Source organism: Halopseudomonas sp., assembly GCF_036960865.1.
Lineage (GTDB): Bacteria > Pseudomonadota > Gammaproteobacteria > Pseudomonadales > Pseudomonadaceae > Halopseudomonas.
This window is the reverse complement of the sequence record NZ_JBALWE010000007.1, coordinates 57672-115342: the sequence shown is the minus strand read 5'-3', so window position 1 is coordinate 115342 and position 57671 is coordinate 57672. Positions and strand designations below refer to the sequence as shown.

The window sequence follows — 57671 nt, the reverse complement described above, 5'->3', positions numbered from 1 at the left end:
ACCCGCAAGCTGGTCCAGCATGACAAACATATCAAGGTCATTGCGGTTACCGTGTGTAACGAAGAGCCGTTCCCTTCCCGGTTGATGCAGGCCGGCGCGGCGGGTTACGTGACCAAAGGCGCTGCACTGGAAGAAATGGTCGCAGCGATTCGACAGGTGCATTCAGGGCAACGCTACATCAGCCCCAATATTGCTCAGCTACTGGTGCTCAAGCACCTCAATCCGGGCGGCGAGTCACCCTTTGACTGTCTGTCGGAGCGTGAAATTCAGATCGCACTGATGATCGTGGGGTGCGAGAAGGTCAATAGCATCTCCGACAAACTCTGCCTCAGCCCCAAGACTGTGAACACCTACCGTTACCGGATCTTCGAGAAGCTGGGTGTGACCAGTGACGTCGAGCTGACGCTGTTGGCCGTGCGCAACGGCATGGTTGATACCTTGCACCAGTGAGCATGACCGACGTCACCTTCGATCCCAAGGCATTTCTGGCAACGGCCAGCAACAAGCCCGGCGTTTACCGCATGTTCGACGCCCAGGGCGAATTGTTGTACGTGGGCAAGGCAAAAAGCCTGAAGAAACGCCTGGCCAGTTATTTTCGCAAGACCGGCCTCAGTCCCAAGACGGAAGCGCTGGTCGCCCGGATAGCGCAGATCGACACCACCATCACGGCCAATGAAACCGAGGCACTGCTGCTGGAGCAGAGCCTGATCAAGAACAACCGGCCGCCCTACAACATCCTGCTGCGGGACGATAAGTCTTATCCTTACGTCTTCCTATCGAGCAACGATGACTTTCCTCGGCTGGGCCTGCATCGCGGCGCCAAGCGGGCGAAAGGGCGTTACTTTGGGCCCTACCCAAGCGCCGGCGCGATTCGCGAAAGCCTGAGCCTGTTGCAAAAGACCTTCATGGTGCGCCAGTGCGAAGACAGTTATTACCGCAATCGCACCCGCCCTTGTCTGCAATATCAGATCAAGCGCTGCAAGGCGCCCTGTGTGGGGCTGGTGGACCAGGCCGAGTACGCCGAAGACGTACGCCATTCGGTGATGTTTCTGGAGGGACGCAGCAACGCGTTGGCTACCGAGCTGAATGAGGCCATGGAGCAGGCCTCAAGCGAGCTGAACTTCGAACGCGCCGCCGAGCTACGCGACCAGATTGCGCTCCTGCGACGGGTGCAAGACCAACAGAGCATGGATACCGAGCAGGGCGATGTTGATATTGTCGCGGCCGTCGTCACGCCCGGCGGCGCCTGCGTGCATGTAGTGATGGTGCGCCAGGGACGTGTGCTGGGTACCAAGAACCATTTCCCGCGCGTACCGATTGAACAGGACGCTGGCGAAGTGCTCGCCGCCTTCCTGCCTCAATACTATCTGGGTACCGCCGAGCGAGAAGTGCCCTCAGAGATCATCGTCAACGCTGAGCATGAGGACTTTGCGGTCATTGCCCAGGCGCTGAGTCAGACACGCGGCGGCAACCTGCACATCAGCCACCGGGTTCGCGGCAACCGCAAGCGCTGGCTGGAACTGGCGCAGAGCAATGCTGAACAGTCGTTGGCCAGTCTGCTGGCCAACCGTCAGCATATCCAGGCGCGGTTCGAGTCGCTGCAGGAAGCGCTGGGGCTGGATGAGGTACCGACACGTCTGGAGTGCTACGACATCAGCCATTCCAGCGGTGAGGCGACGGTGGCGTCCTGCGTGGTGTTCGGCCCCGAGGGCCCACTGAAGAGCGACTATCGGCGCTTTAACATCGAAGGTGTCACTGCCGGAGATGATTACGCTGCGATGCGTCAGGCGCTGTTGCGGCGTTTTGGCCGAATCCAGGAAGGCGAGGGCAAGATGCCAGACATCCTGCTGGTTGATGGCGGCAAAGGTCAGATGAAAATGGCCATGGAGGTCATGCAGGAGTTGGCGATCCACGACCTCACCCTGCTCGGTGTTGCCAAGGGCGTTACCCGCAAGGCTGGCATGGAGACGCTGTTCCTCAACGACCCACATCACGAGTTGGTATTGCCCGGGCATTCGCCGGCATTGCACTTGATCCAGCATATTCGCGACGAGGCCCACCGCTTTGCCATTACCGGACATCGTGCCCGTCGCGGCAAGGCGCGTACTACCTCTTCGCTGGAAGGCATCGCCGGTGTGGGACCAAAGCGCCGCAGGGAGCTGCTAAAGCACTTTGGCGGACTGCAAGAACTCAAGCGCGCGAGCACGGCTGAAGTAGCCAAAGTACCGGGCGTTAGTAAAAAACTTGCGGAACAGATTTATGCAGCCCTGCATAGCGATTAGAATGCGCCCTCAAACGAGGCTGCTTAACACATGAATATTCCAAACATTCTGACATTGATACGGGTCGGGCTTATCCCGATTTTCATCCTGCTGTTCTATATGCCGTATCACTGGAGCTATGTTGCTGCAGCGTTGATCTTCACTCTGGCGGCCGTGACTGACTGGCTGGATGGTTATCTGGCGCGTAAGCTGCAACAGAGCACTCCTTTTGGCGCCTTTCTCGATCCTGTCGCCGACAAGTTGATGGTTGTGATTGCTCTGGTGCTGTTGGTGCAGCACCACGCCAATTTCTGGGTGACTGCACCAGCGGCCATCATCATTGGCCGGGAGCTGGTGATCTCAGCCTTACGAGAATGGATGGCTGAAATGGGCGCCCGCGCCCAGGTTGCCGTATCCCAGCTGGGCAAGTACAAAACTGCCTTGCAGATGGTGGCGCTGGTAGTTCTGCTGGCCAACCCACCCCTGATCACCGGTTGGGTGGTGGTGGGTTACGTATTGTTGGCGATGTCGGCCGCCCTGACGCTCTGGTCGATGGTGGTGTACCTGCGTGCCGCCTGGCCACACCTACGTCCGGACACTGATCAAAATAGCAACAAATAACTTTTTTTGAATCAATGACTTGACAGGATGGCGCAGCGAGATAGAATGAGCGCCGTTCCAACGCTGGAAGCGCTAGAGCCGGAAAGCAACCGGTTTTATCTTCAGCGGAACGATCAAGAAGTATTTGCGAGACAGCTCATTGTTTGAGCACGACCTTCCGAGGTCGGGGTGGGGCGCATAGCCTCGCGAGGTCTCGCGACCCGATGGGTCAGTTGTAGTAGATGTAAATTTGCGGGAATAGCTCAGTTGGTAGAGCACGACCTTGCCAAGGTCGGGGTCGCGAGTTCGAGTCTCGTTTCCCGCTCCAGTTTTTGTTGCGCTGACGTCATCCACAGCGCGATAGTCCCCTTATGAGGCCGGGTGGCAGAGTGGTCATGCAGCGGATTGCAAATCCGTGTACGCCGGTTCGATTCCGACCTCGGCCTCCATCTTTACGTATCTTTCGCTAGCCCGGATGGCGAAATTGGTAGACGCAAGGGACTTAAAATCCCTCGATCGTAAGATCGTGCCGGTTCGACCCCGGCTCCGGGCACCAATTACCATGCGGGTTTGAGCCAATCGGCTGGCCTGAGCTCCGCGAGCAAAACCTTCCCTTAGCTTTGTCCATCTTCTTTCGCTTTAAGCTATCCACGCCTGCACGCCGTTGACTCAGCCAAGGCCACTCCGTGCCCGGGAAACAAATTGATTCTATACTGAAGCTAGAAGCTTCAATTCAGAAGCGGTCTGGCGGCGCAGGGAGTTGAGGCATGGAGCACGAGTTGTTTTGGGCCAGTCTGGCCATTTTCTCGGTTGGTGTTTTGTTTATCTGCGCGGGTTTTTCCCGGCGCGATAACGCCTCGGGTATTGCGTTGCTCTGGGTGGGCGCCGCCTGCATGCTGGGTCTGGTTTTCTACCATATTCCGAAAATGCTGCATCTGGTCTGAGGGCGGCGTGATAAGGGTTTGGCATAGGAAAGGGAGACCGAGGCCTCCCTGATTGGCGCTGTAGCCGGTTAGAAGTCGTAACGCACGCTGGCCTGCACACTGCGCTCGGCACCAAACCAGCAGTTCAATCCGTCATAGCAGCTGTAATAACGTTCATCGAAGAGGTTGTTGGCTGTCAGCTTCACGCTGGCGCCGTCCATGCCGCTACCCAATTCGCTCAGATCGTAGCCGATGCTGGCATCCACCAGCGTAGCTGAGGGCACGGTGTCGGAATTCAGTGCATCCAGTTCAGCTTTGCCTATGTAGCGCACTCCGCCGCCCAACGTCAGTCCAGACAGTGGGCCGTTGAAGATGTCGTAGCTGGCCCAGGTGTTGAAGCTCTGATCAGGCACCCAGACCGGCGTTTTTCCCTGCAGGCCGCTGTTGTCCTTGGTAACTTCGACATTCTGGTAGTTGTAGCTGGCCATCAGGTTCAGACTGCGATTGATCTGACTGCGCGCTTCAATCTCCACGCCTTGGGAGCGTACTTCACCGGCCTGAACCTGATCATAGGGTGTGCCATTGGGATCGCGGGTCAGCACGTTTTCCTTCTCGATGCGGTAGAGCGCAATCGACGCGGTAGTCTGCTTGTTTGGTGAACTGTACTTGATGCCGGTTTCCCACTGATTGGCGGTAGAGGGCTCGTAGGTGCTCCCTAGACGATCCAGGCCGCCTACCGGCTCGAAGCTCTCGGCATAACTGATAAAGGGCGAGAGGCCGTTGCTGAACTCGTACAGCGCTCCCGCGCGCCACGAGGTGTTGTTTTGGTCCACCTTGCTGTCTACTTTGGCGCCGTACTGAACGCCATTCTCGCGCGACTCGAAGCTGTCGTAGCGGCCGCCGGCAATCAGCACCCACTGACCCATGCGTAGCTGATCCTGGAAGTAGACGCCAACTTGTTCTTTCTCGATCCTAAACTGACTGCTGTAACCGGAGGCAGAAAAGTCCAGGGCGCTGCCAACGATCTGGTGATGGTCAGGGTTGTAGATGTCGATAGCGGGCGCAGTGGCGTCTTCGTAGCCAATGTCGCTTTCCATTTTGGTGTAATCCACGCCCAGCAGCAGGTTGTGTTCGACCACCCCGGTCATCACGACGCCTGACAACTGGTTGTCCATGGCGAAGCCTGCCGTAGTTTCATCGGTCAGATAGGCGCGGCGAGAGAGCGTGCGCTGATCCGCTGCCAGCTCTGTGGTGTAGGTGTTTTCTTGATAGGCATCGCCGTGCTGGTAGCGGAAGTTCTGCAGGAAGCTCCAGTTATCGCTGATCTGGTGATCGATCTTGTAGCCAAGCATCAGCACTTCACGTTCGTAGGTGTTCCAGTCGGCGTCGCCGCTGTAAGCGTCCTCGTCGAGTCTGCCATTGATGTTATCTTGAAAGAGGCCTTGGGCAGGCAGCGTGGTGTAGATCCCCATATCTGGGTCTTTCTGGTAGTAAGCGTTCAGGTTGATCAGGGTGTCGTCGGTCATTTGCCAATCAACCGACGGCGCCAGCATCAGACGCTCGTTTTCCGAGGTCTCGGCCTGACCGTCGCTGCTGTTGGCCAGACCATTGAAGCGGTAGGTGAGGTCAGAGCTGCCCAACTGACCGGCAGAGTCAAAGGTGATTTCCTTGAGTTTGTTGCTGCCAACACTGAGCTCCAGGCTGTTGTAGGCACTTGGCAGCGGCTTTTTGCTGATCAGGTTGACCATGCCGCCCGGCGGCATGGCGCCATACAGGGACGAAGTCGGGCCCTTGAAGACTTCCACCTGTTGCACTGCCTGCATGTCGACCTGCGTCTGCAGGTTCCAGTCGTTGTAGGGCAGGGGCAGCCCATCGTAGAAGTTCTGGTAGTTGATGAAACCGCGAATATTGAACAGATCCAGCCGATTGACCGCGCCGCCACGCAGCTCGGTATTGACACCCGGCGTGTAGCGCAGCGCTTCGGCAACACTATCGGCGTCGCGCGCTTCCAGAGCGGGCTCATCAATCACCGAAATACCCTGCGGGGTTTCCTCGGGGCTCAGTTGAGTTTTAGTCGCGGTATTGCGGTAGGTGCTGCCATAGACTGTCATGCTGTCGAGCTGCTGCTCCTCTTGCACGGACTCCTGCGCCTGTACCGTAGAGAGACAGGAGGCACTGATGATCGCCGCGGCGAGGAGGGTATGACGAAAAAGCGGTTGCAGGTTCATTGCGACTCCGAGCAAGTGATGATTTCGAGACAAATGATAATGATTCTATTTTATCTCGAAGCTCGGGAGGCGACTTAACCATTTGGTGCAGGGCAAAACGCATAGGCGCTGGCGTGGGTGGGGCAGGGTTGGTGTCGAAGCGCCTAACGCGGTGTGATGGGGACCCAGTATTCCATGTAGCTGTCGGCACTCTCCGCGCGAAAGCGATGATCGTATATCTCCAGATCGAAGCCATTTAGCCCACGATAGCCGGACTTCGGCAGCCAGTAACGAATAAACCATTCCAACACCTCCTGCAGGCCTGTCAACGGACCGTGATGCGGTATAACGGCATATTCCTGTGCCGGCACCTGCAACACGCTGCACTCGTTACACGCAGCCACGATGCTGGACTCCACGCCCGCCCAGTAAGGAAAGCGTCCCTGGTTCGCCTCGGTATGGGTCAGGTCCAGCACGCCTATTAGCATCAGCTTTTCCGCATCCAGTTGGGCGGCGCGCGCGCAAGCAGAGAATTTGTTCCAGAGTTTCGGCACGCTGGTGACAAAGTCTGGGGACTCGGCAAAGAGCCCCCTCACCGGGCTACAGACACCGAAAACCTCAAACGCGGGTCGGTTTTCCACCCGTATCGACAGCATGGGTTTGCGCATGTCTGGCGGCAGCCGCGGGGCATCTTGCAGATTGATTGACGCTAGCATACCGGTGCGCTGTCCACGCTGGCGATAAGCGCCCGGCGGGCAGCCAAACATCTGCCGAAAACTACGACTGAAACTGATCTCGGTATCGAAACCGCAGCGCAACGCGATGTCCAGCTGCCGCTGCGAGGTGCTGACCAGCATTTCTGCCGCGCGGCTCAGACGCAGCTGCCGAACGTATTGCGCCACGGTAAAACCAGTGGCTGCGGTGAATACCCGCTGAAACTGCCAGCGCGACCAACAGCTCTGGGCAGCCAATTCTTGTACCGAGAGAGGGTCGTCCAGGTGGCAATGAATGTAACTCAGGACGCGCTCGATGCGCGTCAGGTGATGGTCGGATGAACTGTCCAAGAGATTAAGACTCATGCTCGCTGATGATCGACACGATACCGGATGTCGACGCAAATACAATCCATTCGTATTTGCGCATTCATGAAGCCTTCATCCTATGGTCATCTCATCGTCACCCCGCACTGGCGCAATCGGAGACAAGACAACAGGAGAGCACATCATGCACATCTGCGTCATTGGCTGCGGTTACGTTGGACTGGTAACGGGGGTCTGCTTTGCCGAGATGGGGAATCGAGTCACCTGTGTAGACAGCAACGCGGAACGTATCGGCTTGCTGAGCGAGGGTATTTCACCAATCTTCGAGCCTGGGATCGAAGCCCTGCTGCGTAGCAATATTACCGGCGGGCGGCTCTCGGTCAGCAGCGCATTGGCTGACGCGGTGCAAGGAGCAGACGTTGTTTTCATCGCAGTGGGTACACCATCGGCGCCGGATGGCGCAGCCGACACCTCACAGATCATGGCGGTGGCGCAGGCGCTGTCGGTGCACCTGAGCCTACCAACTCTCATCGTTTGCAAGTCAACCGCGCCGGTGGGCACTGCCTGCCGCGTTCAGTCCATCCTTGATCAGAACCCAGGCGGGTTGCAGCACCGTGTCGTGAGCAACCCGGAGTTTCTCAAGGAGGGTGATGCACTGAACGATTTCATGCGGCCCGACCGGATAATCGTTGGTACCGAAGACAGCGAAGCACGGCGCGTTATGCATCAACTGTATACGCCTTTTGTGCGCAATCACGACCGCATCATGTTCATGTCGCGACGTGCTGCCGAGATGACCAAATATGCTGCCAATGCTTTTCTGGCAACCAAGATTTCCTTTATGAACGAGATGGCGGCCTTCTGTGATGAATTTGCCGTGGATGTCGAGCAGGTGCGCAAAGGTATCGGTGCCGATCAACGCATTGGCCACCACTTTATCTATGCCGGCTGTGGGTACGGCGGTTCCTGCTTCCCCAAGGATCTCCGGGCACTGTTGCACATGGCGGAATCCTGTGACACCCGCCTGCCAATACTGGAAGCGGTAGAGGCGCGTAACCAGGAGCAGAAAGCCTGGCTGTTTCGGTCGTTGCAGCAAAGCCTTGGCCAGGATCTGCGCGGCTTGACGGTGGCTATCTGGGGATTGGCATTCAAACCAGGCACGGATGATATCCGCGATGCCCCCAGCCGCGTGCTGATTGACTCCCTGTTGGCTGCCGGTGCGCGAATTCAGGCCTTTGACCCCATAGCCGCCGATAATATTGCGCGTTGCTATGGCGCGCCGGTAGCCAATGGTCAGTTGCAACTGGGCGAAGATCCCTATGCGGTACTGCGTAACGCCGATGCGCTAGTGCTGGTGACCGAATGGAAACAATTCAGACAGCCCGACTTTGCCCTGATGCGCACATTGATGCGCCGGCCACTGCTGCTGGATGGGCGCAATCAGTACGATCCGCAGGTAGTTGAGCGCGCGGGCTTTGCCTATAAGGGGGTTGGCCGGTCCATCAGCCGTACGCAACTCGCCCCACTGCGGCGGGCGGGCTGAATGGTAAGGCCTGCTGCCAACGGCTGACGTCTTTGCGGTATGCTGGAGCACCCACTCCATAGCGAAAAGGCGAGTATGTCCGACTACGATTTTGATCTCTTTGTGATTGGTGCCGGCTCCGGCGGCGTGCGCGCCAGCAGAATGGCCGCGGGCTTCGGTGCACGCGTGGCGGTGGCCGAGGACCGTTACCTGGGCGGCACCTGCGTCAACGTGGGTTGCGTGCCCAAGAAGCTTTTTGCCTACGCCGCACACTTTGCCGAAGATATTGCCGACGCCGCCGGCTTTGGCTGGGATATCGCTAACCCGAACTTTACCTGGTCACGCCTGCTGGAGAACAAGAACCAGGAAATCACCCGCCTGAACGGGATCTACCACAATCTGCTGACATCCGCCGGCGTGGCGTTGATCAACGGACGTGCGCGCCTACAGGATGCTCACCATGTGGTGGTAGGGGATACCACGTACAGTGCCGAGCGCATTCTCATCGCCACCGGTGGCTGGCCGTTCATTCCAGAGTTTCCGGGACGGGAGCATGTCATCAGCTCCAACGAGGCCTTCTTCCTGGACGCCTTGCCCAAACGCACGCTAGTGGTAGGCGGGGGTTACATTGCGGTGGAGTTCGCCTGTATTTTCGAGGGTCTTGGGTGTGAATCGCGTCTGCTGTACCGCGGCGACCTGTTCCTGCGTGGCTTTGATCAGGGGATTCGCGAGCACATGGCGCAAACGCTCAGCAATAAGGGCTTGGAGCTGACCTTCAACGCCGACGTCGAGCGCATCGACAAACAGGCTGACGGCAGCTTGACAGTCACCCTGAACAGCGGCGAAACCATTGAGACCGACCTGGTACTTTACGCCACCGGTCGCCGTCCACACCTGGACGGACTGGGGCTGGAAAATACCGGCGTCACCCTGGATGAAAAGGGCTTTATTGCCGTCGATGCGCATTACCAGACTACAGAACCGTCCATCTACGCCATCGGCGATGTGACCGATACCTTGCAGCTCACCCCCGTGGCGCTGGCCGAAGGCATGGCGCTAGCGCGCCGGCTGTACAAGCCCGAAGACTATGTCCCGGTGGATTACAACGATATTCCTACCGCCGTGTTCTGCATCCCCAACATCGCCACCCTGGGGCTGAGCGAGGAAGACGCACGCGCCGCAGGGCACAAGCTGCGAATTTTTGAAAGTCGCTTCCGAGCCATGCGCAATACACTTGCCGGGCGCAGTGAGCAGAGTTTTATGAAGCTGGTGGTCGATCAGCAAAGTGACCGCATCCTGGGTATTCATATGATCGGCCCTGATGCGGGTGAAATACTGCAGGGGTTGGCCGTCGCGGTGAAGGCCGGTGCCACCAAGGCAGTTTTTGATGCCACCCTGGGCATTCACCCCACCGCTGCCGAGGAGTTTGTTACCATGCGCACCCCCACCCGCGAGGACTGATCGCGGTTCGCTGCGGAGTGTGAAGTATGAGCTGGTTCTACGCTTTCGATTTGTTCGGTGTCGCGGTGTTCGCCATTACCGGTGCGCTAATGGCCGGCCGCAAATCGATGGACCTGTTTGGCGTGCTGGTCATCGCCATTGTCACCTCGCTGGGCGGCGGCACGCTGCGCGACGTGATTCTCGGGCGTCACCCGGTCAGCTGGATTGGCAACGACCTGTATATTCTGGTGGCCAGCCTGGCAGCTATCGGCACTGTGCTCTGGGTCCGCTTCACTCAGCCCATCAATGAGCGCGGATTGCTGATTGCCGATGCCTTTGGGCTGGCGGTGTTCACCGTGCTGGGTACGCAGGTGGCGCTGGCCCACGAGGTGCCAGTAAGCGCCGCGGTGATCATGGGTGTGATGACGGGCGTCGCCGGCGGCGTGATGCGAGATATCATCTGCAATGAGATCCCGCTGATTTTCCACAAGGAAATCTACGCCACAGCCTGTATTGCCGGTGCTCTGATTTATATCGCCCTGCTGCAACTGACGCTGAGCTCCGATCTGGCATCCATACTCGGGATGCTGGCGGTGCTGGGAATACGCCTTGCCGCTATTCGCTGGCATTTGGAGCTGCCTCGTTTTCATCTGCTTGACCGAGAGCCCAAAGGCCCCGATCAGTGATCGCCGTGGCCTGAGTGCTCTGCCTGCGGCTGTTGCGGTTGGGCGTCGGCCTGAATATTCACCACCACCTCAACATCACCGGCGTTGGCGAAGTGCAGGGTGAGCGGAAAGTGCTCGCCGGCGGTCAACGGCTTGGTGAGGTTGAACAGCATCAGATGATAGCCGCCGGGCTGGAACGCCAAGCTTTCGCCGGCAGCAATTGGCAAATCCGCTACCTGCTGCATTTTCATCAGGCCATCTTGGTGCACGTGCTCATGCATTTCTACTTTGCCGGCAACGGGGGTATCTGCGCCCAGCAGGGTATCGGCATGCTCGCCGTGGTTGGCAATAACCAGATATACCGCCCCTGTTTTCGCTACCGCAGGCAACGCGCGTGACCAGGGGTGATCGATATGCAGTGTACCCGCGTCAAACTCGTGCGCCGTCAGTAGGGGCGACAGGCAGCAAAAAACCAGCACTGATAAAACTTTGCTAAATGACATCGGCAGTCCTTGTGATCCTGAACGAAACAAGCCTAACCTTAGCAGGCAAGCGGGTGGAATATCGATCAGAATCGGTTCCAGACGAGCGCCGCGAAAAAGTTTCAGAAAATGTCGATTGCTATACAAAATCAAACCGAAGATAGCTATTCGCCAGCATGAAATTGGCCCACAATCGGGTTACAGCATTTCTGTCTGGTGGCCGAGGAAGCCTGCCGTGGTAGACGAACAAAAATTAGCAGAACGCAGACGACTGGAGCGCCACTCAGTGAGTACAAGCCTCGAAGTTTTCGATTTGGATACCGGAGACCACCTTGGTCGGGTTGTAGACCTGCATGCAGAAGGCTTGATGCTGCTCAGCGAACGACCGCTTGACCTGTTCCGCTCTTTCGCCTTGCAGGTGAACCTGCCAATGACGCTGAATGGCATGACCGAGTTCCTGCTCGACGCGGAAAGCCTGTGGAACCGTGAAAGTATCAGCGGTCAGCAGTACTGGACCGGTCTGCACTTTACCAATTTGCCGGAAGAATCCCGCCAGTGTATCGAGCGCATGGTGGCCAGCCGCTAACCCGGGCACTCACATTCAAGCGAAAAAGCAGCTAATAGCTGCTTTTTTTTGACCCAGCCTTTGGCGCAACCTGCGCTTAACTGCCGACCTTGACTGTGTAACAGAGTATTCACATTGTTATATATGGTTTGGCGTATATACTCGCTTTCTTAGGCGTGCCTCCCGGCAACTCATCAGAATACTCTTCGAGAGGCCCATGGCAGACTCGTTAACACCCACCGCCGTATTCAAATGCCTGGCCGACGATACGCGTGTGCGGCTGATGTTATTGATTACCCGTGAAGTCGAGCTTTGCGTGTGCGAGCTTACTCATGCGCTTGAACAGAGCCAGCCCAAGGTGTCGCGGCATCTGGCACAGTTGCGTCGTTGTGGTCTGCTGGCTGACCGCCGGCAGGGGCAGTGGGTCTATTATCGCTTGCATCCTCAGCTACCTGACTGGGTCGTCTCGGTGCTGCAACAGACGCTGACCGCCAACACGCACTGGCTAAGCAGGGACCGCGAGCAACTTTACACCATGGGCGACCGTCCGGAGCGGCAAATTAGCTGCTGTTGAGTGTGGTTCACGGGGATTATCAACGGACAGCGGTGGGCATCGGCCCGATACAACCTACAACGCGAGGACTCGTCATGACGATCAAAGTTGGCATCAACGGATTCGGCCGCATTGGCCGCTTGGCACTGCGCGCAGCCTGGGATTGGCCTGAGCTCGAATTTGTGCAGATCAACGACCCTGCTGGTGACGCCGCAACCCACGCCCACCTGCTGAACTTCGACTCGGTGCACGGCCGCTGGCAGTATGAGGCAGGCAGTGAAGACAACAATCTTGTAATCAACGGCCAACGCCTGCGCCTAAGCGCCAACAAGGCAATCGCTGACACAGACTGGAGCGGCTGCGATCTGGTGCTGGAAGCCAGCGGCAAGATGAAGACCACGGCCTTGCTGCAGGGTTATCTGGAACAAGGGGTCAAGCGGGTTGTGGTATGCGCGCCGGTTAAGGAACCGGGCGTACTGAACGTTGTGTTGGGCGTAAATGATTCGCTGTTTGACCCAGCGCAGCACCGCATCGTTACGGCGGCATCCTGCACCACCAATTGCCTGGCGCCGGTGGTAAAGGTCATTCATGAGGCCCTTGGTATTCGTCACGGCTCGATCACCACCATTCACGACTTGACCAACACCCAGAGCATTCTGGATCAGCCGCACAAGGACCTGCGCCGCGCCAGGGCTTGCGGTATGAGCCTAATTCCGACTTCCACCGGATCGGCGACGGCCATTGCCGAAATCTTTCCCGAGCTACGCGGCAAACTGAACGGTCACGCTGTGCGCGTGCCCTTGGCCAACGCTTCACTGACCGACTGCGTGTTCGAGGTTGAGCGCAGCACTACGGTGGACGAGGTCAACGGCCTTTTCAAGAAGGCCGCCGCCGGAGCGCTGAAAGGCATTCTGGGTTTTGAAGAACGCCCGCTGGTATCCATCGACTACCGCACCGACCCGCGCTCCTCGGTTGTCGATGCACTGTCCACCATGGTGGTCAACGGTACCCAGGTAAAAATCTACGCTTGGTACGACAACGAGTGGGGCTATGCCAACCGTGCAGTCGAGCTGGCACGGCTGGTCGGTCAGGCTGACTGAGGGTAGGGTATGCGCGCGCTCTCAGGCTTGTCGTCAGCCGTTCGCCAATACCTGTTGGTTACCGCCAATTATTGGGCGTTCACATTGACCGATGGCGCGCTGCGCATGTTGGTGGTGCTGCACTTTCACAGCTTGGGCTACAGTCCGCTGCAGATTGCCGCGCTCTTTCTGTTCTACGAGATGTTTGGCGTCGTCACAAACCTGATCGGCGGCTACCTTGGTGCCCGCATTGGCCTCAACCGCACCATGAACATCGGCTTGGGTATCCAGGTGGCAGCGCTGCTCATGTTGACCGTGCCGGCAGCCATGTTGACGGTTCCCTGGGTAATGGCCGCACAAGCGCTGTCGGGCATCGCCAAAGACCTGAACAAGATGAGCGCAAAAAGCGCGATCAAACTGCTGGTTGCCGATAGCGAGCAGAGCACCTTGTACCGATGGGTGGCCCTTCTGACGGGTTCGAAAAACGCGCTCAAAGGCGTCGGATTCTTTCTCGGTGCCGGCCTGCTTGCGCTACTCGGCTTTGCCGGCGCAGTGCTGGTCATGGCGACGGCGTTGGCAATGATCTGGTTGGCCAGCCTGGTGCTATTGAAAAAAGATTTGGGCACGGCCAGCGCCAAACCCAAGTTTCGCGACATGCTGTCCAAAAGCCGACCGATCAATGTACTGTCCGCTGCGCGTCTGTTTCTGTTCGGCGCGCGGGATATTTGGTTTGTGATTGCACTGCCGGTTTACCTGAGCAGCGTATTAGGCTGGGACTTTTGGCTGGTCGGTGGTTTTCTGGCAGCGTGGGTGATTGGCTACGGTGCCGTCCAATCGGTTGCGCCCACACTGACCCGGCGCAGGGACGGCCAAGTCCCTGATGGGCGCTCTGCTGCTGTCTGGGCATTCCTGTTGGCTGGCTCGCCTGTGGCGATCGCGCTGGCTCTGGAAGCAGGCTGGCAGCCACAGGCAGCGTTGCTGGGTGGTTTGATGCTGTTTGGCGTGCTATTTGCGCTCAATTCGTCGCTGCACAGTTATCTGATCGTCAGCTATGCAAAAGCGGACGGTGTCTCGCTGGATGTGGGTTTCTATTACATGTCCAACGCACTCGGCCGGTTGTTAGGCACCCTATTCTCCGGCTGGGTATATCAGGCTTACGGCTTGCCCGCGTGTTTGTGGGTCTCAAGTGGCTTTGTGCTGTTGGCGGCGTTGATCTCGCTGGCATTGCCGCAGCGCGCGCAGCAGACAAAACGCGCGGCCTAAGCACTGGGCCGGCATGAATACGCAGCCCAGTTGATTCACGCGTGGCGCAGCCCACCCGGCGTCAAGTGATTGTCCCAGTGCACGGCATAATCGCCGTGCGGCTGAGCCTCATCACTTTCGGCATCAAGCAGGTATAACCCGCCCGTACCGGAAGAAACCAGAAAGCTGCTGTTACCATAGGGCAGGGCGCCGGCCACATCCTGTACCGCAATTCGCTGCACCAGTTCACCGCTATGGTGATTGATGATAACCGCACGGTGCCCCCTTGGTGCGGTTATCACCGTGTAAGGGCTGGTGGGGCTGATGGCGATACTGGCAGTGTAGTTCTTCAGCCCCATGACCTCTTCCAGCGGTAGTTCAAGCTCGCTGAACTGCATGTTTCGGGTATCCAGTCTGGCGACCAGCGGCGGCGTGTCCCACTCCGGGCCTTCATACTGATAACCCGCGATCACAATGCCTTCCGGGCTGACATCCAGATGGCGACAGCTCAGCTGGTGGTGGGAGGGTGTAAAACGCTGGACGATCTGGCCGTCATGGCGGTTCATCAACAGCAACGCTGGCTGCATGCTGGCGATATTCAGCTTGAGGCGGTCATAGTCCGGGTGGGTTTCAATGCCGCCCAGCGCAATGACGAGCGTCTCGCCATCGGGATGCAGGCGAACCTCATGCGGGCCAACGCCGTCGAGCGGGTAGTCCTGCAAGGCACGGTAGCCGTTCATCGCGTCATACACTCGAATCAGGCCCGCCGCATCGCTATAACGATTCAGGGTGACGTACAGATACCGAGCATCCGGGCTGTACACACCGTGTCCGTAGAAGTGAAAGCCTTCACCCGCGTCAATGCTGTGTGCCAGCGCGCCACGGCGCGTATCGATGACATGCATTTGCCGGCCGGGCCGCCGCGCAAAGATCACCACGTGATCGCCATAGGGCTGCAGGCAACCACCGTGGCAGCGCTCGCTGACCGGCACCATAAAGGCCTGCTCGCCGGACTGCTTCACCGCGGTGATGTAATGCTGGCCCTGATCATCGTCAACCGCGCTAAGCAGTTGCAGTGGCGCAGCCCGCCGACCGAGTTGTGGTCCGGCACAACCGGATAGGCCAACGAGTGCGGCGCCACCCAGACCGGCCCGCAGCAACTGTCGACGGCTCACCATGCGTCAGTCTCCGTCGCTGGAGTTGAAACCGCGCACCACGCTCAGGGCCGTAGAAACCGGGCCGGTTAGCATGGCCTTTGTGGCATTGAGGTCGTCCAGCAGGGCCTTAAGACTTTTTTGGCCGGCTTCGGTTTCCATCAGCGGGGCAATGTCGGCGGGCAACTGTTCAAAATGGGCGAGTGTTTTATTCAACTGCTGGTTGAACTGTTCCGCCAGGGCCGCGCTGTCGTTTTCCGCCAGCAACAGGTTGAGGCCCGGCACAAAGTAGTCCGACAGGCCTTTGAGCGAGGCATGCAGGGTGTTCAGCGACTGCCCGCTGCGCCAGGCATCAGCAACGTAGGGGTTTGGCTTGCCGTTACCGCGCTCACCGATGGGGCCCGCAAGGCGCCAATCAGCCATCAGTTCCAGCGCCTGCATGGCCGATTGCAAGGTGCCGTTATCGTAATCCGCAACGTTCAGGTAGCGTTCTTCCAGCGCGGCCCAGTCAGCATTCAGGCTGTCGGCGTTGCTCTGCAGATTGCCGCTGATTGCGGTGATCAGTGCACAGCTGCGTTCAGCCGGCAGTGCACTGTCGGTCGCAGTGATGCGCTCGTCATAGAGCAGATACTCCGCTGCCGGGAAGCCCTGCACCGCCACACTGTCCTTGGCGATGGCCTCGGCGTTGATGGGTTTATCGCTGTTCAGCCAGTAATCCACCTTGCTGGCGGTCAGGTTCTTGGGGTCTGGCCAGAACTGAAATTTCCAGGCACGGGTGTTTTCTTCAATCGGACCAAAACTGACAAAGCGCACAGCCTGCCAGGCGCTGAATGCGGCCAGCCACTGTTCCTTGAGCTGCAACAAGCCGGCCGGGGAGGGCTCCTGGCAATAATCGGTAGCGGTACTTTCAAACTGCGCGGTTGCGGTGGCCAGTTGGCTATAACCGTGCGCGATCTGTGCGTGCCAGGCTGCGCGGGGTGTTTCTGCCTGGGCAGTGCCTGTAAAGCTCAGTGCCAGCAGTGCGCAGCAGCCGAAACGATGAAGTGAAGTCATTGGATTCATCTCGCTCAAAGGGAGTTGAGAAAACGCTGCAATGCGGCGCGCTCGGGTGCGGGCAGCAAACGGTACTGCTCCGCAGAGGCCTGCGCTTCACCGGCGTGCCAGAGAATAGCTTCTTCCAGTGTGCGTGCCCGACCATCATGCAGGAAGCCAGCGCTTGGATTCACCTGTTGCGCAAGGCCCATGCCCCACAGCGGTGGTGTACGCCACTCATTGCCATCGGCCAGAAACTCATCGCGCCCATCCGCCAGACCAGGCCCCATGTCATGCAGGAGCAGGTCGGAATAGGGCCAGATAACCTGCTCGCTCAAATCGTCGCGCTCGACTTTAGCCGTGGTGTACGTCGGCGTGTGGCAGCCGGCACAATTGAGTTCATTGAACAGCTCGGCGCCGCGCTGTACTTCTGGGCTGTCCATGTCGCGCCGCGTAGGCACGGCAAGGCTGGCGGAGTAGAAAGCAATGAAGTTGGCGACCTTGTCACTGACTTCAAGCTCGCCGCCATTGGGGAAGGCATCGCACTTCTGCTCCGCTGTACAGTCGGTGTTCGGGCTCAGCGTGGAGGTCAGGCCCATGTCACCGGCAAAGGCGCCCATGGCCTGTTGCAGAATGTTGGGCTCTGCAGCTTTCCAGCCAAAGCGCCCAAGTACCGTGCTTTCCGTGGCCTTGTCCCAAACGCGATTGGCGCGGCCGGAGATGCCGTCACCGTTGCTGTCGTCGGGGTCTTCGTGGCGGAGAATATCCACCTCTGCGATGGCTTCGAGCAGGCCCAGTCCAATCATCGGTGGCGCAACGCGCGGCGATATCAGCAGGTTATCGGGCAACGGGCCGTAATTGGGCGATTCGATATGATAGATCGGCTGCCGCAAGCTGACCTTGGTGCCGTCCGCGAGCGTCTGCTCTACGGCTTGCCACTCAACGACCATATTGGCTTCAGGTTGCATGCCGGGAATAGCGGACGTCTGCAACTGGCTGCCATAGACCGGGGCGGGCAGAAAGCCATGACGTTTGAGTATCTCGGCATCTTTTTGCGGGTCTGCCGGCACAGCAAGGCGCAGGAAGAGTGACACCGAAGGTTCGTCAACCGAGGGCGGCGCATGGCCGCGGCCATCTTTGATATGGCAACCCTGACAGGAGTTGGTATTGAACAGCGGACCGAGGCCGTCGCGGGCATCTGTGCTGGACGGAGCTACCACCCAGGGGTTGCGGAAGAAGCTGTTACCAACGCTGAAATCAAGGCGCTTGGTGATTGGCAGGTTGCCTTGCGGCAGCGAAAAGGCGTTGTGGTCGTGCTGCTTCACACTGCCGGCACCGCCCGTCATGGGCGTCTGCTGAATAGGGTAGTCCGATGGTGCGGCGAAGACGGCATTAGCGCTCAGAGTCAGCGGCAACAGCAGCACTTGGAACAAGGTAGGGCAACGAAAAGAGGGGCGGGACATAAAAGCGTTATTACCGTATCAGAGGGCTTTGCTGCGGCCCATAATCATACTCACTGAAAAAAGCCGGTGGTAGGGGGATCTTCCCCTACCACCGGCTTTTATTGCGATACCGTTGCGCCGTTAGAAATTGTGGCCGGCATCATCGGGTTGCAGTGAATCAACACCGACAGTGGCCGCTACTTTCTCGATAGAGGCGGTTTGCGCAACCAGTGCATTGATGGCGTTATTGATGGTTTCTGCGCCCTCAGCGTTATCGGGGGCAATCATCATATCGAACTTGACTGGATTTTCGCTGGCTTCGGCAGTGCTCTTCATCTCGCCGAGTGCGGCCATGCTCGCTTCCAGTTCACCGGTCAGCTGCTTGTCGAGTTCGGCATCGCTGGCGGCCACCAGATCGGAGAGTGAGGCACCATTGAGTTCACTGCCGTCGACGCGCTGGTAGGTACCGGTATACACGTTCTGGATACCCTTGGCGTTGTAGTAGTGCGAATTGTGGGTGTTATCGCTGAAGCAATCGTGCTCGTCTTCATAGGAGTTGGCTTCCAGTGCGACCTTCATGCGCTCGCCGGCCAACTCGCCAAGCGACAGGGAGCCCATGCCGAACAGCATTTTCTGATAGGCAGCCTGCGGCTCCATCGCGACAAACTCAGCGCGGTAGTTGCCCTCGGTGTCTGCGGTCCATTGGCCGACCATCCACTCGAGGTCGGTTACCAGCAGGTCGGTCACTGCATCCAGATAGGCAGCGCGACGGTCACAGTGGCCGTTGGTGCAGTCTTCACCCTGGGCGTAGTCGGTTGCGGGGCGTTCGCCTGCACCGGCCGCAAAACCATTCAGATCCTGGCCCCAAAGCAGAAACTCAATGGCATGGTAACCGGTGGCAACGTTGGCTTCGGAACCACCAACTTCATTCAGGCTGGCGAGCAGTTCGGGCGTCAGCGTGCTCAGATCCATGGTTTCGCCACCAATGGTCAGCTTGGTGCTGGCGATAATGTTGGCGTTGGCGCCATCGTTACCCAGGGCGTGCTGGTAATCGTCGGTTTTCACGTAGTCGATGAGCCCTTCATCCAACGGCCAGGCGTTGAGTTGACCTTCCCAGTCGTCGACTACTGCGTTGCCAAAGCGGAAGACTTCAGACTGCTGGTAGGGCACTCGTGCAGCCAACCAAGCCTGCTTGGCAGCAGCAAGTGTTTCAGCGGTTGGATTGGCGATCAGCGCGTCGGTAGCAGCGTCCAGCGTCTTGGCGGTGGTGAGGGCATCTTCAAAGGTGGCGTGCGCCAGATCAGCGTAGTGACTGACCACCGCGTTGGGTTGCACCGCGTCGTCGGCCTCTGCCGCTGGCGCGGACTCGGCTACTTCCGCGGGGGCGGAGGCTTCAGGCGCGGCAGACTGCGCCGCCTGATCTTCATCGCTGCACGCAGTCAGAAGAAATGTGGTGGAAATTGCCAGCGCAAGCGCCTGCAGAGGAAAACGTGCAGCCATGGAGGACTCCCTGTTTTAATAGTGTCTTCAAATAATGATACTGATTTGCATTTGTGATTATAAAGTCAGTTGCACATATTGCAATCAGCGCGGCCGCGCCGTGACAAATCAGCCTGAACCCAGCGTGATAAACGCTGTCTCTCATAACGAGGACGCAAATTCGTTAACAGGAGTACGTAATGTCTAACAATCACGTGTACAAGAAAGTCGAAGTAGCAGGCTCATCTACCAAAAGCATCGAGGATGCCATCGAAGGCGCCATTGCTGAGTGCAGCAAGAGCATGAAGCATGTGGAGTGGTTCGAGGTGGTGGAAACCCGTGGTCACGTGACCGACGGCAAGGTTGCCCACTATCAGGTGGTGCTGAAGGTGGGCTTTCGTATTGAAGGCAGCTAATTGCGGTTTGGCGACCTGACGGTCGCCCGTCAGCTGGCCTTGTTCGCCAGGGTGAGCGCAATCGCGCCGTCCGCGGCGGCGGCCAGCTCTTCGCCTTTATGCACAAAATGACGCTTGTAGTAAGTCTGGTGCTCTGCGTGCTCATGAAAATGATGCGGCGTCAGCACTGCAGTGAGTACCGGCACTTCGGTTTCCAGTTGTACCTGCATCAAACCTGATATCACCGCATTGGCAACAAAGTCGTGCCGGTAGATCCCGCCATCCACCACCAAACCACTGCAAGCAATAGCGGCATAGCGGCCGGTCTTGGCCAGCAGTTTGGCTTGCAAGGGTATTTCGTAGGCACCGGGCACGGCGATCACATCGATCAACGCCGGGTCGTAACCGCGTTCCTGCCATTGGCTTTTAAAGCCCTCAAGGCATTGCAGAACGATATCCGCGTGCCAAGAGGCATGAATAAAGGCAACGCGCTGACTGGCGCGGTTAAAGGTCTTATTCGTCGAGCTCTGATTCATCAGTTACTTCCTGGACAAAGGTGAATCAGGGCGAACGGGCAGGGCGAGGCCAGGCAAGTAATTGCACGGCGCACGCAGCTGACGCGTTCTCTCTTATCCGGACTATTACCGTCGGCTCTGGAGTCTCACCAGATCTGCTGACCTCTGAAGCAATTCAGAGCGCTCGCGGGCTGGGGAGCTGGGTCCCATCACCGCCGGTGGGGAGTTGCACCCCGCCCCGAGAACGAAGCTGTTTTTCACAGCGGGCAGCAATATAAGGGTTATCAGGGCGGGCGTCAAAACGGCGCGCCTAAAGCAGCAAGCATAGCTGCCGATACAGTCTTGTGATCATTTCGAGGTTGGTATGCGCATAGATACTCTTCCGGCAGCCCTTGTCCCAGCAACCACAACCGCTGAGCCGGCACCTTCGGTAAAGGCGGCCCAAGCGGCCGTAAAGGCAGCAGGGCAAGGCGTCAGGGTAACGCTATCCGAGCAGGCCCAAGCCAGATCCGCTGCAAGCCAGCAGGAGCAAGCCGTGGAGGAGAGCGGCCTGCCTGACCACGTGAAAGAGCTGATCAAGCACATACGCGAGCTCAAGGCGCAAATAGCCGAGAAGAAGGCCGAACTGGCAGCGCTGCAGAACGCTGGGGCCGATCCTGAGCAGCTGCAAGCGTTGCAACAGCAGTTGAGTGGGCTGATGAGCGCATTGACCGGCGCGTACGCCAGTCTGACCCAGGCGCTCAAAGATGCTGACATGAGCGATGAGCAGAAAATGAACGCCTTACAGCTCACCGCGGGCTGACGCAGGCTTGCTAACCTTTTTCCGGTAGGGGCCAGACGGGTCGCATCATGGATGTAACCTAACGCATAGAGCCAATGCTTACTTCAACATCCTCTTTCTCGGCGATAACGCCTTGCATATCGCAATGCAGCCGCTCAATGCTTGCCCATGCTCTCGTGCTAGCGCAGACCACACCAAAGCATTTGCAACAGTCTGTTCCAGCCTGCATTACATATAATTTCGACTATTCTCGAACAAATGTGAGTTAATAGCGGCTTTGAACCTCCCCGCATCGGAGCCAGCATGTCCGCAATATCCCTGCCTACTGTGCCTATCTCGGCCCGAATGACCTTTTTCCTGGCGCTTTGCTGCGGCCTGATTGCCGCCAACCTGTATTACTCGCAACCCTTGGCTGGGCCGATCAGCGTGGCGTTATCGATGTCGTCAGGGTCGGCAGGGCTGATCGTGACGCTGACGCAGATTGGTTACGTGATCGGCTTGCTGTTGATCGTGCCACTCGCCGACCTCGTGGAGAACCGCAAACTCATACTCAGCATGGTCGGACTCTCGATCGTGGCCGTATTGACCGCAGCCGTCGCCGAAAGCGCGCTTATCTTCCTGACTGCCTCCCTGCTGATTGGCGTGGGGGCGGTCGCTGTGCAGATCATTGTGCCGCTGGCCGCGCACCTTGCCTCTGAAGAAAAACGCGGACAGGTAGTCGGCAATGTGATGAGCGGCCTGATGTTCGGCATCATGCTCGCGCGCCCGGTGTCCAGCTTCATTACCGATCTGTTCGGCTGGCATGCCGTGTTCGTTTTCTCTGCCGTGGTCATGCTGCTTCTGGGTATCGCCATACGGATATTGCTGCCACCACGCTGGCCGCAAGCGCGTTTGAGCTATGGCCGCTTGCTTGCCTCCATGGGCAGCCTGGCACTGCACACCCCGTTGTTACAGCGCCGCGCTTTTTACCAGGCGATGATGTTTGGCGCCTTCAGCCTGTTCTGGACTACCACACCATTATTGCTGGCTAGTCCGGCATTCGGCTTGTCGCAATCCGGCATTGCGCTGTTTGCACTGGCTGGCGTCGCCGGCGCGGTATCAGCCCCTATCGCCGGCCGCGTGGCGGATGCCGGGCGAACCCGCTCGGCGACCGTGTTTGCCATGTTGCTGGCAATGCTGTCATTTGGCCTCACCTTGTTGCTACCACTGGGCTCGACGCTGTCTTTGTGGGCACTGGTAATTGCCGCGGTTCTGCTGGACTTTGGCGTATCGGGCAACGTGGTGCTGGGGCAGCGCGCGATTTACGGGCTGAGCGCTGAGTTGCGCAGCCGGTTGAATGGCCTCTATATGGCCACGTTCTTTGTCGGCGGCGCCGTCGGCAGCGCAGTCGGGGTCTGGGGCTACGCGCACGGCGGCTGGATAACGGCGGCACTGCTGGGCAGTGCCATGCCGGCGCTGGCATTGCTGGTACTCTGTTGCATAGAGCCCAAAGCCGACGTTACCGCAGGGCAGCCGGCGACGTCGGACTAACGCGCCGTTCAGCGCTGGGTCAGACGCACCTTGCTGATGAGGGTGGCAATCTCGGATTTGTCGGGTACGTCCAGAAAGCCGGCGCGCTGATACGCCGGCGCAGGGTAGGTGTAATAGCCCGACCCGGTCTGCAGGCCAAGACGTCCGCGTTCGAGAAAGTGGTCTTTAAGGTAGCGGGCGTTGCGCTGCATTTGCTCGTCGTTCAACGCCGCCCCCCAGTGTTGCAGAATGTCGTAACAGGTTTTCATACCCACCACGTCGATGATTCCGCAGGGTCCCATGGCGCAGCCTCGGTTAACGATCATGTAGGTTCGGTCTATCACCTCCGGCGTGGCAACGCCATTGGTGACAAGCGTCTGCGCTGCCTGTAACAGTGCCACCAGCCAGGTATTGAGCACATAGCCGTTCTGCTCCTTGCTGACCGGAATCGGTACCATGCCGATATCTATGGCAAACTCGGCGACCGCGCTCAGCGTCTCGTCACTGGTCTGTTCATGGGCCATTATCTCGGCCAGGTTCATATGCCAGATCATGTTGGCAAAGTGCAGCGCGCAGTAACGCTCGGGGCGTCCAGTCGCGGCAGCAAAATCGCGTGGCAACAGCGTTGAGCTATTGGTGACCAGCAGCGTGTGCTCCTGCAACAGCGGCGCCATGTCCTGATACAGGGTAGTTTTGATCTCCGGGATTTCCGGCACGGCCTCGATCACCAGGTCAGCCTGCGCGACGGCGTCAGCCAGATTGCTGGTGTACGTCAGACGGCCGTGGGTATCGAGCAGGCTGTTGTGTGCAGCGCCCAGATCCTGGGCGTAAATCTGAGCGTATTGCTGATGGGCTACCTTGCAGCGGTCCAGCGCGTCTTCGAAGAGATCGTAGACCACGACTCTTTTTCCCTTGTAGGCAGTGTGCCAGGCTATTTGACCGCCCAGAACACCCGCGCCGAGCACGCTGATGCAATTCAGTGGGTGCGACATGCTTGCGTCCTCTGATTATTGTTTTTGTCGTTTACGGCTGGCTCAGGCCGGCTCTCTTTTCACGCCTCGATACGGCGTCTGCCGATTGGGGCGATAGGGTGTAAATTCCAGAATGGCGTCTTCAATGGGTTCGTCGAGCAACATGGCGACGTCCTGCTCATAGGCGTTGAGCAACCGCCAGGGCAGCGCGGCGCCTTGGCGCGGGAGCAGGGCATTGGCCCGTTGAACATAGCCAGACTGCAGGGCGCCCATCATCGACTCGGGCAGGGCATTGCCGTCACGGTCGTGCGGCCGCACCTCGGCCAGACCAGTCGCATTCAGATAATTGAGCAACCGACACACGTAGCGCGCGGCGATATCGGCTTTTAGCGTCCAGGGTGCGTTGGTATAGCCAAAAATCCAGGCCATGTTGGGCACCCCCTCCATCAATACGCCCTTGTAGGTCATGCGCTCACAGACTTTGCAGGGAACCCCGTCCAGGGTCAGCTCCGTGCCGCCAAGCACCTGCAGCTGCAGACCGGTAGCGGTAATGATGATGTCGGCCTCCAGTTCTTGACCCGAAGCCAGGCGGATGCCGTTTTCGGTGAATTCAGCGATCTGATCGGTAACCACGGACGCCTTGCCGCTGTTGATGGCGTTGAACAAGTCGCCATCCGGCACCGCGCACAAGCGCTGATCCCAAGGCATATAACTGGGGGTGAAATCCGCCATCAGGCTCTGGTCATCCAGCTTGTTGCTGACGCCCTTGAGCAGCAGGCGACGGGTTATGTCCGGCCAGCGCCTGGCCGCCTTGTAGATCCAGCGCTGAATGGCAATATTGCGCCGCCGCGCCAGTTGGTAGGCCCAACTTTTGGGCAGTAGTTTGCTGAGAAAACCGGTCAGGCTGTCGTGCGCAGGCACCGACATGATGTAGGACGGTGAGCGCTGCAGCATGGTGATGTGTGCCACCGCATCAGCCATTGCCGGCACCAGGGTTACCGCGGTGGCGCCACTGCCGATCACCACAACGCGCTTGCCCTGATAATCGAGATCCTCGGGCCAGTGCTGTGGGTGAATGCAGCGACCGCGGAAACGCGCAACGCCGGGAAAGTCTGGCAGATAGCCCTGCTTGTGATCGTAATACCCGGTGCAACTGATCAAGAAGCGGCAGGCTACCTGACCTACTTCACCGCGACTGTTCCGCGTGGTTACGGTCCAGCGCTGAGAAGCAGAATCCCAATCGGCCTGCTGCGTTTCCTGATCGAAACGGATATGCGGAATGATCTCGTGCTCACGGGCGGTGTCGGCAATGTACTGGCGGATCGCCGGACCGTCAGCCAGGGTCTGCAGCGAATGCCAGGGCCGGAAAGCGTAGCCAAAACTGAACATGTCGGAATCGGAGCGGATTCCCGGGTAGCGAAACAGGTCCCAGGTACCGCCTATGGCGTGACGTCTCTCAAGTATCAGATAGCTATGCCCGGGACACTCGCGGGCAAGATGGCAGGCGGTACCGATGCCGGAGAGGCCGGCACCAATGATAATCACATCATGGTGTTCCATGGTCTTCAGCGCCTTCTATTTTTATTTTGGCTTAGAAGACTATAGAACGAGCAGACTGATTTTGCGCATCCTGCGCCCGTCGCCGGGTGGCAAGATGCGCCACTTTTTGCGCAGTACCCGGCAGAGGTCAGCTCTGACTAGGGACTGACTGTCTGCGCGGCAAGAGCAGTACCACGGCAACGCTGACCAGCGCCGAGGCCACGAGTGCGCCGACAAACGGCCCAAGGCTGGGCACACCACCGGGGAAGCTGGCAATCATCACGCCCTGGAGTGCATCGCCGCTGCTGATCCACCCGGGCAAAACCGCGCCCAGCAGACCGGCCAGCGCACCAGCTATGGCGGCAATTGGCGTCATGCGCGACCACAACCCGAGTAGTACCGGCACTACAGCGGTGGCACACAGCAAGTCGGCGATCAGAAACAATCGCAGTACCGAAATACCCTGCAGGGCAATGATTACCACAGGTACCATCAACAGCACGGTAAACCAGCGCGCGGCAGGCAGGCTAAGTCCGCGCTTTTCGGTAACAGCCAGTGACGCAATGGCGTTCTGCAATGTGTCTACCGATGAGGCCACCAAGGTCATCGCCAGCAGCAGCGCGGGAAGGCTCAGCCACGCCGGCGCATCCTTGAGCATCGCGAAGAAGGGGATGGGCGGCGAACCGACGTCAGCCCCGCTCATAACTGTCAGGATGGCCAGGCCTCCCACCAGCATAACCACCAATACCGTAGTAACCCCACCCAGAATAGCGCCCTTGCCCAGGGCACTAGCATCTTCTGCAGCCCAGATCCGTTGCCAGTACCCTTGATGAAAGAGATTGGCGGCCGTTACCGCGATCACCAGAGTGAGTGCCACCCCCAGAGCCGCTCCAGGCGCAATGCCAGGAAGCACTGCAGCAGTGTCAATCTGCGGCAAGCGTTGCAAGGCCACACCACCGACCAACAACAGCAGGCCAAGCAGCAACCAGGCCTGCCAGCGGTCCGTCACCAGGCTCGCCCGCAGGCCGCCGCTAACGGTATAGATCAGGGTTGCCACCGCCACGCCCACGATCACCAGCGCCGGGTTGATATCCGACAGCATGCCGGTGATGGCCCCGATGGCGGTCAGCTCGGCAATCAGAAAGCAGCTCATATACAGCAGCGAGATCAACGCTACCCAGCGGCGTACGCCGGCGCCAAAACAGGCCTGTGCAAACTCGCCAATGCTGCGCCCTTCGGGCAGCGCTCGGCGAATGGCTGGGCCACAGAAGGCAAAGATGATGAAGGGCAGGGCTGCGCCAAGGGCATAGCCGGCCAGCGCGATAGGGCCGACCAGCGCGCCGACCTCGGGTGGGGCAAAGAGAATCCAGCCGCCCATGCCAGACGCCAGAAACGACAGCCCCAACGCCTGTGCGCCTTGGCTATTGCGGGCGGTAATGTAATCGTCCAGACCGCTATCGGGGTGACGGGCCCTAAGACCAATCCAGACAAACAATAACAACGCTGCCGCTACGGCAGTCACACTGAGATACCACATGTCGCGCTTCCTCCGCCGGTATTATCCGGATCAGGTTCCAGGGTTTGGCGCTCGTTAGAGCAGCGGATTCTCAGCCCTGCGCAGCGTTTGACGCTGGCAGAACTCCCCTGGCGACGAATTGAATGAGTGCAAAGCGGCAACATGATGTCATACATCAGCGCGCGAGCGCATGCAGTCGACTAAAATCGGTCTTTAAGCGGGCCATTTGCCTGGTCGATAATGGCCTGATGCTAGGCGTAAGACACGGCACCGCTGCCGTTGGGCGTTGCGGTCGATGCCACGCCACAATCAACCAGGAGCTTCAGGTGACCCCATGCCGTTCAACGTAACCCCCGGTGAACACTCCGAGCCCATCGGACAGGATGCCATAAACACCGTACTCGACAGCCTGGACGCCCTGGTCTACGTCTCCGACATGCAGACCCATGAGCTGATATTCCTGAACGCCTACGGTCGTCAACACTGGGGCGTGCCGAACAAACGCAAATGCTGGCAGGTGTTACAACAGGGGCAAAGCGGACCCTGCAGTTTTTGCACCAACAGCCTGCTGATTGCTGACGATGGTCAGCCCGCAGCAGTGCACATCTGGGAGTTCCGCAATACAGTGACGCAGCGTTGGTATCAGTGCCGTGATCAAGCCATTCGATGGCCCGACGGCAGGCTGGTGCGTATAGAGATCGCCACCGACATTACCGAGCTGAAGGAAGCACAGGCTGAACTCAAGGCCGCCAAGCGTCTGGCTGAACAACTCGCGCATCAGGATGAACTGACCGGCCTGTGCAATCGTCGTGCGTTTATTACTGACGGCCAGCGCGCTATTGATCAGGCCAAGCGCTTGGGACACTCCGTTGCGCTGATTGTGTTTGATGCCGACCACTTCAAAAATATCAACGATAGCCATGGCCACGCTGCCGGTGATCTGGTGTTACAGCAGCTTGCCGTGACGGCCAGCGCTCAGATCCGCGCCGGCGACATACTTGCGCGTATCGGCGGCGAGGAGTTTGCGCTGTTGCTACCGGGTGCCAATGCCGAGGCCGGGTGCCAAATGGCCGAGCGTTTACGCCAGGCCATAGAAGCGCTACAGGCCGATTATCTGGGTACGCGCATCGGCGTTACCTGCAGCTTCGGGGTAACGGCGTCAGATAATGGCAATGCCAGCCTGGAACAGCTCATGTCGCTGGCAGACAAAGCGGCCTATCAGGCAAAAGGATCACGGCGCAATTGTGTCGAACTACTTTCACTTACTGCGTGTTAACCTCGGCTTTTTTGGACGGATCCGCTGCCATGTCGCTCGCACTGCCTGATTGTATACGCCACACCTTTAACCCGGCCGGCAAGGCGTTTATCGATATCAGCCATCCTGCGGTGACTGCCCGTATCGCACTAGAAGGTGCTCACCTCCTGCAATGCACGCCCGCCGGCAAGCCGCCGTTGTTGTGGGTCAGCCCGGATGATCCCCAACTGCCCGGTAACGCGCTGCGTGGGGGCATCCCCCTGTGCTGGCCCTGGTTTGGCGGTGATCGCCCTCCGGTGGCGCACGGGGTGGCCCGACGCGCACCCTGGACGCTAACGGCCGCGAGCGACGATGCCGATGGCGTTTATTTGCGCTTTGATCTGGCTGCGGAAGAGATAACCCGGCTGTTGCCCGACGAACCATGGCAAGTGCACGTGGAATACCGTCTGGGCAAGGCGCTTGATGTGCAGCTAACCACCTGCAATGCCGGTCTGCAGCCAATGAAACTGACCCAGGCTCTGCATACCTACCTACCGGTCAGCGACATTCGCCAGGCGCGCATAAGCGGGCTGGACGGCGCCACCTATATAGACGCGCTGGATGACTGGACCCATAAGACCCAGCAAGGTGATATTCGCTTTGCCGCCGAGCTTGATCGCATCTATTACGGTCATGCTGATGAGCTGCAGCTGCATACCGCTGCGCACGCGGTAAGCGTCGAGCGCAGCGGCAGTGAGTCAGTCGTGGTGTGGAATCCCTGGCAAGGCAAGAGCCAACGCTTGAGCGAGTTCCCCGCCGACGGTTATCTCGGCATGCTATGCATTGAAGCCGCCAACGCAGGTCCAGATGCGCGCTGGCTGGAGCCAGGCCAGAGTCACGCGCTGGGAACCCGAATCAGCCATTTTGACTGACCCCGCACGCCCTATTTTGCCAAGTACAAGAACAAGGCCCTCACCATGCGCAGCAAGCAGCCCAAGCGAACGTCAGATCCGCAGCCGAGCCACCAGACCACAACACGCAAGCACCGCAATATACTGTATCTCGCGCTGGCGCTAACGCTGCTGGTGATTGCTGCAGCAGGCTGGTGGTGGACCCGGCCAGCCCCGGCACCCAACGTCAGGCAAGCCGACACCGCCAGCCACGACAGCACAGCCAAACCGGCCAACCCCAGCGTGCCGCAGCAAGCGCAGGGCACAGCGCCGCCCACGGAGAAATCTGCAGCCGCCGACTATGTGGGCATGCAGGCCTGTGTGGGCTGTCACGCCGAGCAGGCGGAACGCTTCACCGGCTCGCATCATGATCTGGCCATGCAGGAAAGCACCGACGCTAGCGTGCTGGGCGATTTCAACGACCGTACGTTTACCTTTGGCGGCGTCACCAGCCGTTTTTTCCGGCGCGGTGACGCGTTCATGGTCAACACCGCAGACGCGCAGGGCGAATACCACGACTACCTGGCCCGCTATACCTTCGGCGTGTATCCGCTGCAGCAGTATCTATTGGCCTTGCCCGGGGGGCGATATCAGGCCTTCAGCGTGGCCTGGGACGCGCGACCCGAGGAGGAGGGAGGCCAGCGCTGGTTTCAGCTCAACCCCGAGTTCAACGGCGATGAACCCGACAAGGCATTCCACTGGACCGGCCGTAACTTCAATTGGAACCTGACCTGCGCCGAGTGCCACTCCACCAACCTGCAGCGCAACTACGACCCGGTCAGCAACAGCTACGATACCCAGTGGGACGATATCAACGTAGCCTGCGAGTCCTGCCACGGCCCAGGTTCACTGCACCTGCAGTGGAGCGCCGACCCACAGCAACTGAGCCCGGAGCAACTGAGCCGTAAAGGTCTGACACTCAACTTCGACGAGCGTCGTGAGGCTATCTGGCAGCACAACCCGCAAACCGGCCAGCCGGAGCGCAGCATCGCAAAAAACAGCGAAACTGAAATTCAGGCCTGCGCCGCCTGTCATTCCCGCCGGGCCCAACTGTTTGACGACAACGCCCCGGCACAGCAACTGGTCGAGAGCTTTCTGTTATCCAATCTGGATCAAGGCCTGTACCACGCTGACGGCCAGATTCAGGACGAAGTCTTTGTGCATGGCTCTTTCGTGCAAAGCAAGATGTACGACGCGGGCGTCACCTGCAGTGACTGCCACGATCCCCACAGTCTGGAGCTGAAAGCCTCAGGCAACGGCGTCTGCCTGCAATGCCACATAGCGGCTGAATACGAAACGCCAAAGCACCACTTCCATGAAAGCCTTGCGGGATCTCAGTGTGTGGACTGTCACATGCCGGCCACCACCTACATGGGCGTCGACCCCAGGCGCGACCATAGCCTGCGTATACCACGCCCGGATCAGACGGTGAGCCTAGGTGTTCCCAACGCCTGCAACGGCTGTCACGAGGATCAAAGCGCCCAGTGGGCGGCCGACCACCTAGTGCAGTGGTACGGCGATGTACCCCAGGGGCATCAGCAGTTCGCCAAGACCCTGCACGATGCGCGCAGCGGCAGCCAGCAAAGCCCGGATGCGCTCTTGGCGCTGCTGGCTGACGAGGGACAACCGGTGATCGCCCGCGCTACCGCGGCCAGCCTGCTGCAGTACTGGCCGCAACCCGAGGTATTGGGTGACGTGGTCATGGCGCTGCGCAACAGCGATCCGCAGTTGCGCCTTGGCGCACTGGACGCCCTGGAGTCGCTGCAGCCGATTACCCGTTGGCAAATGGCCTCGCCACTGCTGACCGACCCTATTCGCACGGTGCGCGTAGAAGCTGCCGGTCAGTTGCTGGACATTCCACCCGATCAAGTGCCCGAAGGCAAACGCACAGCCTTCATCAATGCGCTGCAGGAATACGTGGATGCGCAGCAGGCGAACGCCGATAACCCGTCCGCGCAGCTGAATCTTGCCGTCTATTACCAGAGCCGCAACCAATTGGCCCTGGCAGAAGAAGCCTATCAACGTGCGCTGCTGCTGGACCCTTATTTTGAACCGGCGTACGTGAACCTTGCCGACCTGTACCGCGCGTCATTGCGCGATCCGGACGGCGAGCGCCTGTTGCGTTCAGCAATCGCGCGTGTTCCCCAGGCTGCCTCATTGCACTTTAGTCTTGGACTGCTGCAAATTCGCCAGAAACAGCTTGAACAGGCGCTTGTGGCGTTGGCGCACGCGGTCGAACTGGAGCCGGGCAATCAGCGCTACCGCTATGTGTACGCAGTGGCCCTCAACTCGGCAGGGCAGCGCAAGCAGGCTCTGGACGTACTCAACAAAGGCCTGGAACTGACACCAGACAATCAGCAGCTGAGCGGCTTTAAGGCTCAGTTGGAAGCAAGCCCGGAGTAACCTGATGAGTGAAGATGTTGAAGTAGTCTCCCTGGACCTGAACGACAGCCACCACCGCGAGGCGCTGGTGACATTACTAAACGCCTATGCCACCGACCCCATGGGCGGCAGCCAGGCACTGACCGAGCACGTGCGCTCCGGTTTGCCGGACGCTCTGCAAGCGCGCTCTGACTACCTCGGTTTTCTTGCAATAAAAGACAATGAATACATTGGCTTGGTAAATTGTTTTGAAGGCTTTTCTACCTTTGATTGTCGCCCGCTATTGAACATTCACGACGTAATCGTGACTGCGCAATGCCGTGGGTTGGGCGTTAGCAAACGCATGTTATCGGCCGTGGCACAGGCCGCGCAGGCAAGAGGTTGCTGCAAGCTCACCCTGGAAGTGCTGGAGGGCAACACTCTGGCGCAGGCTGCCTATCGGGCTGTGGGCTTTGCCCCCTATGAACTCGATCCGAGCAAAGGCAAGGCACTGTTCTGGCACAAGGCGCTTTGATTCTTCCGTGACGCAGGCCAGCCGCTATTGCGCGGCTTGTTGCCGCGCCTGGCTGGCCTGCACCACGCGGTGGGCAGGCACACTCAGTTGAGCCAGCAGGTAGGTTTTGAACTCGTCGCTGTAGGGCTGGCGCTCAATGGCCTGCTGCATGCAGCCGAGCCAGGCATCACGCGCCTGCGCGTCAATCGGCCACTGGGCATGGAAGGCCGGTATGCTGATGGAGCCGTAGCGCTCCTGATACAACCGAGGGCCGCCCAGCCAGCCAGACAAAAAACAGGTCAGCTTGTCGGCAGACTCACTGAGATCGGCTTTGTGCATAGCGCGGATCTTGGCCGCGCCGCTCCAGGCGTCCATAATCTGATAGAAATCAGTCACCAACCGCCGAATTCCAGCCAACTCGCCAGCCGCCTGATACGAGGCGTCTGCCGTGCCAAACAGCGGTTTTGTAGTGTCACTCATAGGTTCTCTAACTCCCTTTTCGGTAGCCGTTGGGCAACGCTAACAACCACATGATCGCGCCAGGCAAGTCGGCGCAGCGTCGCGTCTAGGTTATCTGAGACGGCGCCTCAGGTCGCCAGCTATCAGCGTAGCGAGGTAAACGGCCACCACGACCAGCACGAAAATAATCGCCGCTCTCAGGTCGTTCAGGTACCCCAGGTTGAGTGTTAGCGCAATCAGGTACCAGACATACACGGCGTAAAGCACGAGAAACAGCCCGCCTTCAAATCGCGACAAGCTTGCCCCCACCCAAAACAGCGGCAGGCACAGCAGCGCTGCACTTAACATTACGGGCATATCCAGCGATGCCATTTGCATGTTTGCCAGCAGCGGTGCCGGCGAAACCAAGCCTGAGAGCCCGAGTACGCAAAGAATATTGAATATATTGCTGCCAACCACATTGCCGATAGCAATATCGCGCTGGCCCTTCAGAGTAGCCACCACTGACGTCATGACCTCCGGCAGGGAGGTGCCGATAGCGACTATCGTAAGACCTATCACGGCATCGCTGACACCAAAGGACGAGGCGATCTGCACAGCACTCTGCACTAGAAAGCGCGCACCCAACACCAGTAGGCCCAACCCCACAAGCAGTAACGCGAGGTTCTTCCAGAGCGGCGCCTGCTGTTCCAAAAGTTCGGCGGTGTCTGCGTCAGCCGTGGCCAGCCCCTGCTTGCGGCCCTGCAGGAACAGAAATCCGGTATAGACGAGCAACCCTGCAAACAAAAGTGCTGCCTCCCATTTCAGGATACTGCCGTCCCAGGCCATGGCCGTGGCCACCGCTGACACCAGAATCATGATGGGAACGTCCTGCCGGATGAGCTGAGCTGAAACAACCAGCGGCGAAATCAGCGCGGCCAACCCGAGAATGCACAGAATATTGAATATGTTACTGCCCACGACGTTGGCCACCGCTAACTCGGCCTGCCCAGACCAGGCAGACTTGACGCTGACTGCTAGCTCAGGCGCGCTGGTACCGAAGGCGACTACGGTCAGACCGATTACCAGTGCCAGCACGCCTAAACTCGCGGCCAGTCTGGCCGCGCCTCGAACCAGCAGGTCAGCGCCAGTAATCAACAGCACCAGACCGATAGCAAGCATTACCCAAGACATATAAGGTCCCTTATGGAATGGCGTTCAGTTGTTTTTGCATTTCATCAGCCGTAGGCCGCAATTGCGCCAAGCCCTTACGTGTTCTGCGTTGGCTCAGGTAGTACAAAATAGGCGATGCAATGAAGATCGATGAACTGGTGCCAATCACGATGCCAAAGAGCATCGGCTGAGCGAAGCTGGAAACCGCTGCGCCACCAGCGATACCCATAGGGAGCAAGGCCAGGAAGCTGGTGGCCGAGGTGAAGATTGTTCGGGTCAATGTGGATGAAATACTGTCATTGAGCACCTGCAGCATCGGCTTGTTTGGCGTCAGCCGCAGGTTTTCACGGATGCGATCAAACACCACCACCTTGTCGTTAACCGAATAGCCAATCAAGGCGAGCAGGGCTGCGACTGCTGTCAGGTTGAACTCGACCCCGGTCAAGGCAAAAAAGCCGATGGTCTTGGTCAGATCGAGCGCAATCGTCAGCGTTGCCGCTAACGCAAAATGCGACTCGAAGCGCACCCAGAGGTAAAATAACATCCCGCCGCCGGCAGCCAGAATCGCCAGTATGGTGAGATCACTGAAATCACCACTTACCTTGGGGCCCACCATGTCCACACGCGGAAACTCGGCGTTGGCTTGCAGGTCAGTTACCGCTGATTTGATTTCTTCAACCTGCGCGGCGGTTTGGCCTGATTGGCCTGGTTCTGCCGCTAGCCTGATCAGAAAATGGCCTTGCCCGCCAAACTCCTGAATACCGGCTTCGCTAAGATGTCTGGCCTGCAAGGACTGCCTCAGCTGATCGACCGAGACTGAAGGCGCCTGCACTTCAATCACAGTACCGCCAGTAAAGTCGACGCCATAGTGCAGCCCAGGCTGCAGGAACAGAGCAATAGAGGCCAAGGAGAGCACGGCGGAAGCCGCCAAACCGATAACCCGTCCACGTAGAAAGTTTATTTTGCTTGCACCGGTTTTATCCAGCCAGGCAACGCCGGATATAGCCAGCGTACTGCGCTCCTTCCCCTTGATACTCCATTCCATCATCAGGCGAGTGACGGCAATGGCAGTGAACATCGAGGTAAGCAAACCAATGCCAATAGTGACCGCAAAACCTTTGACCGGGCCGCTACCAAACAAAAACAGCAAACTGATGGCGATCAGCGTTGTCGCGTTTGAATCCAGAATGGTGCTGTAGGCGCGATCAAAGCCTTCCTTGAGCGCCAGCGCCGCGGATTTTCCTCGCCTGGCTTCTTCACGAATACGCTCGTTAATCAGTATGTTGGCGTCCACCGCCATACCGACGGTGAGGATGATACCGGCGATACCGGGCAGGGTGAGGGTTGCACCCAAGGTGCTTAGCACCCCGAATAACAACCCAATGTTGACTGCTAAGCTGATGCAAGCAATGAGCCCCCAGGCTCCATAAATACCCAGCATGAACGCAACCACCATGGCCGCCCCAATGATGCCGGTGGTTAGCCCCATGGCAATAGCATCGCTGCCCAGGTCTGGGCCAACGGTACGCTCTTCAACCACATGCAGAGGCACGGGAAGGGCGCCAGCGCGCAATAACAAAGCCAGGTTGCTGGCGTCCTGGGTGGTGAAGCTGCCACTGATTTCACCACTCCCGCCGGCAATGACACTGCGGATTACTGGCGCAGTAATTACTTTGTTATCCAGCACGATAGCCAAAGGGCGGCCAATATTGTCACGGGTAATCTCGCCGAATACGCGTCCACCTTCGCTATCGAGTTTGAAATTGACAACCGGGTTGCCCGTATCCGCGTTGAAAGCCATTTGCGCATCGCTGATACGCTCGCCCTGCATAGCGACGCGGCGTTCGAGGCGATAGGTCTGCTCACTAGAAGCATCCGCAACAATCATGGTATCTGCGCTGGAAACCGCATCAGACTTGGCCTGCCAATGGAACGACATTTTCGCGGTAGTGCCCAGCAGCGTGCGAATTGCATGCGGATCGGCAACGCCAGGCATCTGTACCAAAATGCCGTCATCACCCTGGCGGGTAATGCTTGGCTCAACGAGGCCAGTCTCGTTCAGTCGGCGCCGGACGACTTCCAGGCTGCGTTCTATTGCATCCTTGGAGAGTGCCTGCTGCCACTCTTCGGTCAGGCTGATGCGCAATTGCCCATCACTCAATTGAACAGTAAAGCGGCGACTGTTATCGGATTGATTCCGAGCCACCTCTTTGGCAATGCTCAGCGCCTCTTGCTGTTGTTCTGGCTTGTTCAGCCTCAACACAGCTTGGGATTCGCCCACAACAGGGCTTTGGTAGTGAATGCCTGCCTTGCGCAGGGGTAGCTTCAGCGCCTCGGTAAATGACGCCAGCTGATCAGTAAACAGTGCCTTGGTGTCTGCCTCGAGCAGCAGGTGCGACCCTCCTTGCAGATCCAGACCAAGGGTGACGGTGTTATTGCTATACCAAGCCGGGAGGCTTGCAGAAACTGAGCTGGGCAGAAGGTTGGGCAAAGCGCTCAGCAAGCCGAGCGCAATCACCAAACCGTAAACAACGGCTCGTGAACGTAGCGATTTCATAAGTAATACTCAAACGGGTGACGAATGTAGTTGTTGAAAAACAACCGACAAAAACGTTGAGAATTACGCTGAGGGTGGCGCGCGCAGCGGGGGAGAGCGGTAGGCCGAGGCGGGTGAGGGCGTATAACGCTGGCTGTAGCTCGACGTGACAGTTTGCCGAGGTGCTAAGGGAAATAAACCGACATGGCTGGCAAGCCCCCAGTGAAGGCTGGGATTCGGCTCGGGGTTATCATCTTTAGGGGAAGGATCTTTGTGTAGCTTGAGCGATCCAGCGTAGGACGCTGCGACAATCTGCTCGACTTTGCCAACAAACCCACCTTCAGCAGGAGACGGCCCAAGTGCTTTTTGTTGGACCATGACCGACAAAAACAGAAGTACCAATACCAGCAATGACAGATTAACTGCTGATAAAAAGCGCTTGGACGAACTATTGAAAGTCGTTGCTGTGAGCATGGTGGTGTCTTGATGGTGAAGCGCGATTCTGCGACGCCTTCTGCGATTAGTCAACGTACTGAGCGCAGCCATTATGCGCTGCGTAATTTATTGCTTGTAGCTTCCGAAGAGCGCGCGAAATCAAAAGTATTGATCTGGGTCAGCTTTTCCTCGAATTACCTTTTAAGTGAGCGCGACACAAGGTCGCACTGCAGCGCCGGTGAAAATAGCGGCTTTTTAGCAGAACAAAAATCGCTGAGAACCAATAACGACAGGCACTTAGCCTGCGTTTTCATTACGCCGGCTTTACTCATATCACCTAGCCCGTCATGTGTACCAAGAGGTGCAACTCCGTGTTCTAGACGCTTTTTCGGTTTGCAGTCCACTTTGAAATATTTTGTAATATTTACACCCTGAGTCAGCGTGGTTTGTTTTTTAGCCACAAGGATACCTGACCCTGCCAAGGCAATTGCCCTGGCTGCAGGCTGATCGTTCCGTTCACTGGCAGTCTTTGCCAAGCATCGAAACCGTCAACGGCAAGCGCCCGTCAGGACAGCGCGTAGCGCTACCCATGCTGACAAAAAAATACTCCAACAGCACATGAGTCGATTTCGCCGCAGCGACAATCGCGTGTCCCCGCGCGTCTGGATTTTGCGGCCCGGCCCATTCAGGAGTCACCCGGTGACACGGGAGCAACCAAGGCACCGCCGCTTAGCTCACTGCGCGGCGCCAGTTCATCCAACAAGGCCGCAACATGAAAATAGAGCAGTTCTCTGGATATTTGAAACACCTGATCTGGCTACCCCTGCTAATGCTGGGCGGATGCAAGATGGCGCTGCTTGACCCCAAGGGGCAGGTCGGCATGGACGAAAAGTCGCTGATCATTACCGCGACCCTGTTAATGCTGATTGTGGTCATTCCGGTGATCGTGATGACCCTGGCATTTGCCTGGAAGTACCGCGCCGGCAACACCAAGGCGACCTACCGGCCCAACTGGGCGCACTCCAACCGCATCGAGCTGGTGGTCTGGCTGGTGCCCTGCATCATTGTTGCCATTCTGGGCACCATCACCTGGACCAGCACCCATGAATTGGACCCCTATCGGCCACTGGATTCCGACGTCAAGCCGATTGAAATTCAGGTGGTTTCACTGGACTGGAAGTGGCTGTTCATCTATCCCGAGCAGGGCATTGCCACGGTCAACGAAATTGCCTTCCCGACGGATACGCCGGTGAATTTCAAGATCACCTCACAGTCGGCCATGAACTCCTTTTTCATTCCGCAGCTGGGCAGCCAGATCTACTCCATGGCCGGCATGCAGACCAAGCTGCACCTGATCGCCAACCACGAGGGCAGCTTTGAAGGCATCTCGGCCAACCTCAGCGGTGAGGGCTTCTCGGATATGAAGTTTCAGGCCATTGCCACGTCAGAGCAGGGCTTTGCCGACTGGGTCGCCAAGGTCAAAGCCACCAAGGACACGCTGGATCAGAGCAACTACCCGGTACTGGCTGCGCCCAGCACGGCCGATCCGGTGCGCTACTTCGGCGGCGTCAGCCCAACGCTGTATCAACACATTCTCATGCAGTACGCCCACGGCGGTCATCACGCGATGCACAGCGCCGAGCACGCAGATGCCGACATGCACGGCATGCCCATGAACGCCAGTATCGAGGAGTCTCACTAAGATGTTTGGCAAATTAACTCTGGAGGCCGTGCCATTTCACGAGCCTATCATCATGGTCACGCTCGCCGTGGTGGCGCTGCTTGGCTTTGGCGTGGTTGCCGCGCTCACCTACTACCGCAAGTGGGGCTACCTGTGGTCTGAGTGGCTGACCTCGGTCGATCACAAGAAAATCGGCGTCATGTACATCCTGGTTGCCTTGATCATGCTGCTGCGCGGCTTTGCCGACGCGATCATGATGCGCGGCCAGTTGGCCATGGCGCAGGGCGCGGAACAGGGCTTTCTGCCGCCGGAGCATTACGACCAGATCTTCACCGCGCACGGCGTCATCATGATTATCTTCATGGCCATGCCGTTCATGGTCGGGCTGATGAACATCGCCGTGCCACTGCAGATCGGCGCGCGCGACGTGGCCTTTCCGTTTCTCAACTCGCTGAGTTTCTGGCTGTTTGTTGCCGGTGCGATTCTGGTCAACGTGTCGCTGGGAGTAGGGGAGTTCGCGCGCACCGGCTGGGTGGCTTATCCGCCACTGGCCGAGCTGGGCTACAGTCCGGGCGTGGGGGTGGACTACTACATCTGGGCACTGCAGTTATCGGGGCTGGGAACGCTGCTCACGGGGGTCAACTTTCTGGTGACGGTGTTCAAGATGCGTACCCCCGGTATGACCCTGATGAAGATGCCGATCTTCACCTGGGCCTGTACCTTCACCAATATTCTGATCGTCGCCTCGTTCCCGATCCTGACCGCGACCCTGGGTCTGCTGACGCTGGATCGCTATCTGGATATGCATTTTTTTACCAACGAGCTTGGCGGCAACGCCATGATGTATATCAACCTGTTCTGGGCCTGGGGCCACCCCGAGGTGTACATCCTGATCCTGCCGGCGTTCGGTATCTTCTCTGAAGTGATCTCGACCTTTTCCGGCAAGAAGCTGTTTGGCTATACCTCCATGGTCTGGGCCAGTGGCGCGATAACCCTGCTGGGCTTTGTGGTCTGGCTGCATCACTTCTTCACCATGGGCTCGGGGGCTAACGTCAACGCCTTCTTCGGCGTGGCCACCATGATCATTTCGGTGCCCACCGGGGTGAAGCTGTTCAGCTGGCTGTTCACCATGTTCCGCGGTCGCGTGCATTTCACCACACCGGTGCTCTGGACCCTGGGCTTCATGGTCACCTTCACCATCGGTGGCATGACCGGCGTGCTGCTGGCGGTACCCGGTGCCGACTACGTATTGCACAACAGCCTGTTCCTGATTGCCCATTTCCACAACACCATCATCGGTGGCGCGGTATTCGGTTATCTGGCCGGTTTAACCTTCTGGTTCCCCAAGGCCTTCGGCTTCAAGCTCGACGAGCGTCTGGGCAAGGGCGCCTTCTGGTGCTGGTTTACCGGCTTCTTTGTCGCCTTCATGCCGCTCTACGTACTGGGCTTCATGGGCATGACACGCCGTTTGAACCATTACGACAACCCACTGTGGCAACCCTATCTGATCGTCGCCTTCTGCGGTGCAGCGCTGATCTTCTGCGGCATCGCGTTCCAGATTGCCCAACTGATCGTCAGCTTCAAGAACCGCGAACAGCTGCGCGATCTGACCGGCGACCCTTGGGGCGGCCGTACGCTGGAATGGTCGACCAGCTCACCACCGCCGTTCTACAACTTTGCACAGCTGCCAACCGTGCACACGCTTGACGCCTTTTACGACATGAAAGAGAAGGGCACTGCCTACCAGCGTCCGGCCAGTTACGGCCCGATCCACATGCCCAAGAACACCGCCGCTGGCGTGGTGATCGGCTTGCTGGGTGCCGTCTTCGGTTTCGCCATGGTCTGGCACATCTGGTGGATGGCGGGCCTGAGCTTTCTCGGCATGCTGATCACCTTCGTCGTGCGCAGCTACAACCAGGACGTGGACTACTACGTGCTGCCGGACGAGATCGAGCGTATCGAAGACCGTCACCACGCGCGCTTTGAAGCCCGCGGCACAGCGCTCAACTCCCACTCTCTGGCAGGGCAGGTCTAAACCATGTCGACAAATGTAATGCACTCCCACGCCGGTGGTCATGACCATGCGCATGACCACGATGCCGGTGGTAACACCGTGTTCGGTTTCTGGCTGTACCTGATGACCGACTGTGTCCTGTTTGCCAGCGTCTTCGCCACCTACGCGGTGCTGGTCAACCACACCGCTGGCGGCCCCAGCGGCAAGGATATCTTTGAGCTGCCCTACGTGCTGGGCGAAACCTTTCTACTGTTGATCAGTAGCTGCACCTACGGCTTCTCGATGATTGCAGCGCACCGCGGTGCCAAACGTCAGGCACTGGGCTGGCTGGCGGCGACTTTCCTGCTGGGCGCCGGTTTTATCGGCATGGAAATCAACGAGTTTCATCACCTGATCGCCGAGGGCTTTGGCCCGAACCGCAGCGCCTTTCTGTCGTCCTTCTTCACCCTGGTGGGCATGCACGGCTTGCACGTAACCGCCGGCCTGGTGTGGATGCTGGTATTGATGGCGCAGATCAAGACCCGCGGCCTGACGCCACAGAACAACACGCGGCTGATGTGCCTGAGCCTGTTCTGGCACTTTCTGGATATCGTCTGGATCTGCGTGTTCACTATTGTCTATCTGATGGGAGTAGTCGCATGAGTCACGCACATACCGACGCCGGTGCCGGCCACGGCAACTACAAGTCCTACGCCATCGGCTTCGTGCTCTCGGTCATTCTCACGGTCGTTCCCTTTGGCATGGTCATGAGCGGCGACTTCAGCCGGCAGGTCGCGCTGATCACCATGCTGGTGATGGGCGTGGTACAGGTGGTGGTGCATCTGGTGTGCTTCCTGCACATGAACACCTCCTCCGAGGGCCGCTGGAACCTACTCGCCTTCTTGTTCACCGTGCTGATCATCATCATGCTGGTAGCCCTGGCCATCTGGATCATGGTCAACGCCGACATGTTGATGATGCCCTGGATGTTCCAGTGAAGCTCAAACGCTATCTGCTGATCACCAAGCCGGGCATCATCTTCGGCAACCTGATTGCCGTGGCCGGGGGGTACTTCCTCGCGGCGCAGGGCCAGATTGATCTGACCCTGCTGCTGGCCACGGTGATCGGGCTCTCGTTGGTAGTGGCCAGCGGCTGCGTGATGAACAACTGCATCGACCGCGATATTGATCGTCACATGCAGCGCACGCAGGGCAGGGTACTGGTCACCGGCCAGATCTCGCTGCGGGCCGCCATGACCCACGGCGTGCTGCTGGGGCTGATCGGTTTCGGGATCTTGTGGTGGTTTACCAACCCGGTGGCTACGCTGCTAGCGGCGTTTGGCTTCATCATTTACGTCGGCTTCTACAGCCTGTGGCTGAAGCGAACCTCTGTATACGGCACCCTGGTGGGCAGCCTGTCCGGTGCGATGCCGCCGGTGGTGGGCTACTGCGCGGTGACCGGCCAGTTTGATACCGGCGCCGCGCTCTTGCTGCTGATCTTCTGCCTCTGGCAAATGCCGCATTCGTACGCGATTGCCATCTTCCGCTTTGATGACTACAGCGCCGCCGGGATTCCGGTCCTGCCGGTAAAGCAGGGCATCAAGGTCGCCAAGCAGCATATCGTCTGGTACATCGTTGCCTTTGCCGGGGCCGCGCTGATGCTGGCGTTGTCCGGCTTTGCTGGCTACGGCTACCTGGTGATTGCGCTGCTGGTGAGTATCTGGTGGTTGCTGATCGCGCTGTCAGGGTACAAGCAGGAGGTGGATGATCGGGTGTGGGCGCGCAAGCTGTTCGGCTTCTCGATCATCGCCATCACGGCGCTCAGCGTGATGATGTCGATCGACTTTTGCGTATTGCCAACCCAGGCGCTGTTCGCTGCCCTGTAAACGTTAGTGCGGCAATAAAAAACAGCCCTCGCCGGGTGCGAGGGCTGTGGTTTGCGGGTTGCTCAGTCAGCCAGAAAATCCAGCATGGCGGCGTTCACTTCCGCAGTGGCCTCGCTTTGAATCCAGTGGCCCTTACCCTCCAGCATGATCATGTGCAGATCAGGAATGCGCGGGTCCATCATCTGCCGCAGTTTGGCTTCACTGGCGCCCTGAATGGTCATGTCGCGGCTACCCACGATGAACAGCACCGGGCAGTTGATCTGACTGTCGCGCCAGGGCAGCATCTGCCGCCAGTTTTCATCCAGATTGCGGTAATAGTTGATACCACCGGCAAAGCCGCTGTGCCGATACGCCTCGATGTAATAGGTCAGCGCCTCATCCTTCACCCAGTCCGGCTGCGCGGTAGGTTTGCCCAGCCGGCCAATCCAGCCACCGCCTTCCTTGGTCGAACGGCCCAGCAAGGGAGGGTCGCGCGGGGTATCCGGCGAGCAGTAAAGCGCGCGCAGAATGCCCTCGGGGTCGGCGTCAAACTCCGCCTCAGCCACGCCAGGCTCCTGAAAGTAGATCTGGTAGAAAAAATCGTCGCCAAAGTACTCACGCAAAAACTCAATCGGCGGCTGGTCCGCCACCGGCCGCAGCGGCACGCTCATGTTGATCAAACGCGCCACCCGCTCAGGGTGCCGCTGCACAAACTGCCAGCAATTGATTGCGCCCCAGTCGTGGCCAATCAGCAATATCGGCTGATCACCGCTTGCCTGCTGGGCCAGTTCCGCCATGAACTCGCAGATGCGCGACACGTTGTAATCGGCAATCAGCTCAAGTGACTCTGTGTCGCCAAAGCCGGGCATATCCGGCGCCACGGCGCGATAGCCCGCGTTCGCCAATGCCACCATCTGCTCTCGCCAGCAATACCAGCATTCCGGCCAGCCGTGGATGAGCAGGGCAACCGGGCCTTGGCCCAGCGTGGCAACGCGCGTTCTCAGGCCGGTTACCTGCCAGTGCTCAAGCGAGATGTCGTCCAGGCGATACATAGGTGGTCCTTATTGTTGTTTGCGGGTGAGCCCGCTACTGATTAACGCAGCGCCCGCTGCCAGGTCAAGGCAACTCAGCCTGTTGAATAATCCACCATGCCGTACAGCAACACCCGGCACGCTTGCCAAATGTTATGTTATAACTATAATTGCGCTATCGATAACGTAACCGGAATCTAACCCGATGTCTGAACGTCTCCCCGTAACCGTGCTGTCCGGCTTTCTTGGCGCTGGCAAAAGCACGCTGCTCAATCGTATTCTGAAAAACCGTGAGGGCCTGAAGGTCGCGGTGATCGTGAATGACATGAGCGAGATCAACATAGACGGCGCTGAAGTGCAGCGCGATGTCAGCCTCAATCGCGCCGAAGAAAAGCTGGTAGAAATGAGCAACGGCTGCATCTGCTGCACCCTGCGCGAAGATCTGCTGGAGGAAGTAGGGCGCCTGGCAAAGGAGGGGCGCTTTGATTATCTGCTGATTGAATCAACTGGCATCTCTGAACCGCTCCCGGTAGCCGAAACCTTTACCTTCCGCGACGAACAGGGCCAGGCACTGTCTGACATTGCCAGGCTGGACACCATGGTCACCGTGGTCGATGGCGTGAACTTCCTGACCGACTACCAGCGCTCCGAGAGCCTCGCTACCCGGGGCGAAACCCTGGGCGACGAAGACGAACGCTCAATCACCGATCTGCTGGTTGAGCAGGTTGAGTTTGCCGATGTGATTCTCGTCAGCAAGAGCGACCTGATCTCCAGCGCCGCGCGCGAAGAGCTGGAATCCATCCTGCGCAGCCTGAATCGTCACGCACGCATTCTACCCATGGTCATGGGTCAGGTGCCGCTGAAAGAGGTGATCAACACCGGTCGTTTTGATTTTGACCGCGCCGCGCAGGCACCCGGTTGGCTGCAAGAGCTGCGCGGCGAACATACTCCGGAAACCGAGGAATACGGTATCAGTTCAACCGTGTATCGCGCCCAGCGGCCGTTTCATCCGCAGCGCTTTTACAGCTTCATCAGTTCAGGTTGGCAGAACGGCACCTTGCTGCGCTCCAAAGGGCTGTTTTGGCTGGCGAGTAAATGGGCCGAAGCGGGCAGTTGGTCGCAGGCTGGCAGCCTGATGCGGCACGGTCTGGCTGGGCGCTGGTGGCGCTTCGTCGACAAGGCGCACTGGCCAACGGACGCGGAGACCACGGCCGAAATAATGCAGCATTGGCACCCCGAGAGCGGCGATTGCCGCCAGGAGCTGGTGTTTATCGGTCAGCAACTCGACGCCACGCGGCTGCACCAAGACCTCAACAAGTGCCTGCTCAGCGATGAGGAAATGCAGCGCGAGCCCGCCTACTGGCAGCAACTGCCAGATCCTTTTGGCAGCTGGACTGGAGCAGAGCAGGGTAACTGAGCCCTGATCAGGCAGTTGTAACAGCCCGTCGCCAGCGAACAATCACGCGGGGGCGGGCAAGGTCGTACAGCCAGTTGAACAGCAATGTATAAGGGAGAAACAGCAGAATCAGTCCAATATCCAGCAACAACGCCTGCAGCAAGCCCACCTGCAGCCACCAGGCAATCAGCGGCACCATCACCAGCAGCAGGCCCAGCTCGAACAGGCCGGCATGCAGCAGGCGCACCGACAGCGTACGTCGCCAGCCGAGGCGACGTTCAAACGCCTCAAAACCGGCGCTGAACAGCATATTCCAGAACATGGCAATCAGTGAAAGCATCACCGTCAGCGCCCCGGTGCGCGCCAGACTTTGGCTGGTCAGCAGCGCAATCAAGGGCGCAAAGAGCACCAGTGCTATTACCTCAAACAGCAGGGCATGCAGCACACGTTCAGGCAGGGATTTTTTGGGGGTGAGGGCGGCGGTGGACATAACAAACAGCTCCAGAGATCGACAGCGCTATTCTCTCCGGTTTAACCTGCAACACTAAATTAGATACCATCGGGAAGGCCGATATGAAGCTGTCACCAGAATCACTCGATGCCTTTGTGCAGACGGCTGCTCAAGGCAGCTTCAGCGCCGCGGCGCGGCGACTGGGTAAAAGCCAATCAACGGTCAGCGAAGCGATAGCAAGGCTGGAAATCGACCTGGGCGTAACGCTGTTTGATCGCAGCGGTAAGGCACCAGTATTGACCGACGCAGGTCGCGCCTTGTTGCCACGGGTAGAAGATGTGCTCGGTGCATCCGACCGCCTGCAGCTCGCCGCCGGTGCCTTGGCGGGAGGGCTCGAGCCCAGGCTCACGCTGGTCATGTCGGATGCCTATCAGTCGCCGGACTATAAAACACGCCTGACCCGCTTGGCAGAGCGCTTTCCCGAGCTGGAGCTGGAGTGTGTGTTTGCCGAGCACGCCGACGTGATCAACCTGATCAGCAGCGGCCGCGCCGCATTAGGCCTGCTACCGGCAGAAGGCCCACATCCACCGGAAATCGGCAGTGCAAGGGTTGCCGAACGTGCCGAGTTCGCCGTGTTTATCGCCGCAACGCACCCATTGGCCGCCGCTGCACAGCTCAGCCTCGACGAATTGGGGCAGTGGCGCTCGTTACGCTTGAACACCTTGCACGAGTCTGGGCCCCGGCTTGATGATGTGCCCAAGAGCCGCGTGCGCAGCTGGACAGCGCCGAACTATCTGATCCTGCTCGATTTGGCAGTACTGGGCTTCGGCTGGGCGGTATTGCCGCGCTGGTTGGTCAACAGCTATGCAGCGGAGCGACTGGTCGAATTGAACGTACCCGGCTGGCCACGCCATCAGGCGCTGGAAGTCATCTGGTCACGCGAACGACCGTTAGGGCCCGCTGGAAGCTGGTTGCGCGACGCCTTGTTGAACGCGGGGGAGTCGTGGTCAGGGCACGGGTAAATCCGGATGCATCCACAACCGAATACGCTATTTAACATAATATATATTATGCGAACCAATAGGTTTATTGCTTCAGATCTGAGCTGGCCATCCAGGCAACCCGCAAATCACCTGTTTGCCTGATCCAACCGCGCTTGGTGCCATGTTATCGAGCAGCCCCTTGTGCATACCGCAGAAAATCATCTGCCGGCATCGGTTTGGCAAATAGATATCCCTGACCGAAATTGCAGCCCAGCGATTTCAGAATGGTTTGCACGACCTGATGCTCTATTCCCTCGGCCGTGGTCTTCAACTTGAGGCTATGCGCCATTTGAATGATGGCGGTCACGATGGCGCGGTTCTGTTCGTTGCTGCTGAGGTTGGTGACAAACGACTTGTCGATCTTGAGTTTGTCGACCTGAAACCGCTGCAGATACGAAAGGTTCGAATACCCGGTACCAAAGTCATCAATCGAGAGTTTCACGCCCAGCTGTTTCAGACTCTTCAGGCGCTGAATGAAACTCTCTGACTTTTCCAGCAACATCGACTCGGTCAACTCCAGCTCCAGTAATGCTGGCATCAATGCGGCGGCCTTGAGTGCTTGCGCAATAATCGCTTCCAGATTGCCCCGGTGCAGCTGCACGGTAGACAAATTGACTGAAACAGCCAGGCCTGCCGCCCCGTCGGACTGCCAGCGCGCGGCCTCACGGCAGGCCTCGTTCAGTACCCATTCACCGATTTCGGTAATCAGGCCGGATTGTTCGGCCACACCGATAAACAGGTCCGGACCGAGTAGCCCGCGCTCCGGATGCTGCCAGCGCAGCAGCGCTTCGGCGCCAACCAGCTTGTTACAGGCCAGATCCCTGATCGGCTGAAAATGCAGAGCGAACTCGCTGCGTGCCAAGGCTTGCCGCAGGTCCTGTTCAATACCAAGGCGCTCATGGGTGTCGACGTTCATTTGCTCATCGAACAGACAGTAGCTGTTGCGACCGGTTGATTTGGCGCGCTGCATGGCCAGTTCGGCCTTACGCATCAACGCTGCGAAGTCGTCGCCGTCACGGGGAAATAACGCCATGCCGATAGACAGCGAGGTAACCAACTGCATGTCGCGCAACAGGATTGGCTGGCTGACGATTTCCTGCATACGTCGGGCGACTGCGATGGCGGTATCCTGGCCGTCCAGATCAGGCAGGGTCATGATGAATTCATCACCTCCCTGGCGGCTGACCGTGTCCGCACCACGCACAGCCTGTTTCAGCCTCCTCGCAACCTCCTGCAACAGCTCATCACCGGCAGCGTGGCCCAGCGAGTCGTTAATGGTCTTGAAGTTGTCGATATCCACGAACAATAAGGCTAGCTGCCTACCCTGCCCCCTCGCCCGCTCTATCGCTCCCTGCACGAGCGCCGCGATCGCTTGGCGGTTAGGTAAGTCGGTCAGCGGGTCATGGTGGGCAAGGTGGGTCAGCTTGGCTTCAGACGAATGCAGACGTCGCATTTCCTGTTGCAGCAGTAGGCGAGCCGAACGCAAGTCCCTCATCAACAACGAGATGGCCAGCGCCGATACAATCAGTATGCAACTCACCACCAGCAAGCGACCTGGCCCCATGGGCGCTGGCTGGTAAACTTTCAGCCCCGTGATTGCGGTAAAACTGATGAGCGCCACGACACCCAGCATGCCCCCGAGCAGTGCCAGAAAAAGAGGTCGTGTGGCCACGGTTCCGGCCACCACCAATAAAGCCGGGAATGCCAGAATAGCGCCGCTGTAAAGCCCCTGGCTGCACCACATGGAAAGGCTGACGACCAGGGTCAAGGTCACCAGTACCAGCGTAACCGAGGCATCCACCTGCCCTCTGCGATTAAGCCGGCGCGCTAACATGACGATGGCAAAAGCAATGGCAACCAGCACACTATTGAACAGATCCCCCGAGCTGACCGTGCGCAAGGCAATCAACAACAATATCAGGGCCAGCGCATTGGCGATCAGCATTAGCCGGTCGGCTTGCTGCGTCCGCACGTTGCTTTGCAACACAGACTCAAAATCCGTTTCTTCTCGCACCTTAGTCATACAGTGCCTTCTTCCTTAATGACAACGCGCCATGAGTTCAAATACAACGTAATCGCGAACGCTAACCAATATCGCACAACATGCGCAAGCCCCGTCCTTGAGCGGCGCGAGCGCGAATAAGCGCTCACGCGCTCTAGCTCGCGGCCTGCGTCATAAAATTAGCGTCAAAATATTTTTCAGCGCTTTAGCTGTATAGTTTGCAAACAGAGAGCGTGATGCACATCACAGAAAAAGCACCTTGATGGTGATGCACCATAAGCACCTTGGCTGCAGCGGTACCGTTGGCGTTGAGCGCACTGCAAAGTGGTTTACCGATTGATCAGTGATTGCTCGCCCGGCGTGACCTGCAGTACCGCACCAGTGACACTCCACGCTGTATTTTGGCGTGATCCGCACTTGTTGTCGGAGCCGTGCTTGTGAAGACTGGAAGCTCTCCTTGCCGTGTTATTGCAGAGCCTTGATGAACAGCACACCCACCGCCTCTTACAACAACCTGGAAAAGACCCTGAAGGGTTTACGTGCTGTGGTGCCAAGTGGGCAACTGCACGAGGCGCTCATACGTCATGGTCTCAATAGTATTCCGACGCGCGCTCGCGTACCGCTGACGAGCCTGAATGCACTATTAGAAGAGCTGGCACAACGAACCCAAGACCCTCTGTTACTGATTAACGCTTTCAGCCAACTCGATTACAGCCCCGCCCTGCTGCGCAAAAGTTACCTGGCGAGCGCTGCGACGTTGCGCGATGCCATTGCGTTGACCAGCCGCTATTGCCGAGTTGATACCGAGGTGGTGCAACTGCAGCTGAGCGTACGACAGGGACGCGCATGCGTCATTTTGCGGGGCAACCCAGCAGCGCCCAGCCGGATGCACCTTGATGCCATGCTCTATGGCGTCATGCGTACCCTGGTATCCCTGGGGTTGCGCGGGGAGCCGCAGCTGGTGCTACCAGCCGGGAGCAGTGCTGAGTTGCAACGTAGTCTTGCCAAGGCCTTCTGCGCGCCCGTCGTGTGCGAGGGCGATGACCACAGCATCTGCTTTCCTGCAATAGAGCTTGCGCGGGTGCTCAATTGGTCCGGCGATGCGATCGACAAAGCGGCGCAACGCGAGCGGCAACTGATTCGCTTGCGGGCGGGCGAGCATAACTGGAGCGGTTCAGTCGCTACGCTGTTGCGTATTGGGCTGCGTCGCGGAGAAACCAGCCTGGCGGGGTGCGCACATTGGCTTGCCGTTAGCGGACGGACCTTGCAGCGCAGACTGCAAGCAGAGAACAGCGAATTTACCGACCTAGTTGATCATTGCCGCAGACAATTGAGCGAGCAGTACTTGCAGGCAGGTTACAGCAACGACAGCATCGCGCTGCTGCTCGGCTATCGTCAGAGCGCACAGTACTTTCGCAGTTTCCGCCGTTGGCACGGTATGTCGCCCGCCGTCTATGCGCGCAACCATCAGATAACCAACACCCACAATACCGTGACCTGCGCGACCGATAACGTCAGGCATGGTAGCTACCCAAAACGAGAAAAAAATCATGCGTAAACGCCTCATTCTGCCCTTTGCCCTGCTGCTGCCTGCTCTCGCGCAGGCGCAAGCTGCCTCACTGCAAGAGCGTGCCATCGTTGCCGCTGAAAACGTGAGCGACAAGGCAGTCGAGTGGCGCCACGATATTCATCAACACCCCGAATTGGGCAACCAGGAAAGACGCACCGCAGCGCTGGTTGCAGCACATCTCAAGGCGCTGGGTATGGAAGTGCAGACCGATGTGGGCACCACCGGCGTGGTCGCCCTGCTCATCGGCGGCAAGCCTGGGCCGGTAATAGCGCTGCGCGCTGACATGGATGCGCTGCCGGTCAAGGAAGCTACCGCCCTACCCTACGCATCGCAGGTCAAGCAGCTTTATCAGGGTCAAGAATTCGATGTAATGCACGCCTGCGGCCATGACGCCCACGTGGCAATATTGATGGCCACCGCCGAAGCACTCGCGGCCATCAGGGAGGATCTGCCCGGAAGCGTCAAATTCATCTTTCAGCCTGCCGAAGAAGGCCCCAGCGATTACGTCTATGACGGCGAACGACACTTTGGCGCCAAGCAGCTGGTTGAAGCGGGCGTGCTGGAGAACCCCAAAGTGGCCGCCGTATTTGGCCTGCACGTCAGCTCCGCGCTGCCTACCGGTTTGATTGCCTACCGCAGCGGTCCCACCATGGCCAGTGCTGGAGATCTGCATATTACGGTCAAGGGTAAACAGACCCACGGCGCCCAACCTTGGGATGGCGTTGACCCTATTCTGGCGAGTGCTCAGATCGTGACTGCGCTGCAGTCGGTCGTCAGCCGGCAAACCAACATCATGCAGGCGCCGGCAGTAGTCAGTATTGGTACCATCAACGGCGGCACGCGCCACAACATCATCCCTGACGAAGTCACCATGAGCGGCACCGTACGCACCTTCAGCGATGAGGTGCAGCAGGCGGTGAACCAACGGATAACAACAACTGCCGAGAACGTGGCAGCGGCATCCGGCGCCACAGCAGAGGTAACCATTGTGCAGAACTACGCCACCACGGTTAACGACCCGGCGCTTACAGCTCAGATGTTGCCCACCTTGCAGCGCGCATCCTGGAAGGTGGTTGAAACGCCGCTGGTAACCGGATCAGAAGACTTCTCGTTTTATGCGCGAGAGGTACCGGGGATGTTTTTCTTCCTGGGCGTGACCCCCATAGACAAGATGGGCTCTGCGGCGCCAAACCATGCGCCCGCTTTTAGCATTGATGACCAAGCGCTGGTGACTGGCATCAAGGCCATGACCACCTTGACCACTGACTACCTGGAACAGGCCGAAAGCGCCGCCAAGTGATGAGAAAATAAGGTGAAAGCCGTGCAAAAGTTGTGCGGCCATGATTAATCGTGTGGCTGGCTGCGATATTGCCCTGCAATCATCGCGTCGGCCAACTATCATAGGCAACAGGTGCTTTTGCCGAGATAACTATGATAAGTCGTCACACAGATGTCTTTTAACCGCCGCGAGTCGCCCTTCAATCTAAGGCGCGCTATTTTTACGCAAAAGAACACACTGGCCTGGTTTGTTCTGGCGATAGCGCTACTTACGACGCTACTGGCATGGCAATACCTGCGGCAACGCGAGGTAGTGCTGGCGGAGCGTCAGTTTGAGCTGCTCGCCACTGATATGGCAGCAGCCATTCACAAGCGCATGGTCGACCACGAGCAGATTCTGCTTGGTGCGGCTGGCCTGATCGATGCCAGCGAGCAGGTGACCCGCCAGGAGTGGAAAAAACAAATCGAGCGCTTGCGCCTGAGTGAACATTATCCCGGCATCATGGGGGTCGGCTTTGCTGCTGCTATTGCGCCCGACGAGCTGGCAGCGTTTGAATCGCAGGTTCGCGCAGAGGGCTTCCCCGCTTTTCGCGTACACCCCGAGGGCGAGCGCCCATTCTATACATCCATTCTCTTCCTTGAACCCTTTGCCGGCCGCAACCTGGCAGCCTTCGGCTACGACATGTACTCCGAGAGCACCCGCCGTCAGGCAATGCAAAACGCCATCCAGAGCGGCGAGACCCGTGTGACCGGCGCCGTGAAGCTGCTCCAGGAAACCCACGGCAAGGTACAGACGGGCATCCTCATGTATGTGCCTGTGTACGCCAGTGATATGCCGTTGGGCAACGCGTCGCAGCGCCAGGCAGCGCTCAGGGGCTTTGTTTACAGCCCCTACCGCATGGGCGACCTGCTTCACGGCATTCTTGGCAACGCCAACCCGCGCATCGGTTATGAGTTGCGCGACGTAACCGATACCGCCGCTCCGGCTTTGCTGTTTGAGACTGAGCAGCCAACTGACACCGCCCTCCCGCTTTTCAGCCGACAGGTGTCTTTGCCGTTATACGGCCGTGACTGGCAGCTGTCGTTCAGCAGCACACCAGCCTTTGATCAAAGCATACCGTCCCACGCGCTGGTGCTGATTGCTGGCGTGGGCATTTCGGCGATGTTGTTCATGCTGGCATCGCTGCTGAATTTGCGGCGCGATCAGGCCGAAGCGCTCGCTGCGCGTATGACCGAAAAGATGCGCGCCAGCAACGACGCCCTGAGGCTAAGTGAAGAGCGGCAAAGGCTGGTACTCAAGGGCAGCAATGATGGTTGGTGGGATGTCGACATAGAGCAGTGGCGCTTCGTCGCCTCTGCCCGCGCCTGGGAAATGCTCGGCTACCCGCAACACCGGGGCTTTCAATCGTTGCACCGCTGGCAGGCAGTCATAGCGCCCTCTGCGCGGCACAGCTTGTTGACGCAATTGCACGACGCCATTGCCTCGGACACGATGTCGTTTGCCTGTGAAACCCGCTTCCTGCACAAGAATGGCAGCGAGGTTTGTTTACTGCTGCGTGGCGCGCTGCAACGCGACGATACCGGTAAGGCACTACGCGCGAGCGGCACCATGCTCGACTTGACCGAGCAAAAGCAGGTTGAGGCGATGAAGAGCGAGTTTGTCTCGACGGTCAGCCATGAGTTACGCACTCCCTTGACGTCGATTTCCGGCGCATTGAGCATCGTTAATAGTGGGTCACTTGGCGCGGTACCCGAGCCAATGCAGAAAATGCTGGAGATTGCGCACACCAACAGCCTGCGTCTGAACCACCTGATCAACGACCTGCTGGATATGGAAAAGCTGGCTGCCGGTAAAATGACATTCGATATCCGCGTGCAACGCATCGACGCGCTGGTGACTGATGCGATCACCGCGAACCAGGCTTATGCCGACAAGCACCAAGTGACGCTGCAATGGGTACCAAGTGACGAGTATTGGGCCAACGTGGATGCCATACGTCTGCAACAGGTGCTCAGCAACTTTCTGTCCAATGCGATCAAGTTTTCGCCGCCTGGGGGCGTTGTCAGTGTCACGCTGGCAGAGATGGCTAGCCGGCTGCGTATCAGCGTGGCGGATCAGGGCGATGGTATTCCGGCCTCCTTTCAACCCCTGATTTTCAGCAAGTTCGCCCAGGCTGACAGCGCCGATAACCGCCAGAAGCCCGGCACCGGCCTGGGTTTGGCGATCAGTCGAGATTTAATGGAAAAAATGGACGGCGCGGTGGGCTTTCACTCAGAGCCAGGCAAGGGCGCGACGTTCTGGCTGGAGCTCCCCCTGGCCGCCACTGATGTTCAGGAAGACACTGACGAACAGGCCGAGCATGCCAAGCGAGTGCTGGTGCTGGATGACGATGAAACCTATGCCCAATTCATGGGCCTTATGCTGCGCCGTGCTGGGTACAGTCCCACCATTACCCACAGCGTGCGTGAAGCGCGCCTGGTTCTGTCTGATAATCCGCCAGATGCCCTGGTAACCGACCTGCGCCTGCCGGACGGCCACGGCCTGAGCCTGATCAGAGAGCTGCGGCTACAGGGCGCTACGCGAGACCTGCCGGTACTGGTGGTTTCCGCCTACTGCGACGAAGGGCAGCGCCTGCTGGATGGGCAGGTGCAGGGTGTGGCATGGCTGGACAAGCCGGTAGAAGAGTTCAAGGTGCTGCCAGTACTGGCAGACCTGATCAAGCGCGCCAAGGCGCAATAGAGTCCTGTCGAACTCTGAGAGACACCTGAAGCCATCTAAACAGCGCCACAAAGGGCGCCGTTTACATGCAGTTTATTTACTTAGAGTGCAGCCAGCGCAGCGTCATAATTCGGCTCATTGCCAATTTCGCTGACCAGTTCGCTATGCAGTACCTTATCGTCCTCGTCCAGAACCACTACCGCACGGGCAGTCAAGCCGGCCAGCGGACCGTTCTCGATATCAACGCCATAGTTACGGATGAATTCGCTGCCGCGCATGGTCGACAGGTTGACCACGCTGTCCAACCCTTCGGCGCCGCAGAAGCGTGCCTGAGCAAAGGGCAGATCCGCAGAAATACACAGTACAACGGTGTTTTCCAGCGCGCTGGCCTTGGCGTTGAACGTGCGAACAGAAGTAGCGCAGGTGGGGGTATCTACGCTTGGGAAAATATTGAGAATCTTGCGCTTGCCGGTCAGACTGGCGAGGCTGACGTCGGAGAGGTCCTTGGCTACCAGGCTGAAAGCCGGCGCCTTGTCACCTTTGGCCGGAAATTGACCGCCAATGGAAATCGGGTTACCGCGCATTGTGACGCTAGACATGATGACTCCTTGTATGTGCCTTTGGCACAGGATGGTGATGTCGCTCTGGGCGAACCGACGGCGCGTAATGCACCGCCGCAATAATGAGCAGTGAGTAGTTCAGAAGTCGATACGATAGAAGAAATCCAGCGAACTGGCAAAGCCGCTGATGGCCTCCAGATATAAACGCTTGGTCAGGTCATACCTCAGCGCCAACTGGTTGGCGGGCTCGAACACCCCGACCCCATAACGCACACTGAGCTTGTCGGTAATGCTGCCACTGGCGACGACCTGGGTATCGGTGCCAGTGCCCTCCGACTCAACAGCAAAATCGTCCAATCCAAGGGTATCACCGATCTTCCGAGTCACCGGCGCGGACCCCGCCAGGCCAAGCGCCAGCGCCGCCTGGCCCACCAGATTGCTGTCGCCTTCCTGACTTAGAGGCCGGCCCAACACCAGATAGGACATAGCCTCCTGCTGTGACATGCCGGGCTCGGAGAATATTTCCGAGGTTGGTCTGGTGGCGTTCCCGGTCAGGCGCAAACCGGCGATCACATCGTCCACCTCTCGAATCGCCTCGACATTCATGTAAGGCTGACTGATAGGGCCGGAAAACAACAGGATGGCGCGGCGCAGTTTCAGCTCTTGCCCCAGCCGCTTGATCCGACCATCGAGAATGCGCAGGTCGCCATTGGCGGTCATGTTTTCCTGCACCGCCAACTGCCCCTTCAGTCGTCCGGTCAAGCCGAAAGCCGATAGCTTCAATTGATCACCGATCACCAGTTGGACCCGTGCGGTGATCGCCAATGCTGACTCCTCTTCCTTGACTTCCTGTCCGACGATCACGGTATCGGGTGAGACTCTCACTGCCTGTGCCGGCAGCTCTCTGACCTGGATGTTGCCCTCGGGTATGGCAATTTTTCCGGAGACGTGCAGGGCGTTGTTACGCAGGCCAATGTCCAGTTCCGGGCTTACCAGCAGATCAGCGTAAGGCTCAACTGTCACCGGCAGAGCATCGCCGGTCAGTGCCAAATCAACATCCAGAGGCGCCCAGCCGACAACGCCACTCAGCCGCCCGGTACCGCGCTCGCCGCTGGTCCAGTTGCCGTCGATGCGCGCGCTCTTCCCCTGCACGAGAATGTCTGCACTGAGCGTCTCAAGACTGATCGGCAGCGCCGGACCACTAACGTGCCCGTCACTCAAGTGCAGCTCGCCGTCAACAATAGGCTCACGCAGTACACCGCTGAGGTTGCCCTGCCCGTTCACCTCTCCTTCCAGGCGCTGCACCTGGGCAATGAAGGGGCGCAAAAAATCCAGCTTGAAGCCGGAAATCCGGTAGGTACCACTGACACTTTGCTTGCCCCCTGGCTCTTGCACGGTGGCAAGCACATCCAGGCGACCGAGGCTCTCACTGCTCAGGCGAAGCGCTGCATCAGCCGTGCGTTGCTGCAGTAAAGTCGTAAATTCCAGCAGCTGGTAAGGGAAGTCGAGCGTTTGCTCCTCTTCCGAGACGCGAATCACGCCGTCTTCACTGGCGATTCGTACGTCTGCGGTAGGCGCCTTGCCCACCGCCTGATTGAACGTCAACTTGGCGTTCAGCTGCGCCTGCCATTCGATGTCATCCGGCATCCACGGCTTGAGCGCAGCAAGGTCGAATTCATCCAAGGTGATATCCACCTTACGCTCGGGCATAAGCGTCTGCTGGCCGTTGAAGCACAGCCGGGCGCTGTCGTGCTGCCAGCAGTGCTCACTCAACTGCAGCCGCCTGGTCGCTAGTTGGTATTGCAGATCCGCTGCATTCTGAAGTTGCCAGTCAAACGTCTCATAGGCCAGTTCGCTCTGGGTCAGGCGACCCTGCCAGCGGGTGTCATCCAGATTGCCACGCAACTGCAGGCTGGCCCTGGCCGGCCCACCAGACAGTTCTACCGCCAAACTGTGATTGGCTCGATCGCCTTGCACGCTCGCGGTGAGGTCACCCAGTTCATTGTCCCCGCTGCGCAGTCCGGCAGCCTTGATGGCGAGGTCGCCCGGCAGGGTGTCCGTGAGCCTGACACGCCCGTCCAGGCTAAGACTCTCAGCCTGATTTTCGGCATAGGCCAGCTTTTCGCCAGACAGTGTCAGGCTAAGCCCCGGTTCCTGCGCGGTGCCACTGAAGTCGGCGCGTCCGGTCAGCACACCACGCAAGTCAGGCCAGAGCGTTGCCAGTTGCCTCAACTCAACACTCAGGTAGCCTTTTACCTGCGGGCCCCACTGCCCTTGTCCGCTGATACGATTCTCGCCCTGCCTTATGAGCAGATCACTCACTTGCCAAGCGTCGGCTGCCTTGTTCAGCTTGCCCGCTACGCTCAGCGGCTGCTGCCGTAGCGTGCCATCCACATCCCATTGGGCCTGCAATTGGAGTAGGTCCTGCGCCAGCGAGCCTTGGCTGGTCAGATCACCATTGAGCTTACCGGGCAGCTCGGCAACAAAAATGCCCGGGTTCAGTTCATGCAGCTGGAAGCGGCCGTCCCAGGTGATGTCAGGCGTTAATGTGAGATCCACCTGACCATTCAGATTGCCGGCCTCGGTACTGAGCTTGAGCGGTGCGATGCTAAGCGCCTGCTGATCACCCTGCGCGCGCATTTCTACGTTGATGGTTTGCCCGGCAACACCGCTCAGTTGCGCACTTAGATCGCTGTCGATCTGCTCGCCGCGCAAGCTGGCCTGCAGCTCGAGCTGCTGCAAGACGACTTCGCCCAGATCCTGTGGATACAGCCAGTACCAAGGGAAGGCTTGTTCAAGGTTTGCCTGAGCGTCGGCGCTAAGCAGGTCTGCCCAGTTGGCCTCCGCGTTCAACTCCAGCTTACGCTCTGGTTGCTCGCTCACGTACAGCAGCAGCTGGGCGTCGCTGACGCCAGTAACGCGGGCCAATGCACTGAGTTGCATCTGCACCTTGCCGCCTTGCCCGGGCAGACTGGAGCCGCCTGAGAGCTGGAAGCCGTCGTCCAGGTTGCCTTGCGCATCCAACGTCAGATTGCTCAACGTCAGGCTGGCCGGCAGGCTGTTCAGCGCCAAAAACGACTCGCCGCGCCAGTGGATGGAGGCTGGCAACTTGGGGTCCAGCGCCGCCACCTCACCTTCCAGCTTACCTGTCAGGTAACCACTGCTCTGCAGCTGCAGGGTAAGCTGTTGTTTCAGCTCTCCGCCAACAGCAAGATCAAGGTGCCAATCACGTCCATCTACCGACGGCATATTGACCCGGCCACTCAGCGTCAGAGGCCAATCCTGCTGCAGCTGCAAGTCGCCTTGCAGCTGCCAGTCAAGATCAGGGCCGACGCCAGAAAAACGCGTGATGGTAAGCCGGTCACCATCGGCGTCCGCGCGCAGCACCAAATCACTGAGTAGAGCGTTTTCACCATCAAGGGATATACGGTCGATACGTACATCACCCAATTCAATACCCAGTGGCAGCTGCAGATCCGGCAGCGTGAAGGGTTCACTTGGCTCAGACTGCTCAACTGGCTGCGACACCA

The 57671-nt window shown here is 58.6% G+C and carries 49 protein-coding genes, 3 tRNA genes and 1 riboswitch (2 of these 53 cut by a window edge); of the genes, 31 read left to right on the top strand and 21 right to left on the bottom strand.

Features of this window, described 5'->3' with window-relative positions:
- The 7 genes from uvrY to V7747_RS11465 all read left to right on the top strand — a co-directional run.
- Positions 1 to 450, top strand: the 3' portion of a protein-coding gene (gene uvrY, locus V7747_RS11495) for a UvrY/SirA/GacA family response regulator transcription factor (protein WP_092283689.1). Its footprint begins 195 nt before the window's first position; 450 of the gene's 645 nt are visible here — the last part of the coding sequence; its start codon lies beyond the left edge, outside the window; the stop codon is at positions 448 to 450.
- A 2-nt stretch (positions 451 to 452) separates the two neighbouring features.
- The gene (gene uvrC / locus V7747_RS11490) at positions 453 to 2282 is read left to right on the top strand and encodes an excinuclease ABC subunit UvrC (protein ID WP_335616174.1); all 1830 of its coding nucleotides are present in this window, start codon (positions 453 to 455) and stop codon (positions 2280 to 2282) included.
- 30 nt (positions 2283 to 2312) lie between these two features.
- Positions 2313 to 2882, top strand: a complete 570-nt coding sequence (gene pgsA / locus V7747_RS11485) for a CDP-diacylglycerol--glycerol-3-phosphate 3-phosphatidyltransferase (protein ID WP_335616173.1) — start codon at positions 2313 to 2315, stop codon at positions 2880 to 2882.
- Positions 2883 to 3113: 231 nt separating this feature from the next.
- A tRNA-Gly gene (locus V7747_RS11480) sits at positions 3114 to 3189 on the top strand.
- 47 nt (positions 3190 to 3236) lie between these two features.
- Positions 3237 to 3310 (top strand) — tRNA-Cys (locus tag V7747_RS11475).
- Between the two features lie 20 nt (positions 3311 to 3330).
- A tRNA-Leu gene (locus V7747_RS11470) sits at positions 3331 to 3417 on the top strand.
- A gap of 211 nt (positions 3418 to 3628) precedes the next feature.
- Positions 3629 to 3805, top strand: coding sequence for a hypothetical protein (locus tag V7747_RS11465; protein WP_335616172.1), 177 nt, complete (start codon positions 3629 to 3631; stop codon positions 3803 to 3805).
- 68 nt (positions 3806 to 3873) lie between these two features.
- Here V7747_RS11465 and V7747_RS11460 read toward each other — a convergent pair whose 3' ends face one another.
- A complete protein-coding gene (locus V7747_RS11460) occupies positions 3874 to 6012 on the bottom strand; it encodes a TonB-dependent siderophore receptor (protein ID WP_335616171.1) in 2139 nt (712 codons plus the stop codon).
- A 143-nt stretch (positions 6013 to 6155) separates the two neighbouring features.
- Complete coding sequence (locus tag V7747_RS11455; protein WP_335616170.1) at positions 6156 to 7070, bottom strand: AraC family transcriptional regulator; 915 nt, start codon at positions 7068 to 7070, stop codon at positions 6156 to 6158.
- Between the two features lie 145 nt (positions 7071 to 7215).
- Between V7747_RS11455 and V7747_RS11450 the strand changes: the two genes are divergently transcribed.
- The 3 genes from V7747_RS11450 to V7747_RS11440 all read left to right on the top strand — a co-directional run bounded on the left by V7747_RS11450 (position 7216) and on the right by V7747_RS11440 (position 10679).
- Positions 7216 to 8574, top strand: a complete 1359-nt coding sequence (locus tag V7747_RS11450) for a UDP-glucose dehydrogenase family protein (protein WP_335616169.1) — start codon at positions 7216 to 7218, stop codon at positions 8572 to 8574.
- Between the two features lie 75 nt (positions 8575 to 8649).
- Complete coding sequence (gene gorA, locus V7747_RS11445; RefSeq protein ID WP_335616168.1) at positions 8650 to 10014, top strand: glutathione-disulfide reductase; 1365 nt, start codon at positions 8650 to 8652, stop codon at positions 10012 to 10014.
- A 26-nt stretch (positions 10015 to 10040) separates the two neighbouring features.
- Positions 10041 to 10679 (top strand): trimeric intracellular cation channel family protein, encoded by a 639-nt coding sequence (locus V7747_RS11440; RefSeq protein ID WP_335616167.1) that lies wholly within the window; start codon positions 10041 to 10043, stop codon positions 10677 to 10679.
- Here V7747_RS11440 and V7747_RS11435 read toward each other — a convergent pair.
- Positions 10673 to 11161, bottom strand: coding sequence for a copper chaperone PCu(A)C (locus V7747_RS11435; RefSeq protein WP_335616166.1), 489 nt, complete (start codon positions 11159 to 11161; stop codon positions 10673 to 10675). The genes V7747_RS11440 and V7747_RS11435 overlap by 7 nt on opposite strands.
- A 214-nt stretch (positions 11162 to 11375) precedes the next feature.
- Between V7747_RS11435 and V7747_RS11430 the strand changes: the two genes are divergently transcribed.
- From V7747_RS11430 to arsJ, 4 genes are all read left to right on the top strand, one after another.
- Positions 11376 to 11726, top strand: coding sequence for a PilZ domain-containing protein (locus tag V7747_RS11430; protein ID WP_335616165.1), 351 nt, complete (start codon positions 11376 to 11378; stop codon positions 11724 to 11726).
- Positions 11727 to 11922: 196 nt separating this feature from the next.
- The gene (locus tag V7747_RS11425; protein WP_335616164.1) at positions 11923 to 12279 is read left to right on the top strand and encodes a metalloregulator ArsR/SmtB family transcription factor; all 357 of its coding nucleotides are present in this window, start codon (positions 11923 to 11925) and stop codon (positions 12277 to 12279) included.
- Between the two features lie 74 nt (positions 12280 to 12353).
- A complete protein-coding gene (locus tag V7747_RS11420) occupies positions 12354 to 13358 on the top strand; it encodes an ArsJ-associated glyceraldehyde-3-phosphate dehydrogenase (protein ID WP_335616163.1) in 1005 nt (334 codons plus the stop codon).
- A 9-nt stretch (positions 13359 to 13367) separates the two neighbouring features.
- Entirely contained in the window at positions 13368 to 14600 is a 1233-nt protein-coding gene (arsJ, locus tag V7747_RS11415) for an organoarsenical effux MFS transporter ArsJ (RefSeq protein WP_335616162.1), read from the top strand.
- A 35-nt stretch (positions 14601 to 14635) separates the two neighbouring features.
- On the opposite strand, the gene V7747_RS11410 is transcribed toward arsJ, so the two are convergent.
- The 4 genes from V7747_RS11410 to V7747_RS11395 form a co-directional block, all read right to left on the bottom strand.
- A complete protein-coding gene (locus tag V7747_RS11410; protein ID WP_335616161.1) occupies positions 14636 to 15757 on the bottom strand; it encodes a DUF1513 domain-containing protein in 1122 nt (373 codons plus the stop codon).
- A gap of 3 nt (positions 15758 to 15760) precedes the next feature.
- On the bottom strand, positions 15761 to 16786 hold the full coding sequence (locus V7747_RS11405; protein ID WP_335616160.1) for an imelysin family protein: 1026 nt from the start codon (positions 16784 to 16786) through the stop codon (positions 15761 to 15763).
- 14 nt (positions 16787 to 16800) lie between these two features.
- Complete coding sequence (locus tag V7747_RS11400; RefSeq protein WP_335616159.1) at positions 16801 to 18228, bottom strand: di-heme oxidoreductase family protein; 1428 nt, start codon at positions 18226 to 18228, stop codon at positions 16801 to 16803.
- 120 nt (positions 18229 to 18348) lie between these two features.
- Positions 18349 to 19707 (bottom strand): imelysin family protein, encoded by a 1359-nt coding sequence (locus V7747_RS11395; RefSeq protein ID WP_335616158.1) that lies wholly within the window; start codon positions 19705 to 19707, stop codon positions 18349 to 18351.
- Positions 19708 to 19886: 179 nt separating this feature from the next.
- Here V7747_RS11395 and V7747_RS11390 point away from each other — a divergent pair, with 179 nt between their 5' ends.
- A complete protein-coding gene (locus V7747_RS11390) occupies positions 19887 to 20102 on the top strand; it encodes a dodecin (RefSeq protein ID WP_335616157.1) in 216 nt (71 codons plus the stop codon).
- A gap of 29 nt (positions 20103 to 20131) precedes the next feature.
- On the opposite strand, the gene V7747_RS11385 is transcribed toward V7747_RS11390, so the two are convergent.
- On the bottom strand, positions 20132 to 20617 hold the full coding sequence (locus tag V7747_RS11385; RefSeq protein WP_335616156.1) for a 6,7-dimethyl-8-ribityllumazine synthase: 486 nt from the start codon (positions 20615 to 20617) through the stop codon (positions 20132 to 20134).
- 81 nt (positions 20618 to 20698) lie between these two features.
- Positions 20699 to 20846, bottom strand: a riboswitch (FMN riboswitch).
- Positions 20847 to 21131: 285 nt separating this feature from the next.
- Between V7747_RS11385 and V7747_RS11380 the strand changes: the two genes are divergently transcribed.
- Positions 21132 to 21398 (top strand): hypothetical protein, encoded by a 267-nt coding sequence (locus tag V7747_RS11380; RefSeq protein ID WP_335616155.1) that lies wholly within the window; start codon positions 21132 to 21134, stop codon positions 21396 to 21398.
- 282 nt (positions 21399 to 21680) lie between these two features.
- Positions 21681 to 22907, top strand: a complete 1227-nt coding sequence (locus tag V7747_RS11375) for an MFS transporter (RefSeq protein ID WP_335616154.1) — start codon at positions 21681 to 21683, stop codon at positions 22905 to 22907.
- 8 nt (positions 22908 to 22915) lie between these two features.
- On the opposite strand, the gene V7747_RS11370 is transcribed toward V7747_RS11375, so the two are convergent.
- The 3 genes from V7747_RS11370 to V7747_RS11360 all read right to left on the bottom strand — a co-directional run bounded on the left by V7747_RS11370 (position 22916) and on the right by V7747_RS11360 (position 26933).
- The gene (locus V7747_RS11370; protein ID WP_335616153.1) at positions 22916 to 23878 is read right to left on the bottom strand and encodes a 3-hydroxyacyl-CoA dehydrogenase; all 963 of its coding nucleotides are present in this window, start codon (positions 23876 to 23878) and stop codon (positions 22916 to 22918) included.
- 42 nt (positions 23879 to 23920) lie between these two features.
- The gene (locus tag V7747_RS11365) at positions 23921 to 25417 is read right to left on the bottom strand and encodes a flavin-containing monooxygenase (RefSeq protein WP_335616152.1); all 1497 of its coding nucleotides are present in this window, start codon (positions 25415 to 25417) and stop codon (positions 23921 to 23923) included.
- 127 nt (positions 25418 to 25544) lie between these two features.
- The gene (locus tag V7747_RS11360) at positions 25545 to 26933 is read right to left on the bottom strand and encodes a sodium:solute symporter (protein WP_335616151.1); all 1389 of its coding nucleotides are present in this window, start codon (positions 26931 to 26933) and stop codon (positions 25545 to 25547) included.
- Positions 26934 to 27246: 313 nt separating this feature from the next.
- Between V7747_RS11360 and V7747_RS11355 the strand changes: the two genes are divergently transcribed.
- The 4 genes from V7747_RS11355 to V7747_RS11340 are packed head-to-tail and all read left to right on the top strand — an operon-like array spanning position 27247 to position 31992.
- On the top strand, positions 27247 to 28188 hold the full coding sequence (locus V7747_RS11355; RefSeq protein WP_335616150.1) for a sensor domain-containing diguanylate cyclase: 942 nt from the start codon (positions 27247 to 27249) through the stop codon (positions 28186 to 28188).
- A 29-nt stretch (positions 28189 to 28217) separates the two neighbouring features.
- Positions 28218 to 29078: a D-hexose-6-phosphate mutarotase gene (locus V7747_RS11350; protein WP_335616149.1), complete on the top strand. Its 861-nt coding sequence runs from the start codon at positions 28218 to 28220 to the stop codon at positions 29076 to 29078.
- Between the two features lie 45 nt (positions 29079 to 29123).
- On the top strand, positions 29124 to 31499 hold the full coding sequence (locus tag V7747_RS11345) for a multiheme c-type cytochrome (protein WP_335616148.1): 2376 nt from the start codon (positions 29124 to 29126) through the stop codon (positions 31497 to 31499).
- Position 31500: 1 nt separating this feature from the next.
- Positions 31501 to 31992: a GNAT family N-acetyltransferase gene (locus V7747_RS11340; protein WP_442909252.1), complete on the top strand. Its 492-nt coding sequence runs from the start codon at positions 31501 to 31503 to the stop codon at positions 31990 to 31992.
- A 24-nt stretch (positions 31993 to 32016) separates the two neighbouring features.
- Here V7747_RS11340 and V7747_RS11335 read toward each other — a convergent pair whose 3' ends face one another.
- The 5 genes from V7747_RS11335 to V7747_RS11315 form a co-directional block, all read right to left on the bottom strand.
- Positions 32017 to 32451, bottom strand: a complete 435-nt coding sequence (locus V7747_RS11335; protein WP_335616146.1) for a group II truncated hemoglobin — start codon at positions 32449 to 32451, stop codon at positions 32017 to 32019.
- A gap of 90 nt (positions 32452 to 32541) precedes the next feature.
- Complete coding sequence (locus V7747_RS11330; protein ID WP_335616145.1) at positions 32542 to 33603, bottom strand: calcium/sodium antiporter; 1062 nt, start codon at positions 33601 to 33603, stop codon at positions 32542 to 32544.
- A 10-nt stretch (positions 33604 to 33613) separates the two neighbouring features.
- On the bottom strand, positions 33614 to 36139 hold the full coding sequence (gene secD, locus V7747_RS11325) for a protein translocase subunit SecD (RefSeq protein WP_335616144.1): 2526 nt from the start codon (positions 36137 to 36139) through the stop codon (positions 33614 to 33616).
- A gap of 63 nt (positions 36140 to 36202) precedes the next feature.
- Positions 36203 to 36592: a hypothetical protein gene (locus tag V7747_RS11320; RefSeq protein ID WP_335616143.1), complete on the bottom strand. Its 390-nt coding sequence runs from the start codon at positions 36590 to 36592 to the stop codon at positions 36203 to 36205.
- A gap of 155 nt (positions 36593 to 36747) precedes the next feature.
- On the bottom strand, positions 36748 to 37089 hold the full coding sequence (locus tag V7747_RS11315; RefSeq protein ID WP_335616142.1) for a hypothetical protein: 342 nt from the start codon (positions 37087 to 37089) through the stop codon (positions 36748 to 36750).
- Between the two features lie 236 nt (positions 37090 to 37325).
- On the opposite strand from V7747_RS11315, the gene cyoA reads away from it, so the two are divergent.
- Genes cyoA through cyoE form a run of 5 tightly spaced genes read left to right on the top strand, consistent with a single transcriptional unit; the run spans position 37326 to position 42112 of the window.
- On the top strand, positions 37326 to 38255 hold the full coding sequence (cyoA, locus tag V7747_RS11310; protein ID WP_335616141.1) for a ubiquinol oxidase subunit II: 930 nt from the start codon (positions 37326 to 37328) through the stop codon (positions 38253 to 38255).
- A gap of 1 nt (position 38256) precedes the next feature.
- On the top strand, positions 38257 to 40269 hold the full coding sequence (gene cyoB, locus V7747_RS11305) for a cytochrome o ubiquinol oxidase subunit I (protein WP_335616140.1): 2013 nt from the start codon (positions 38257 to 38259) through the stop codon (positions 40267 to 40269).
- Positions 40270 to 40272: 3 nt separating this feature from the next.
- Positions 40273 to 40890: a cytochrome o ubiquinol oxidase subunit III gene (gene cyoC / locus V7747_RS11300; protein ID WP_335616139.1), complete on the top strand. Its 618-nt coding sequence runs from the start codon at positions 40273 to 40275 to the stop codon at positions 40888 to 40890.
- Positions 40887 to 41225 carry a cytochrome o ubiquinol oxidase subunit IV gene (locus tag V7747_RS11295; RefSeq protein ID WP_335616138.1) on the top strand — a complete coding sequence of 113 codons (339 nt, stop codon included), beginning with the start codon at positions 40887 to 40889 and terminating at the stop codon, positions 41223 to 41225. The genes cyoC and V7747_RS11295 overlap by 4 nt, the downstream gene beginning before the upstream one ends.
- Positions 41222 to 42112: a heme o synthase gene (gene cyoE / locus V7747_RS11290; RefSeq protein WP_335616137.1), complete on the top strand. Its 891-nt coding sequence runs from the start codon at positions 41222 to 41224 to the stop codon at positions 42110 to 42112. The genes V7747_RS11295 and cyoE overlap by 4 nt, the downstream gene beginning before the upstream one ends.
- Positions 42113 to 42174: 62 nt before the next feature.
- On the opposite strand, the gene V7747_RS11285 is transcribed toward cyoE, so the two are convergent.
- Positions 42175 to 43143, bottom strand: coding sequence for an alpha/beta fold hydrolase (locus V7747_RS11285; protein WP_335616136.1), 969 nt, complete (start codon positions 43141 to 43143; stop codon positions 42175 to 42177).
- Positions 43144 to 43327: 184 nt separating this feature from the next.
- Here V7747_RS11285 and zigA point away from each other — a divergent pair, with 184 nt between their 5' ends.
- Entirely contained in the window at positions 43328 to 44539 is a 1212-nt protein-coding gene (gene zigA, locus V7747_RS11280) for a zinc metallochaperone GTPase ZigA (protein ID WP_335616135.1), read from the top strand.
- A 7-nt stretch (positions 44540 to 44546) separates the two neighbouring features.
- Here zigA and V7747_RS11275 read toward each other — a convergent pair whose 3' ends face one another.
- Positions 44547 to 45008, bottom strand: a complete 462-nt coding sequence (locus V7747_RS11275) for a multidrug/biocide efflux PACE transporter (RefSeq protein WP_335616134.1) — start codon at positions 45006 to 45008, stop codon at positions 44547 to 44549.
- A gap of 83 nt (positions 45009 to 45091) precedes the next feature.
- Here V7747_RS11275 and V7747_RS11270 point away from each other — a divergent pair, with 83 nt between their 5' ends.
- Complete coding sequence (locus tag V7747_RS11270) at positions 45092 to 45991, top strand: LysR family transcriptional regulator (protein ID WP_335616133.1); 900 nt, start codon at positions 45092 to 45094, stop codon at positions 45989 to 45991.
- Between the two features lie 145 nt (positions 45992 to 46136).
- Here V7747_RS11270 and V7747_RS11265 read toward each other — a convergent pair whose 3' ends face one another.
- Positions 46137 to 48035 (bottom strand): putative bifunctional diguanylate cyclase/phosphodiesterase, encoded by a 1899-nt coding sequence (locus tag V7747_RS11265; RefSeq protein WP_335616132.1) that lies wholly within the window; start codon positions 48033 to 48035, stop codon positions 46137 to 46139.
- A gap of 460 nt (positions 48036 to 48495) precedes the next feature.
- Between V7747_RS11265 and V7747_RS11260 the strand changes: the two genes are divergently transcribed.
- From V7747_RS11260 to V7747_RS11250, 3 genes are all read left to right on the top strand, one after another.
- Positions 48496 to 49572: an AraC family transcriptional regulator gene (locus V7747_RS11260; RefSeq protein ID WP_335616131.1), complete on the top strand. Its 1077-nt coding sequence runs from the start codon at positions 48496 to 48498 to the stop codon at positions 49570 to 49572.
- Complete coding sequence (locus tag V7747_RS11255; protein ID WP_335616130.1) at positions 49565 to 50884, top strand: amidohydrolase; 1320 nt, start codon at positions 49565 to 49567, stop codon at positions 50882 to 50884. The genes V7747_RS11260 and V7747_RS11255 overlap by 8 nt, the downstream gene beginning before the upstream one ends.
- Positions 50885 to 51034: 150 nt before the next feature.
- Positions 51035 to 53602, top strand: coding sequence for a hybrid sensor histidine kinase/response regulator (locus V7747_RS11250; RefSeq protein ID WP_335616129.1), 2568 nt, complete (start codon positions 51035 to 51037; stop codon positions 53600 to 53602).
- Positions 53603 to 53682: 80 nt separating this feature from the next.
- Here V7747_RS11250 and tpx read toward each other — a convergent pair whose 3' ends face one another.
- Entirely contained in the window at positions 53683 to 54180 is a 498-nt protein-coding gene (tpx, locus tag V7747_RS11245) for a thiol peroxidase (RefSeq protein ID WP_335616128.1), read from the bottom strand.
- Between the two features lie 99 nt (positions 54181 to 54279).
- Positions 54280 to 57671, bottom strand: the 3' portion of a protein-coding gene (locus V7747_RS11240; RefSeq protein ID WP_335616127.1) for a translocation/assembly module TamB domain-containing protein. The gene runs 298 nt beyond the window's last position; only the last 3392 of its 3690 coding nucleotides appear in the window; its start codon lies beyond the right edge, outside the window — the gene reads right to left on this strand; the stop codon is at positions 54280 to 54282.

What these genes read in the sequence shown, in the direction of transcription:
- tpx (WP_335616128.1), bottom strand. Translation starts at nt 54,180, where the DNA reads ATGTCTAGCGTCACAATGCGCGGTAACCCGATTTCCATTGGCGGTCAA.
- V7747_RS11335 (WP_335616146.1), bottom strand. Translation starts at nt 32,451, where the DNA reads ATGAGTGACACTACAAAACCGCTGTTTGGCACGGCAGACGCCTCGTAT.
- V7747_RS11255 (WP_335616130.1), top strand. Translation starts at nt 49,565, where the DNA reads ATGCGTAAACGCCTCATTCTGCCCTTTGCCCTGCTGCTGCCTGCTCTC.
- V7747_RS11295 (WP_335616138.1), top strand. Translation starts at nt 40,887, where the DNA reads ATGAGTCACGCACATACCGACGCCGGTGCCGGCCACGGCAACTACAAG.
- V7747_RS11465 (WP_335616172.1), top strand. Translation starts at nt 3,629, where the DNA reads ATGGAGCACGAGTTGTTTTGGGCCAGTCTGGCCATTTTCTCGGTTGGT.
- V7747_RS11375 (WP_335616154.1), top strand. Translation starts at nt 21,681, where the DNA reads ATGTCCGCAATATCCCTGCCTACTGTGCCTATCTCGGCCCGAATGACC.
- V7747_RS11385 (WP_335616156.1), bottom strand. Translation starts at nt 20,617, where the DNA reads ATGAATCAGAGCTCGACGAATAAGACCTTTAACCGCGCCAGTCAGCGC.
- V7747_RS11450 (WP_335616169.1), top strand. Translation starts at nt 7,216, where the DNA reads ATGCACATCTGCGTCATTGGCTGCGGTTACGTTGGACTGGTAACGGGG.
- V7747_RS11260 (WP_335616131.1), top strand. Translation starts at nt 48,496, where the DNA reads ATGAACAGCACACCCACCGCCTCTTACAACAACCTGGAAAAGACCCTG.
- V7747_RS11250 (WP_335616129.1), top strand. Translation starts at nt 51,035, where the DNA reads ATGTCTTTTAACCGCCGCGAGTCGCCCTTCAATCTAAGGCGCGCTATT.
- V7747_RS11400 (WP_335616159.1), bottom strand. Translation starts at nt 18,228, where the DNA reads ATGTCCCGCCCCTCTTTTCGTTGCCCTACCTTGTTCCAAGTGCTGCTG.
- V7747_RS11275 (WP_335616134.1), bottom strand. Translation starts at nt 45,008, where the DNA reads ATGTCCACCGCCGCCCTCACCCCCAAAAAATCCCTGCCTGAACGTGTG.
- V7747_RS11395 (WP_335616158.1), bottom strand. Translation starts at nt 19,707, where the DNA reads ATGGCTGCACGTTTTCCTCTGCAGGCGCTTGCGCTGGCAATTTCCACC.
- cyoA (WP_335616141.1), top strand. Translation starts at nt 37,326, where the DNA reads ATGAAAATAGAGCAGTTCTCTGGATATTTGAAACACCTGATCTGGCTA.
- V7747_RS11355 (WP_335616150.1), top strand. Translation starts at nt 27,247, where the DNA reads ATGCCGTTCAACGTAACCCCCGGTGAACACTCCGAGCCCATCGGACAG.
- arsJ (WP_335616162.1), top strand. Translation starts at nt 13,368, where the DNA reads ATGCGCGCGCTCTCAGGCTTGTCGTCAGCCGTTCGCCAATACCTGTTG.
- cyoB (WP_335616140.1), top strand. Translation starts at nt 38,257, where the DNA reads ATGTTTGGCAAATTAACTCTGGAGGCCGTGCCATTTCACGAGCCTATC.
- V7747_RS11330 (WP_335616145.1), bottom strand. Translation starts at nt 33,603, where the DNA reads ATGTCTTGGGTAATGCTTGCTATCGGTCTGGTGCTGTTGATTACTGGC.
- V7747_RS11285 (WP_335616136.1), bottom strand. Translation starts at nt 43,143, where the DNA reads ATGTATCGCCTGGACGACATCTCGCTTGAGCACTGGCAGGTAACCGGC.
- V7747_RS11350 (WP_335616149.1), top strand. Translation starts at nt 28,218, where the DNA reads ATGTCGCTCGCACTGCCTGATTGTATACGCCACACCTTTAACCCGGCC.
- pgsA (WP_335616173.1), top strand. Translation starts at nt 2,313, where the DNA reads ATGAATATTCCAAACATTCTGACATTGATACGGGTCGGGCTTATCCCG.
- V7747_RS11270 (WP_335616133.1), top strand. Translation starts at nt 45,092, where the DNA reads ATGAAGCTGTCACCAGAATCACTCGATGCCTTTGTGCAGACGGCTGCT.
- V7747_RS11345 (WP_335616148.1), top strand. Translation starts at nt 29,124, where the DNA reads ATGCGCAGCAAGCAGCCCAAGCGAACGTCAGATCCGCAGCCGAGCCAC.
- V7747_RS11420 (WP_335616163.1), top strand. Translation starts at nt 12,354, where the DNA reads ATGACGATCAAAGTTGGCATCAACGGATTCGGCCGCATTGGCCGCTTG.
- V7747_RS11370 (WP_335616153.1), bottom strand. Translation starts at nt 23,878, where the DNA reads ATGTCGCACCCACTGAATTGCATCAGCGTGCTCGGCGCGGGTGTTCTG.
- V7747_RS11320 (WP_335616143.1), bottom strand. Translation starts at nt 36,592, where the DNA reads ATGCTCACAGCAACGACTTTCAATAGTTCGTCCAAGCGCTTTTTATCA.
- V7747_RS11405 (WP_335616160.1), bottom strand. Translation starts at nt 16,786, where the DNA reads ATGACTTCACTTCATCGTTTCGGCTGCTGCGCACTGCTGGCACTGAGC.
- gorA (WP_335616168.1), top strand. Translation starts at nt 8,650, where the DNA reads ATGTCCGACTACGATTTTGATCTCTTTGTGATTGGTGCCGGCTCCGGC.
- V7747_RS11390 (WP_335616157.1), top strand. Translation starts at nt 19,887, where the DNA reads ATGTCTAACAATCACGTGTACAAGAAAGTCGAAGTAGCAGGCTCATCT.
- uvrC (WP_335616174.1), top strand. Translation starts at nt 453, where the DNA reads ATGACCGACGTCACCTTCGATCCCAAGGCATTTCTGGCAACGGCCAGC.
- V7747_RS11265 (WP_335616132.1), bottom strand. Translation starts at nt 48,035, where the DNA reads ATGACTAAGGTGCGAGAAGAAACGGATTTTGAGTCTGTGTTGCAAAGC.
- zigA (WP_335616135.1), top strand. Translation starts at nt 43,328, where the DNA reads ATGTCTGAACGTCTCCCCGTAACCGTGCTGTCCGGCTTTCTTGGCGCT.
- V7747_RS11460 (WP_335616171.1), bottom strand. Translation starts at nt 6,012, where the DNA reads ATGAACCTGCAACCGCTTTTTCGTCATACCCTCCTCGCCGCGGCGATC.
- V7747_RS11435 (WP_335616166.1), bottom strand. Translation starts at nt 11,161, where the DNA reads ATGTCATTTAGCAAAGTTTTATCAGTGCTGGTTTTTTGCTGCCTGTCG.
- V7747_RS11365 (WP_335616152.1), bottom strand. Translation starts at nt 25,417, where the DNA reads ATGGAACACCATGATGTGATTATCATTGGTGCCGGCCTCTCCGGCATC.
- V7747_RS11440 (WP_335616167.1), top strand. Translation starts at nt 10,041, where the DNA reads ATGAGCTGGTTCTACGCTTTCGATTTGTTCGGTGTCGCGGTGTTCGCC.
- secD (WP_335616144.1), bottom strand. Translation starts at nt 36,139, where the DNA reads ATGAAATCGCTACGTTCACGAGCCGTTGTTTACGGTTTGGTGATTGCG.
- V7747_RS11360 (WP_335616151.1), bottom strand. Translation starts at nt 26,933, where the DNA reads ATGTGGTATCTCAGTGTGACTGCCGTAGCGGCAGCGTTGTTATTGTTT.
- V7747_RS11410 (WP_335616161.1), bottom strand. Translation starts at nt 15,757, where the DNA reads ATGGTGAGCCGTCGACAGTTGCTGCGGGCCGGTCTGGGTGGCGCCGCA.
- cyoC (WP_335616139.1), top strand. Translation starts at nt 40,273, where the DNA reads ATGTCGACAAATGTAATGCACTCCCACGCCGGTGGTCATGACCATGCG.
- V7747_RS11455 (WP_335616170.1), bottom strand. Translation starts at nt 7,070, where the DNA reads ATGAGTCTTAATCTCTTGGACAGTTCATCCGACCATCACCTGACGCGC.
- V7747_RS11425 (WP_335616164.1), top strand. Translation starts at nt 11,923, where the DNA reads ATGGCAGACTCGTTAACACCCACCGCCGTATTCAAATGCCTGGCCGAC.